The 56,803-nt window shown below is 61.1% G+C and carries 53 protein-coding genes and 3 tRNA genes (1 of these 56 cut by a window edge); 25 read left to right on the top strand and 31 right to left on the bottom strand.

The annotated features are described in order from the left end of the window. The 3 genes from ASD52_RS32410 to ASD52_RS39190 form a co-directional block, all read right to left on the bottom strand. A protein-coding gene (locus ASD52_RS32410; RefSeq protein WP_025426603.1) for a DUF5680 domain-containing protein crosses the window boundary here: on the bottom strand, window positions 1-2 show a 2-nt sliver of it. It extends 466 nt beyond the left edge of the window; a 2-nt sliver of its 468-nt coding sequence is all that appears in the window; the start codon is cut by the window's left edge — 2 of its three bases fall inside, at window positions 1-2; its stop codon lies beyond the left edge, outside the window. Window positions 3-82: 80 nt separating this feature from the next. Further along, on the bottom strand, window positions 83-652 hold the full coding sequence (locus ASD52_RS32405) for a hypothetical protein (RefSeq protein WP_025426604.1): 570 nt from the start codon (window positions 650-652) through the stop codon (window positions 83-85). Window positions 653-725: 73 nt separating this feature from the next. Further along, complete coding sequence (locus ASD52_RS39190; protein ID WP_162174733.1) at window positions 726-1,187, bottom strand: hypothetical protein; 462 nt, start codon at window positions 1,185-1,187, stop codon at window positions 726-728. Between ASD52_RS39190 and dnaE the strand changes: the two genes are divergently transcribed. After that, complete coding sequence (gene dnaE / locus ASD52_RS32400; RefSeq protein WP_057211420.1) at window positions 1,113-4,610, top strand: DNA polymerase III subunit alpha; 3,498 nt, start codon at window positions 1,113-1,115, stop codon at window positions 4,608-4,610. The two genes, ASD52_RS39190 and dnaE, sit on opposite strands and share 75 nt — an antisense overlap. A gap of 100 nt (window positions 4,611-4,710) precedes the next feature. Here the strand turns inward: dnaE and ASD52_RS32395 are convergent, their stop codons facing one another. The 4 genes from ASD52_RS32395 to ASD52_RS32380 all read right to left on the bottom strand — a co-directional run bounded on the left by ASD52_RS32395 (window position 4,711) and on the right by ASD52_RS32380 (window position 8,498). Beyond that, complete coding sequence (locus tag ASD52_RS32395) at window positions 4,711-5,943, bottom strand: L,D-transpeptidase family protein (RefSeq protein WP_057211517.1); 1,233 nt, start codon at window positions 5,941-5,943, stop codon at window positions 4,711-4,713. Between the two features lie 183 nt (window positions 5,944-6,126). After that, on the bottom strand, window positions 6,127-7,419 hold the full coding sequence (locus tag ASD52_RS32390; protein ID WP_057226516.1) for a DNA polymerase IV: 1,293 nt from the start codon (window positions 7,417-7,419) through the stop codon (window positions 6,127-6,129). 162 nt (window positions 7,420-7,581) lie between these two features. Next, window positions 7,582-8,223, bottom strand: coding sequence for a hypothetical protein (locus tag ASD52_RS32385; RefSeq protein ID WP_081788849.1), 642 nt, complete (start codon window positions 8,221-8,223; stop codon window positions 7,582-7,584). A gap of 2 nt (window positions 8,224-8,225) precedes the next feature. Next, on the bottom strand, window positions 8,226-8,498 hold the full coding sequence (locus ASD52_RS32380) for a DUF3572 domain-containing protein (protein ID WP_025426609.1): 273 nt from the start codon (window positions 8,496-8,498) through the stop codon (window positions 8,226-8,228). Between the two features lie 156 nt (window positions 8,499-8,654). Here ASD52_RS32380 and ASD52_RS32375 point away from each other — a divergent pair, with 156 nt between their 5' ends. After that, a complete protein-coding gene (locus ASD52_RS32375; RefSeq protein ID WP_025426610.1) occupies window positions 8,655-9,026 on the top strand; it encodes a response regulator in 372 nt (123 codons plus the stop codon). 17 nt (window positions 9,027-9,043) lie between these two features. Next, window positions 9,044-10,411 (top strand): PleD family two-component system response regulator, encoded by a 1,368-nt coding sequence (locus tag ASD52_RS32370; RefSeq protein WP_025426611.1) that lies wholly within the window; start codon window positions 9,044-9,046, stop codon window positions 10,409-10,411. Window positions 10,412-10,954: 543 nt separating this feature from the next. Here ASD52_RS32370 and rpmG read toward each other — a convergent pair. The 10 genes from rpmG to ASD52_RS32320 form a co-directional block, all read right to left on the bottom strand. Beyond that, a complete protein-coding gene (rpmG, locus tag ASD52_RS32365; RefSeq protein WP_007626161.1) occupies window positions 10,955-11,122 on the bottom strand; it encodes a 50S ribosomal protein L33 in 168 nt (55 codons plus the stop codon). A 93-nt stretch (window positions 11,123-11,215) separates the two neighbouring features. After that, window positions 11,216-12,400 (bottom strand): MFS transporter, encoded by a 1,185-nt coding sequence (locus tag ASD52_RS32360; protein ID WP_025426612.1) that lies wholly within the window; start codon window positions 12,398-12,400, stop codon window positions 11,216-11,218. A gap of 13 nt (window positions 12,401-12,413) precedes the next feature. Beyond that, the gene (locus ASD52_RS32355; protein WP_038576881.1) at window positions 12,414-13,037 is read right to left on the bottom strand and encodes an NUDIX domain-containing protein; all 624 of its coding nucleotides are present in this window, start codon (window positions 13,035-13,037) and stop codon (window positions 12,414-12,416) included. 77 nt (window positions 13,038-13,114) lie between these two features. Further along, window positions 13,115-13,576, bottom strand: a complete 462-nt coding sequence (locus ASD52_RS32350; RefSeq protein ID WP_107027590.1) for a DUF983 domain-containing protein — start codon at window positions 13,574-13,576, stop codon at window positions 13,115-13,117. 141 nt (window positions 13,577-13,717) lie between these two features. Next, entirely contained in the window at window positions 13,718-16,087 is a 2,370-nt protein-coding gene (gene rnr, locus ASD52_RS32345) for a ribonuclease R (protein WP_025426615.1), read from the bottom strand. Between the two features lie 2 nt (window positions 16,088-16,089). Beyond that, complete coding sequence (gene topA, locus ASD52_RS32340; protein ID WP_025426616.1) at window positions 16,090-18,759, bottom strand: type I DNA topoisomerase; 2,670 nt, start codon at window positions 18,757-18,759, stop codon at window positions 16,090-16,092. A 266-nt stretch (window positions 18,760-19,025) separates the two neighbouring features. Next, on the bottom strand, window positions 19,026-20,177 hold the full coding sequence (dprA, locus tag ASD52_RS32335; RefSeq protein ID WP_057226514.1) for a DNA-processing protein DprA: 1,152 nt from the start codon (window positions 20,175-20,177) through the stop codon (window positions 19,026-19,028). After that, window positions 20,177-20,788, bottom strand: a complete 612-nt coding sequence (gene plsY, locus ASD52_RS32330; RefSeq protein ID WP_025426617.1) for a glycerol-3-phosphate 1-O-acyltransferase PlsY — start codon at window positions 20,786-20,788, stop codon at window positions 20,177-20,179. The genes dprA and plsY overlap by 1 nt, the downstream gene beginning before the upstream one ends. 27 nt (window positions 20,789-20,815) lie before the next feature. After that, complete coding sequence (locus tag ASD52_RS32325) at window positions 20,816-22,108, bottom strand: dihydroorotase (protein WP_025426618.1); 1,293 nt, start codon at window positions 22,106-22,108, stop codon at window positions 20,816-20,818. After that, entirely contained in the window at window positions 22,105-23,046 is a 942-nt protein-coding gene (locus ASD52_RS32320; protein WP_025426619.1) for an aspartate carbamoyltransferase catalytic subunit, read from the bottom strand. Before ASD52_RS32320 ends, ASD52_RS32325 begins: the two co-directional genes overlap by 4 nt. A gap of 157 nt (window positions 23,047-23,203) precedes the next feature. Between ASD52_RS32320 and ASD52_RS32315 the strand changes: the two genes are divergently transcribed. Further along, on the top strand, window positions 23,204-24,856 hold the full coding sequence (locus ASD52_RS32315; RefSeq protein ID WP_025426620.1) for an acyl-CoA dehydrogenase family protein: 1,653 nt from the start codon (window positions 23,204-23,206) through the stop codon (window positions 24,854-24,856). Here the strand turns inward: ASD52_RS32315 and ASD52_RS32310 are convergent. Next, entirely contained in the window at window positions 24,838-25,773 is a 936-nt protein-coding gene (locus ASD52_RS32310) for an AEC family transporter (protein WP_025426621.1), read from the bottom strand. The genes ASD52_RS32315 and ASD52_RS32310 overlap by 19 nt on opposite strands. A 239-nt stretch (window positions 25,774-26,012) precedes the next feature. Here ASD52_RS32310 and ASD52_RS38995 point away from each other — a divergent pair, with 239 nt between their 5' ends. Next, a complete protein-coding gene (locus ASD52_RS38995) occupies window positions 26,013-26,168 on the top strand; it encodes a hypothetical protein (RefSeq protein ID WP_156407888.1) in 156 nt (51 codons plus the stop codon). Then, window positions 26,165-26,509 carry a DUF6105 family protein gene (locus tag ASD52_RS32305; RefSeq protein WP_025426622.1) on the top strand — a complete coding sequence of 115 codons (345 nt, stop codon included), beginning with the start codon at window positions 26,165-26,167 and terminating at the stop codon, window positions 26,507-26,509. Before ASD52_RS38995 ends, ASD52_RS32305 begins: the two co-directional genes overlap by 4 nt. On the opposite strand, the gene ruvX is transcribed toward ASD52_RS32305, so the two are convergent. Continuing rightward, window positions 26,452-26,940, bottom strand: a complete 489-nt coding sequence (gene ruvX, locus ASD52_RS32300) for a Holliday junction resolvase RuvX (protein ID WP_025426623.1) — start codon at window positions 26,938-26,940, stop codon at window positions 26,452-26,454. The genes ASD52_RS32305 and ruvX overlap by 58 nt on opposite strands. Before the next feature lie 82 nt (window positions 26,941-27,022). On the opposite strand from ruvX, the gene ASD52_RS32295 reads away from it, so the two are divergent. The 4 genes from ASD52_RS32295 to ASD52_RS32280 all read left to right on the top strand — a co-directional run bounded on the left by ASD52_RS32295 (window position 27,023) and on the right by ASD52_RS32280 (window position 30,308). After that, the gene (locus ASD52_RS32295; RefSeq protein ID WP_025426624.1) at window positions 27,023-27,727 is read left to right on the top strand and encodes a metal-dependent hydrolase; all 705 of its coding nucleotides are present in this window, start codon (window positions 27,023-27,025) and stop codon (window positions 27,725-27,727) included. A 110-nt stretch (window positions 27,728-27,837) separates the two neighbouring features. Next, the gene (gatC, locus tag ASD52_RS32290; RefSeq protein WP_025426625.1) at window positions 27,838-28,125 is read left to right on the top strand and encodes an Asp-tRNA(Asn)/Glu-tRNA(Gln) amidotransferase subunit GatC; all 288 of its coding nucleotides are present in this window, start codon (window positions 27,838-27,840) and stop codon (window positions 28,123-28,125) included. Between the two features lie 70 nt (window positions 28,126-28,195). After that, window positions 28,196-29,677: an Asp-tRNA(Asn)/Glu-tRNA(Gln) amidotransferase subunit GatA gene (gene gatA, locus ASD52_RS32285; protein ID WP_025426626.1), complete on the top strand. Its 1,482-nt coding sequence runs from the start codon at window positions 28,196-28,198 to the stop codon at window positions 29,675-29,677. 127 nt (window positions 29,678-29,804) lie between these two features. Continuing rightward, on the top strand, window positions 29,805-30,308 hold the full coding sequence (locus ASD52_RS32280) for a GNAT family N-acetyltransferase (protein WP_025426627.1): 504 nt from the start codon (window positions 29,805-29,807) through the stop codon (window positions 30,306-30,308). An 89-nt stretch (window positions 30,309-30,397) separates the two neighbouring features. On the opposite strand, the gene ASD52_RS32275 is transcribed toward ASD52_RS32280, so the two are convergent. Together ASD52_RS32275 and ASD52_RS32270 are read right to left on the bottom strand one after the other, a co-directional pair. After that, window positions 30,398-30,652: a YjhX family toxin gene (locus ASD52_RS32275; protein WP_057226512.1), complete on the bottom strand. Its 255-nt coding sequence runs from the start codon at window positions 30,650-30,652 to the stop codon at window positions 30,398-30,400. Between the two features lie 173 nt (window positions 30,653-30,825). Beyond that, entirely contained in the window at window positions 30,826-31,137 is a 312-nt protein-coding gene (locus ASD52_RS32270) for a DUF1294 domain-containing protein (protein ID WP_025426629.1), read from the bottom strand. 149 nt (window positions 31,138-31,286) lie between these two features. Between ASD52_RS32270 and gatB the strand changes: the two genes are divergently transcribed. The 5 genes from gatB to ASD52_RS32245 all read left to right on the top strand — a co-directional run bounded on the left by gatB (window position 31,287) and on the right by ASD52_RS32245 (window position 34,978). Next, window positions 31,287-32,789, top strand: a complete 1,503-nt coding sequence (gene gatB / locus ASD52_RS32265) for an Asp-tRNA(Asn)/Glu-tRNA(Gln) amidotransferase subunit GatB (protein WP_025426630.1) — start codon at window positions 31,287-31,289, stop codon at window positions 32,787-32,789. Between the two features lie 3 nt (window positions 32,790-32,792). Beyond that, entirely contained in the window at window positions 32,793-33,290 is a 498-nt protein-coding gene (locus tag ASD52_RS32260; RefSeq protein ID WP_025426631.1) for a GNAT family N-acetyltransferase, read from the top strand. Window positions 33,291-33,423: 133 nt separating this feature from the next. Next, window positions 33,424-33,894, top strand: coding sequence for a GNAT family N-acetyltransferase (locus tag ASD52_RS32255; protein WP_025426632.1), 471 nt, complete (start codon window positions 33,424-33,426; stop codon window positions 33,892-33,894). A gap of 108 nt (window positions 33,895-34,002) precedes the next feature. Then, window positions 34,003-34,398, top strand: a complete 396-nt coding sequence (locus ASD52_RS32250; RefSeq protein WP_025426633.1) for an NADH:ubiquinone oxidoreductase subunit NDUFA12 — start codon at window positions 34,003-34,005, stop codon at window positions 34,396-34,398. A gap of 127 nt (window positions 34,399-34,525) precedes the next feature. Continuing rightward, window positions 34,526-34,978 (top strand): DUF2155 domain-containing protein, encoded by a 453-nt coding sequence (locus ASD52_RS32245; RefSeq protein WP_025426634.1) that lies wholly within the window; start codon window positions 34,526-34,528, stop codon window positions 34,976-34,978. 357 nt (window positions 34,979-35,335) lie between these two features. Here the strand turns inward: ASD52_RS32245 and aat are convergent, their stop codons facing one another. The 5 genes from aat to ASD52_RS32220 all read right to left on the bottom strand — a co-directional run bounded on the left by aat (window position 35,336) and on the right by ASD52_RS32220 (window position 39,136). Then, window positions 35,336-35,950, bottom strand: coding sequence for a leucyl/phenylalanyl-tRNA--protein transferase (aat, locus tag ASD52_RS32240; protein ID WP_025426635.1), 615 nt, complete (start codon window positions 35,948-35,950; stop codon window positions 35,336-35,338). Between the two features lie 9 nt (window positions 35,951-35,959). After that, window positions 35,960-37,303: an acetyl-CoA carboxylase biotin carboxylase subunit gene (accC, locus tag ASD52_RS32235; RefSeq protein WP_025426636.1), complete on the bottom strand. Its 1,344-nt coding sequence runs from the start codon at window positions 37,301-37,303 to the stop codon at window positions 35,960-35,962. 12 nt (window positions 37,304-37,315) lie between these two features. Then, window positions 37,316-37,780, bottom strand: a complete 465-nt coding sequence (gene accB / locus ASD52_RS32230) for an acetyl-CoA carboxylase biotin carboxyl carrier protein (RefSeq protein WP_025426637.1) — start codon at window positions 37,778-37,780, stop codon at window positions 37,316-37,318. A gap of 23 nt (window positions 37,781-37,803) precedes the next feature. Next, window positions 37,804-38,250, bottom strand: a complete 447-nt coding sequence (gene aroQ, locus ASD52_RS32225; protein WP_025426638.1) for a type II 3-dehydroquinate dehydratase — start codon at window positions 38,248-38,250, stop codon at window positions 37,804-37,806. 118 nt (window positions 38,251-38,368) lie between these two features. After that, on the bottom strand, window positions 38,369-39,136 hold the full coding sequence (locus ASD52_RS32220) for a DsbA family protein (RefSeq protein ID WP_025426639.1): 768 nt from the start codon (window positions 39,134-39,136) through the stop codon (window positions 38,369-38,371). A 491-nt stretch (window positions 39,137-39,627) separates the two neighbouring features. Between ASD52_RS32220 and ASD52_RS32215 the strand changes: the two genes are divergently transcribed. Further along, window positions 39,628-40,785 (top strand): aminotransferase class I/II-fold pyridoxal phosphate-dependent enzyme, encoded by a 1,158-nt coding sequence (locus ASD52_RS32215; protein WP_025426640.1) that lies wholly within the window; start codon window positions 39,628-39,630, stop codon window positions 40,783-40,785. 163 nt (window positions 40,786-40,948) lie between these two features. On the opposite strand, the gene ASD52_RS32210 is transcribed toward ASD52_RS32215, so the two are convergent. Then, entirely contained in the window at window positions 40,949-43,759 is a 2,811-nt protein-coding gene (locus tag ASD52_RS32210; protein WP_057211416.1) for a ribonuclease E/G, read from the bottom strand. Window positions 43,760-44,596: 837 nt separating this feature from the next. Here ASD52_RS32210 and ASD52_RS32205 point away from each other — a divergent pair. The 3 genes from ASD52_RS32205 (at window position 44,597) to prfB (ending at window position 49,800) form a co-directional block, all read left to right on the top strand. Continuing rightward, window positions 44,597-45,760, top strand: a complete 1,164-nt coding sequence (locus ASD52_RS32205; protein ID WP_225906184.1) for an N-acetylmuramoyl-L-alanine amidase — start codon at window positions 44,597-44,599, stop codon at window positions 45,758-45,760. A 357-nt stretch (window positions 45,761-46,117) separates the two neighbouring features. After that, window positions 46,118-48,571, top strand: coding sequence for a penicillin-binding protein 1A (locus ASD52_RS32200; protein ID WP_025426643.1), 2,454 nt, complete (start codon window positions 46,118-46,120; stop codon window positions 48,569-48,571). 97 nt (window positions 48,572-48,668) lie between these two features. Beyond that, window positions 48,669-49,800 (top strand): peptide chain release factor 2 gene (gene prfB, locus ASD52_RS32195; protein ID WP_107027587.1). Its coding sequence is split into 2 segments (ribosomal slippage): window positions 48,669-48,737 and window positions 48,739-49,800, totalling 1,131 coding nucleotides; the frame shifts between segments, so codons are not numbered across the junction. A gap of 142 nt (window positions 49,801-49,942) precedes the next feature. On the opposite strand, the gene ASD52_RS32190 is transcribed toward prfB, so the two are convergent. After that, window positions 49,943-50,452, bottom strand: a complete 510-nt coding sequence (locus ASD52_RS32190) for a hypothetical protein (protein WP_025426645.1) — start codon at window positions 50,450-50,452, stop codon at window positions 49,943-49,945. Window positions 50,453-50,565: 113 nt separating this feature from the next. Then, window positions 50,566-51,339 carry an NAD kinase gene (locus ASD52_RS32185; RefSeq protein ID WP_057211412.1) on the bottom strand — a complete coding sequence of 258 codons (774 nt, stop codon included), beginning with the start codon at window positions 51,337-51,339 and terminating at the stop codon, window positions 50,566-50,568. 159 nt (window positions 51,340-51,498) lie between these two features. Here ASD52_RS32185 and ASD52_RS32180 point away from each other — a divergent pair. Then, window positions 51,499-51,574: transfer RNA gene (locus ASD52_RS32180), tRNA-Thr, on the top strand. Window positions 51,575-51,693: 119 nt separating this feature from the next. On the opposite strand, the gene ASD52_RS32175 is transcribed toward ASD52_RS32180, so the two are convergent. Then, window positions 51,694-52,635 (bottom strand): LysR family transcriptional regulator, encoded by a 942-nt coding sequence (locus ASD52_RS32175; RefSeq protein WP_025426647.1) that lies wholly within the window; start codon window positions 52,633-52,635, stop codon window positions 51,694-51,696. A 138-nt stretch (window positions 52,636-52,773) separates the two neighbouring features. Here ASD52_RS32175 and ASD52_RS32170 point away from each other — a divergent pair, with 138 nt between their 5' ends. Both ASD52_RS32170 and ASD52_RS32165 read left to right on the top strand, forming a co-directional pair. Further along, window positions 52,774-53,394, top strand: coding sequence for an FMN-dependent NADH-azoreductase (locus tag ASD52_RS32170; protein WP_025426648.1), 621 nt, complete (start codon window positions 52,774-52,776; stop codon window positions 53,392-53,394). Between the two features lie 129 nt (window positions 53,395-53,523). Then, the gene (locus ASD52_RS32165) at window positions 53,524-53,820 is read left to right on the top strand and encodes a hypothetical protein (RefSeq protein ID WP_025426649.1); all 297 of its coding nucleotides are present in this window, start codon (window positions 53,524-53,526) and stop codon (window positions 53,818-53,820) included. Window positions 53,821-53,999: 179 nt separating this feature from the next. Here ASD52_RS32165 and ASD52_RS32160 read toward each other — a convergent pair whose 3' ends face one another. Beyond that, window positions 54,000-54,875: an RNA methyltransferase gene (locus ASD52_RS32160; protein WP_025426650.1), complete on the bottom strand. Its 876-nt coding sequence runs from the start codon at window positions 54,873-54,875 to the stop codon at window positions 54,000-54,002. Window positions 54,876-55,093: 218 nt separating this feature from the next. Between ASD52_RS32160 and ASD52_RS32155 the strand changes: the two genes are divergently transcribed. The 3 genes from ASD52_RS32155 to tuf all read left to right on the top strand — a co-directional run. Further along, window positions 55,094-55,178, top strand: a tRNA-Tyr gene (locus ASD52_RS32155). Between the two features lie 23 nt (window positions 55,179-55,201). Further along, window positions 55,202-55,275: transfer RNA gene (locus tag ASD52_RS32150), tRNA-Gly, on the top strand. Window positions 55,276-55,646: 371 nt separating this feature from the next. Beyond that, window positions 55,647-56,803: elongation factor Tu (tuf, locus tag ASD52_RS32145; RefSeq protein ID WP_057211408.1), on the top strand; the 1,157-nt coding region annotated here is incomplete at both ends.

The following is a 56,803-nucleotide window of genomic DNA, read 5'->3' as shown; positions in this document are numbered from 1 at the left end:
ATGAGAACACCTTGTTTGTTCCCTGGCAGCATGCCGCGACATTCCGTCGATGTAAAGAACAAAAAGGGAACAAATAGCTCGATTAGATGCCGCAGGCGTGCTGGCCGCGGTCGTCGTTCCAGTCATCGAGAAGCACAAGCTCGCCTTTGGCGCTGACGGGCTTGTCGTTCGATTTGCCCTTGCCCGTCAGCACATTCAGGTCGCAGTGCGAGGTATTGTCGAGATTGAGCGTGTCATAGGACGAGTAGGTGTAGCCGCCGACGACAAAGTCGAAATTGCGATAGGCGATCGTCAGCTTCTGTTCCCAACGGTCACGCCCGACCGAATCGTTGTGGGTGGTAATCACCAGCGAACCATTCGGAAGCGCCGTGACGGACGGTGCCTGGCCGGCCATGCCGTATTGCCCCCAGACCTTGTTCGGAACGGCCGACTTGAGCGCCAGCGGGCCGTCTTCGCCGGCGAGATAGATATAGACGGCATTGTTCTCGTCTGTCCCGTCATCGGGCTTCACCAGCAGCGCCAGATCGCCAGCACCATTCTTGTCCCAGTCGCCTGTCGCGGCCGGGACAATGCGGCCGGGATCAATCGCCTCGGCGGCAAGGGCGAGGGAAGGAAGCAGAAAAACGAGAGGCAGGGTCAGGCGTGCAGTCATGTCGTTGTGCTCCGTGTGGTTGGTCCAGTCATAGGCGCGATGGACGGAGCGCTCAAGGTTTCGGTTAATTACCTCAAACGCTCTTTGTTGATGCGGTTAACCATGCGCGGTGGAAAGCGGGCGGTGTGCTCAACAGCGATTGACGAGAGAACAAAAAAAGAACAAAGTGGATACATAACGGAAAAGGAGCCATGTTATGACTGATTTTGTTCGTGACCTCGCCGCCTTCACATCGATGGGCCTGTTTGTCGCCAGCGTTGCCTTCATCGCTCTCGGACTTTGATCCCTGGGCATACTCAAGATGCTGCGCGACCCCGATGCGGGGTCGCTCGATATTATCCCGGCACAGCACCCCCGACACCAGCACCGTTGAAAAGAACGCCGGCCCACGATGCAAAACTGGACATGGCGGGTGATAAACGGGATATCCTGACACCCTGACAGGAATCAGGATGTAGAGATGGCGGATCACGGCAGCGGGGAACGGAACGATCAGACGACTGCGGATCCGCAGTTCGTGCATTTGCGTGTTCACTCGGCTTTTTCGCTGCTCGAAGGCGCACTGCCTTTGAAGAAGGTGATCGGCAAGGCTGTGGCCGATGCTCAGCCGGCGATCGGTATCGCCGACACCAACAATCTTTTCGCAGCCCTTGAATTTTCCCAGAAGGCGGCCGAAGACGGCCTGCAGCCGCTGACCGGCTGTCAGTTGTCGATCGACATGGAAGACGACGGTGACGGCGAACGTCGCAGCCATGCCCAGCAGCTCGCCAAGCTGCCGGCCATCGTCCTGATCGCCGCGACGGACGACGGCTACACACGACTGGTCGATCTGGTAAGCCGCGCCTATCTCGGCGGCGAAGGCAGCCAGGTCACGAGGATCACGCGGTCGTGGCTCGTGGAGGCCGGCACCGACGGGCTGATCGCCCTTTCGGGCGCAGGCGGCGGCCCGATCGACATGGCGGTGAAATCCGGCTCGACGGCCTTGGCCGAGGCACGCCTGGAAGCCCTAAAGGATCTCTTCGGCGATCGGCTCTATATCGAGCTGCAACGGCACGGAAACTTTGACCGCCGACATGAAAGCCGGATGATCGATCTGGCGTACAAGTTCGATGTGCCTCTGGTTGCGACCAACGAGGCGTTCTTTCCCTCGCCATCCGACTATGACGCGCACGACGCGCTGATGGCGGTCGCTCACAACGCCATGGTTTCCGACGACAGTCGGTTCCGGTTGACGCCGGATCATTATCTCAAGAGCCGGAAGGAAATGGCGGCACTTTTTGCCGACCTGCCCGAGGCGCTCGAAAATACCATCGAGATCGCGCGGCGCTGCTCGTTCATGCTGAAGACGCGCGGGCCGATCCTGCCACGCTTCACCGGCGCCTCGGACGATCCGGAGGAGGCCGAGCGTGCCGAGTCCAGCGAGTTGCGCCGGCAGGCGGAAGAGGGGCTCGACGATCGGTTGCGCAAGCTCGGCATGGCGCCCGGCTATACAGAGGAAGAGTACCGCGAGCGGTTGGCGTTCGAACTCAGCGTCATCGAGCGCATGAAGTTCCCCGGCTACTTCCTGATCGTTGCCGACTTCATCAAATGGGCCAAGCAGCAGGACATCCCCGTCGGCCCGGGACGCGGTTCGGGCGCGGGCTCGCTCGTCGCCTATGCGCTGACGATCACCGATGTCGACCCGATGCGGTTCTCACTGCTGTTCGAACGCTTCCTCAATCCGGAACGCGTATCGATGCCCGACTTCGACATCGACTTCTGTCAGGACCGGCGCGAAGAAGTCATTCGCTACGTCCAGGCGAAATACGGCCGCGAGCAGGTGGCCCAGATCATCACCTTCGGTTCGCTTCAGGCGCGCGCGGCGCTGCGCGACGTCGGCCGCGTGCTCGAGATGCCCTATGGCCAGGTCGACAAGATCTGCAAGCTCGTGCCCAACAATCCGGCCAACCCGACGCCGCTGTCAAAGGCGATCGAGGAAGAACCGCGCCTGCAGGAAGAGGCGGAAAAGGAACCCGTCGTCGCCCGTCTTCTCGACATCGCGCAGAAGATCGAGGGTCTCTATCGCCATGCCTCGACCCACGCAGCCGGTATCGTGATCGGCGACCGGCCGCTGTCAAAGCTCGTGCCGATGTATCGCGATCCGCGTTCCGATATGCCGGTGACGCAGTTCAACATGAAATGGGTCGAGCAGGCCGGCCTGGTAAAATTCGACTTCCTCGGCCTGAAAACGCTGACCGTGCTGAAGGTCGCCGTCGACTTCGTCAAGCTGCGCGGCATCGAGGTCGATCTCGCCAGCATTCCGCTCGACGACGAGAAGACCTACGAGATGCTGTCGCGCGGCGAGACGGTCGGCGTGTTCCAGGTGGAAAGTGCCGGCATGCGCAAGGCGCTGATCGGTATGCGGCCAGACTGCATCGAGGACATTATTGCGCTGGTGGCGCTTTATCGTCCGGGCCCGATGGAGAATATCCCGGTCTACAACGCCCGCAAGCACGGCGAAGAAGAGATCGAATCGATCCATCCGAAGATCGACCATCTGCTCAAGGAAACGCAGGGCGTTATCGTCTACCAGGAGCAGGTGATGCAGATCGCCCAGGTCCTGTCGGGCTATTCGCTCGGCGAAGCCGACCTTCTGCGTCGCGCCATGGGCAAGAAGATCAAGGAGGAAATGGACAAGCAGCGCGCCCGTTTCGTCGACGGCGCGGTCAAGAACGAGGTATCGAAGCCGCAGGCCGATCTGATCTTCGATCTTCTCGCCAAGTTCGCCAACTACGGCTTCAACAAGTCGCACGCTGCCGCCTACGCCATCGTCTCCTATCAGACGGCCTATATGAAGGCGCACTATCCGGTCGAGTTCCTGGCGGCGTCGATGACGCTCGATATGGCCAACACGGAGAAGGTCAACGACTTCCGTCAGGATGCCGGGCGCCTCGGCATCCAGGTGATTGCGCCGTCGGTCCAGTCCTCCTTCCGGCATTTCCAGACCGGCGACAAGCGCATCTACTACTCATTGGCCGCCATCAAGGGTGTCGGCGAATCGGCAGTCGAGCATATCGTTGCCGTTCGCGGCGACCGCGAGTTTGCGAGCCTTGAGGATTTCTGCCTGAGGATCGACCCGAAGCTGCTCAACCGGCGTGTGTTCGAAAGCCTGATCGCGGCCGGCGCCTTCGATTGCTTCGGTTACGACCGTGCCGAGCTGGTCGGCGGTCTCGATCGCATCCTCGGCTTTGCCCAGCGCGCGCAGGAAAACAAGACGAGCGGACAGAGCGATATGTTCGGTGCGGGGGCCGCGACCGGACCGGAACGGATCTCGCTTCCCACCTACACGCCGTGGCTCGCCTCAGAAAAGCTGCACCGCGAGTTTCAGGTGCTGGGCTTCTATCTCTCGGCCCATCCGCTCGACACCTACAACCCGCTGCTCGCCAAGATGCGCGTCCAGACCTTCGGCGATTTCGCCGGAGCGGTGAAGAAGGGCGCAACGGCGGGACGTCTCGCCGGCACCGTTACCTCCAGACAGGAGCGCAAGACCCGAACCGGCAACAAGATGGGCATCATCGCTTTCTCGGATTCGTCCGGTCAGTTCGAGGCCGTGCTGTTTTCGGAAATGCTGCACCAGTATCGCGACCTGCTTGAGCCCGGCAAATCGCTGGTGATGACGGTTCAGGCGGAGGAGCGGCCGGAAGGCATCGGCCTTCGCATCCAGACCCTGCGCTCGCTCGAGGAAGAATCGCTGCAGATGCAGAAGGCGCTGCGCGTTTATGTGCGCGATTCAGGACCACTGAAGTCGATCGCCGCCCATTTGAATGCGAGGGGCGAGGGTCTCGTTTCCTTCATCGTCATCAAGGATAACGGCCAGCGCGAGATCGAGGTCGAACTCAACGAGAAGTTCAGGATTTCGCCGGAGATTGCCGCAGCACTTCGCTCGGCTCCGGGTGTGGTCGACGTTGAACTCGTCTGACCGCGCTGCATGATTGCTTGAGCCGGCGGCGTATAAAGATACGGAACGTCAGGCGCGGCTGCAGCGCAGCTTTTGAGTATCGGATCGACTGCGCAGGGCATCAGCCCCGCGGGGATGCGCGGGTGATTGTGATGAAATCGGTCCCGTCGCCGGTTTCGAGCCCGCTCTCCATGTCCGAAATCGACAGCGACGAACCGTCTGCAAGCAGGCCGCCGATCCGTTCGCGGACGTCGTCGGAGACCGTCAGGCGCCCGAGCGTGCGCTGGACGGCATTGAAGGCTGATGCGTCGGCGTCGGCGGCGATCCCGAGGCGCTTCTTCACCGATGACGGCAGATGGTTTTCGAGCGGTACGCCGTACCACTTGCCTTCGCTCTTTCCCTCGTCAATCTCTTGAAATTGCAGGAAATGCGTGCCGAGCGCCTGCTCCGGCTTGTCGATCGTGACGCCTGCCTCGAAAATCGGCTTGAAACCCTGGCGGACAAGGATCACCCCGTTGGGGGGAACGTCGCGGCCCGCTTTCCTGAAGATCGCCTCAGTCAGCTCCGGCGTCAGCTTGCCATCGACGGTCGATCCCTCGGCAGTCTGGAACGCGTTGATGGCGGCGGTCGTGTCCGGGCCGATGTGGCCGTCCGGCACGCCGGCGACATAGCCGAGTTGGTTCAGCGCCGACTGGACTGCACGCTTGATATCGCGCTCGCCGCGTCGGGTGATCAGCATGCGGATCGGCTCGCGGTCTTCTGCTTTGATGACTGAGTTGGCGGTCGATGCCTCGGTCATCGCCACTTCGACCGGCATGGTCTCGGTCTGGCTGATCGCCGGGCGGAGGGGCACATCCGACAGCGGTGCGGGGTTCTCGCCGGGCGCCGGGTTGCGCTGGAAGAGCACGGCGCTCGACACTTCGGTGGGGCTGACCTGCCGATCGGTTATCAGGACATGCACGCCGCGCGACGTCATCTTGAAGAGGCTGGCGGCAAACTTGCTCGGCAGGCGCACGCAACCGTGCGAAGCCGGATAGGCCGGCACGTGATTGGAGCCATGCAGCGCAATGCCTGACCAGGTCAGTCGCTGCATGAAGGGCATCGGCGCATTCGAATAGATGTTGGATTTGTGGTGACGGCGTTTTTCAAGGATCGAGAAGATGCCCGTCGGTGTGGAATGGCCGGCCTTGCCGGTAGAGACTGCCGACGTTGCGATCACCGCGTCGCCGTCATAGACGACGAGGGATTGCTGGTTCTTCGAAACGATGATCTGCAGCGGTGCGTTGCTGCCGGCAAAGCCGACCGCAGGCGAAAACAAGAAGACGACGACGCTGGCCGTGAGAGCGAAACGCAATACCATACACTCATCCCAACACGTAAACTGGCCGACAAGCTTACGCTGAAATCTTTAAAGAATTTGTCCCGATCGACCTACAGCGCCGCGCGTCTTATTAGACGCGCAAAGGTCGCTGTAGCACTTTGAATTGCTGCATGTTTTTATCCTTGCAGGATACGTCAAGCCGCCGCCGATAACGCACTAGTGATCGCGCTTGCCGCTGCCAAAGGTGTAGCCGGTTTCGACGCTGGCCTTGCCGAACTTGTCGCGCAGCTTGTTGATGGCGTCCTCGGCGGCGGCACGACGGGTTGCGGCTGGATCGACCAGATCGGGGGGATCTGCGAGATCGGGGCTGGAAAGATCGCTGACTCCGATGCCGATCAGCCGGTACTTCGTGCCGTCAACTTCCTTCTCCAGAAGCTGCAGCCCGGTGCGGAAGATACGGTCTGCGAGCCGCGTCGGACTGTCGAGGCGGCGGTTGCGAGTCCTGGTCTTGAAGTCGGCAGTCTTCAGCTTCAAAACGACGGTCTGGCCGGCGAGTTCGGATTTACGCAGGCGGTGGGCGACCTGTTCGCTCAGCCGACGCAGATGCGTGACGAGATCGTCGTAGCGGGCGAGATCGTCGTTGAATGTCGTCTCTGACGATACGCTTTTCGCCTCGCCGTCGATCTCGACCGTTCTTTCGTCGAGGCCGCGCGACAGGCGGTAGAGCCTCTGGCCCATGGTGCCGTAGCGGCGCATGAGGTCGGCTTCCTCCATCGTCTGAAGCTGACCGATCGTGCGAATGCCATCGCGCTCCAGCGTGGCGGCGAACGCCTTGCCGACGCCCCAGATCAAGGTCACCGGCCTTTCTCTCAGGAATTCGAGCGCCTCGGCCTGGCCGATTACCGAGAAGCCGCGAGGCTTCTGCAGATCGGAGGCAACCTTGGCGAGGAACTTGCAGTAGGAAAGGCCGACGGAGACGGTAATGCCGATCTCCTGTTCGACACGGCGGGCAAAGCGGGCGAGGGTGCGCGCGGGGGGATCGTGGTGCAGCCGTTGGGTGCCGCTGAGCTCCAGGAAGGCCTCATCGATGGAGAGCGGCTGCACCAGCGGTGTCAGCTCCTGCATCAACGTGCGGACCTCGCGGCCGACGCGAACGTATTTTTCCATGTCGGGCTTGATCACGACCGCCTGCGGGCAGGCCTCAAGCGCCTTAAACATCGGCATTGCCGAGCGCACGCCGTGAATGCGGGCGATGTAACAAGCCGTCGAGACGACGCCGCGCTTGCCGCCGCCGATAATCACTGGCTTGTCGGCAAGCTCCGGATTGTCCCGCTTCTCGACGGAGGCGTAAAACGCATCACAGTCGATATGGGCTAGAGTCAGGTCGTAGAGCTCGGCATGACGCAACAGACGGGGGCTGCCGCAGGCAAGGCAGCGTCGCGCCGTCGCGGTCTGTTCCCTGAGGCAGTCACGGCAGAAGCCTGGAGTTTGAGAACCACTGTCGAGCATATCTGGAACAAATGTTGAACATTGGGACTTTACGCTCTACGCTAACGAGTCTCAAGGGAGGCCGCGTTGGAAATTGCCTTGCATGTCAGGTTGCCGACGCCAAGCCGCTGGTCGGATTTTGCGCGTCGTCTTGCAGGTCTCGATCTGCTGGTCCGGGTGCCGCTATCGCTGGAAATGCGCGCGAATGGCATTCGCAGCGTCGACCCAGTCGCTAGCAATGTGAACGCAGTCCGCCGGTTGAGGCGCGAGCGCCCGAAACTCGGCGTTCGCCATCAGATTGATCAGCAGGCAGGATGGCGCGTGCTCCTGCACCGATTGCAGGTTGCGCGCGATATCGTCGATGAAAACAACGGGAAGCGCCCGTCCGGCATGCAGGCGCTGAACGATCGGCCCTTTGGGTTCCTCAGATGCGAGCAGTGGATAGGGAAGATCGAGCCGGTCGAGCAGAGCACGACGCGCGGCCGCATGGCGCGGTGGCATGGCCGTCAGGAAGACGATGTCAGCCTGCTTGGACAATTCACGGAGAGTCTCGACAACGCCGGCAGTCGGCGTCTGCCAGCGATCCTGCGTGGCGTAGAAGGCATCGAGCATGTCCTTGACGTCAGCCTCGCTCGCTGCCCGCTCCGTTGCGCGATGGATGATGTTGCCGGTCAGCCGGAAGGAGCGCGGCAAGAGGACGTGGTCGCGGCTTTCGAGAAAGGACCGGAATGGATCCAGGAATTCGAGCACGACTTCATCGATGTCGCTGATAACAAGCGGGCGGTTGCTAAGGCGGATTTCATCTTCGAAGACGGTGTTGCTCAAGCTCAGCTGTCCTGCAGATCGGCGGCGCCGGAAAGCTTCTCATGCGCACGCACGACATCCTGCGGGGCTGTCCCTGTTGCATCGCAGAAAGCGATCAACGTTGGTTCGTGGTCCATAAGAAAGGCGATGAGCCCACCCATGCAGCCCGGCTCGCCGATCGCGTTGCGCAGGGAGGACGGGTCCGTGCCGGTCAGCGCCAGAAATCGGGACAGCAGGTCCGGCTCGCCGGCAAGCCAGGAGAGAATGTCGATGGCGATTTCGTCGGCGCTCTTCAATGTCTTGGCCTCCTACTGTTTTTACGCCCGGAATTACCTATTTTTCAACCAAATAGGTTTATCGGTGAACTTGAGGAAATGGGTCGAGTCGTTGGTTCTGCAACTTAGATGTCTTGAGAAGACTTGCAAGAAGACGACGGACAGCAAGGGATCGACATGCCCAAACAGGTAATGATTGTTGAGGATAACGAGCTGAACATGAAGCTCTTCCGAGACCTGATTGAGGCTTCCGGCTACGCGACGATCCAGACGCGCAACGGTATGGAGGCGCTCGAGCTGGCGCGGAAGTATCGCCCCGATCTGATTTTGATGGACATTCAGCTGCCGGAGGTCTCCGGGCTCGAAGTCACGAAGTGGTTGAAGGAAGACGATGAGTTGCACGTCATCCCGGTGATCGCCGTGACTGCCTTCGCCATGAAGGGCGACGAGGAACGTATCCGTCAGGGCGGATGCGAAGCCTATGTTTCAAAACCGATTTCTGTGCCAAAGTTTATTGAGACGATCAAGACCTACCTTGGCGATGCCTAACTGGCGGGAAAATTGATATGACTGCGCGCATTCTTGTTGTCGATGACGTGCCTGCCAACGTTAAGCTTCTCGAAGCGCGTCTGCTCGCTGAGTATTTCGATGTGCTGACGGCGGGTGATGGCCATACGGCGCTGACGCTCTGCGAGACGACACCGGTCGACCTGGTGCTTCTCGACATCATGATGCCCGGCATCGACGGCTTCGAGGTCTGCGAACGTCTGAAGGCCAATGCACGCACAGCACATATTCCCGTCGTCATGGTGACGGCACTCGACCAGCCGTCCGATCGGGTTCGCGGGTTAAAGGCCGGCGCCGACGATTTCTTGACGAAGCCGGTCAACGATCTTCAGTTGATGTCGCGGGTGAAGAGCCTCGTCCGCCTGAAGAACGTCAGCGACGAATTGCGGCTGCGGGCCCAGACGGCGCAGACTATCGGCCTGCAGGAACTGGCCCGTCAGGACCGTCCGGACGAGCCGGGCAATATCCTCCTGGTCGATGGCCGCGGCTCCTCTCAGGAGCGGCTGCAGCGCACGCTCAAGCCGATTGCCGATGTCTCTGTTATCTCCGACCCGCAGGCGGCGCTGTTCGAGGCGGCCGAGAACAATTTCGACCTCGTCATCGTCAACGCCAACTTCGACGATTACGATCCCTTGCGATTGTGCTCGCAGTTGCGATCGCTGGAGCGCACACGTTTCATTCCGATCCTGCTGATCACGGAGCAGGGCAATGACGAGATGATCGTGCGTGCGCTCGATCTCGGTATTACCGACTACATCATCCGGCCGGTTGATCCCAATGAGCTTGTTGCCCGCTCGTTGACCCAGATCAGGCGCAAGCATTGCAACGACATGCTGAGAAAGAGCGTGCAGCAGACGATCGAGCTGGCGGTCACCGATGGCCTGACAGGGCTGCACAACCGCCGCTATCTCGACAATCATCTGAAGCTGCTGCTCGATCGTGCGGGAGCACGCGGTCGCCCGTTGTCGATCTGCATGACCGACATCGATCGGTTCAAGCAGGTCAACGACACCTATGGTCACGATGTTGGTGATGAGGTGTTGCGCGAATTTGCCAACCGCATCCGCTCCACCGTCCGCGGCGCCGATCTGGCCTGCCGCTTTGGCGGCGAAGAGTTCGTCGTGGTCATGCCCGACACACCGCCGGAGATGGCGGCCGCCGTTGCCGAGCGGTTGCGGCATATCATCGAGAGTCAGCCATTCTCGATACCGCATGCGGACGGCGCGCTGGTCATCACCGCGTCCATGGGCATTGCCGGCCTGAAACTGGAAGGCGACACGACAGAAGCTTTGCTGAAGCGCGCAGATATGGCGCTCTACCAGGCGAAGAACGAGGGTCGCAACAGAGTGGTGGCGGCTGCAGCCTGACGGAAAGAACCGAGCCTGTCACCACCTGCTGGTGGCTTGATGAAATTCCGGATCCCTCTTGCGATATGCCTTTAAAGTTGTATTCTCCGCCGCAACGATGCTACCGAGGGGTTTGGTAGCGGCGGCGCGCAAGCATTTACATGTGCCGATGTGATACGGAATTAACCATGCGCCGAGCGACACCGCTTCGCGCATTAAGAATTCATTGATTTTTTTCTATTTTCAGGTGATGCTGATAAATGCGGGGGCATAGCTTCCATCAGCTTCGGTTACCCCATGATGCTCAGGTCCGCCGCATCTCCTGGGTCGTGGGGTCGGTCGGTTGGCTTTTGACACCTGCGGAATCCTCGTGCCGCGGTCAGTAGCCAGCCGACCCCCATTCAAAGCGCTGTTCCGGAAGGGACAGCGCTTTTTGATTCTTGCCTGTGCGCACACGCAGGCGGGACGGCCTCCGAACAGTCGGCGGCCGCTTCTTGGCGCACCAACGGAAAGGGGCGCCAAACCTTGCGGTTGGCGCCCCTTGATCCCACGAAACGTCAGATCTTACTTGATCTTGGTTTCCTTGAACTCGACGTGCTTTCTGGCGACCGGATCATACTTGGTCTTGGTCATCTTGTCCGTCATCGTACGGCTGTTCTTGGTCGTGACGTAGAAGAAACCCGTGTCGGCTGTCGACAGCAACTTGATCTTGATGGTGGTGGCTTTTGCCATGGTCGTCCTGCCTTTATGAAATTGAAAGCCGTGGACAACCGGTTGCGGGCCACGGGCAAGGTTGGCGCGAAACTACAAATCGCGGCCGAAAAGTCAAGACCGTTTTGGATTCAAAACGATCCTTACAACCGAAAGCGCGACGTAAAGGCCGAAAAACCCGGCAATCGCCCAGGCAAAACCGTTGTTGCCAGCCACATCCATCGATGCGCCGATCACCTGCGGCCCGGCCACCGTGCCGACCGCATAGGAGAAAACGAACGCCGCATTGGCCGCGGCAAGGTCGGAGCCCTGCAGGCGCGAGCCGAGATGGCTGAGGCCGACCGTGTAGAGACCAGAGACGCAGCCCCCCCAGAACAACAGAATGATCGCCATCAGGAACCAGCTTTCCACCAGCATCGGCAGACAGAGGGCGCCAATGAGGCCGATAACGGTCATGGCCGTCAGCAATGTGCGCTTATCCTTGATCTGGTCTGACAGCATGCCGAGCGGAATCTGGAAGATGAAATTGCCGATGCCCATCACGGTCAGCAGCAGCGCCGCCTGTGATTCGGTGAACCCCGATCGTGTCCCGTAGACCGTAAAGAGCGACAACCCGCCCGATTCGACCGCGCCGAAGATGAAGACGGCGGCGGTCGCGGTCGGCACCAGGAAGATGTAGCGCATGAAATGGCGGTCGGGCTTTTCGTCGATGACAGGGCTCTCGTCCCGCGCGAGGAAGATTGGCACGGCCGCGAGCAGAATGACACCGGCGCCGACCACGAAGGGCAAGACACCCTCGCTGCCGAGGATCGAGAAGAGCAGCGGCCCGCTCAGGAAGCCGAGGGATAGAACCGTGCCGTAGATGCCGAGGACGAAGCCCCGTTTCGCTGGCGGGGCGGTGGCGTTGATCCAGAATTCGGAGAGGATGAAGAGTACGGTAATGGCGCCATGGAAGACGACCCGCAGCGGAAACCAGAGCCAGAAGTTGGTAATGTAGTAAAAGCCGAAGGCGCTGATTGCGGCGAGCAGGACGGCCCAGAGCATCGTCGGCGCAACACCGTGGCGATGGGCGAATTTGGTCGTGAAGGAAGCCGCGACCATGGAGGCCACGCCGGCCATCGCCGAATTGAGACCAATCAGCGTCGACGAGATGCCGCGGTTCTCCATGATGCTCGAAAGCAGCGGTAGGCCGAGGCCGATGGCGATGCCGACGGCGCTGATGGCGGAGACCGCCGCGATCAGCGACGGCCAGTGAATTTCCTCAACCGGTGCTGGGCACCCGGGCGTCGGCTGTGACATGCGACGGTGGTCCTTAGAGAAGCGTGCGGATGAGCCGCCCACGGCGCGCGAAATAGAAGGGCACGGAGCGCTCATAGGGTAGCGTCGGGTCCGTGTTAAGGCCGCTTCTCAAATCCGAAAGGATGATTGCGGTTATCTCCGGTATCCGGAGCGAGGGGAGGTCGTTGACATCGATCCACTGCAAATCCTGGAGCTCCCGGCTTTCCAGAACCCGTGATGTATCGACTTCGGCTTCGTCCGCGAAGATCGCGAAGAAGCGTGTATCGAACCGCCTCGAGTGTCCCGGAGGAGTAATGGCCCGAGCCATATAGCGCAAGTTTGCGAGATCTGGAAGAAAGGGCAGTGGCGCTTCCGCCTTTGCATGCGGCGTGCCCAAGGGAACACCGGCTTCCTCGTAGAGTTCTCGGAGCGCCGCCAGCGCCAGTGCTCTTGCACGAGAGTCGCTTACGGGTGCCCCCCGGACGCTTTTCAGCGCCTGCAGGACGGCGGGGTTGAGATCACTGGAGAACGCGAGGCGATGGTCGGTCGGGTCTCGGCGCCCGCCGGGAAAGACATAGAGATCGGGCATGAAGACATGCGCACTGCTGCGCCGGCCCATCAGCACGCGTACGCCGTCGCCGGAGCGGTCGAGCAGCATGATCGACGCTGCGTCACGCGGCCTTGCGCGCCGCTCAGGCGTGTCGGGGGCCAAGGTGACGCTTTCGCGTCCTGACGTCATGCGGAGGGATCTCGCACAGGCAGGACGTCCTCGGGCGTGTCCTCCTGTCCACCGAAGCCGTGCATCCTCAGCGCCCATTGCAGGCCGATGACAGCGCCCTTGATCGGCTGCAGCAGCGCAAGCGAACTGATCAGCGTAATCGGCGTCCAGATGGCAAGGTGCTGCCACGTCGTCAGCGGCAGGATCAAGTCGGTCATCATGTAGCCGCCAAGCACCAGATGGCCGACGATGGTGACGACGATATAGGGTGGAAAGTCGTCGGCGCGCTGGTGGTCCATACGCTCGCCGCAGGCCGCGCAGGCATCGACGGCTTTGACATAGCTGCGGAAGAGCTTGCCGCTGCCACAGGCCGGGCACGTGCCGAAAAAGCCGCGACGCATGGATCGACCGACGGGACGTTCATCGGCTGCATGACCACCGAGGTGAAGCGTTTCCTTGTCCGTTGCCATCATCTGCATTCTCTCCTTGTCGAAGCCGCCGGCCACATGTCGTGGCCTAAAGCGCATCGCGATCTTTCAGATCCGCTTGCTGCGCTTTAAGCTCTTGTTTTTGCGCATGCCGTCATCGCAAAAGCGATGAACACTTTTGCGCGACATGCTCTAGCGCTTTCCGCGCGGCGGTCGTGTACCCGGCGTCTTGCGCGGGCTCGAGCGATCACGACGCCCCGATTTGTGGAAGGAGCGCGTGGCGGTCGGCATTTTCCGTCCTTCGCTGATCATCTCGAAGCGAAGCGCGCCGGCAAGCGGTACGGCTTCGACCAATTTGACCTGCACCTGATCGCCGAGACGAAAGCCGAGACCGGTCTTTTCGCCGGAAAGGGCCTGATGCGCTTCATCATAGATGAAGTAGTCTCGTCCGAGCGTAGATATAGGTACGAACCCGTTGGCGCCATAGGCCGGCAGGGTGACAAAAAGTCCCGCCTTGGTGACGCCGGCAACACGGCCTTCGAATTCCTCGCCGATGCGGCCGTTCAGATGATGGGCGATCAGCCGGTCGACAGTATCGCGCTCGGCGGCCATGGCCCGGCGCTCGAAGGTCGAGATCTCAGCGGCGATATCGTCGAGCACCGCCTCTTCCTGCGGCGTGAGACCGCCTTCGCCAAGACCGAGCGAGGCGACCAGCGCTCGGTGCACGATCAGATCGGCGTAGCGCCGGATCGGCGAAGTGAAATGCGCATATTTCAACAGGTTGAGGCCGAAATGGCCGATGTTCTCAGGGCTGTAGATCGCCTGGCTCTGGGAGCGCAGCACCATCTCGTTGACCATGGTTTCGAACGGCTTGCCTTCGGCCTTGGACAGGATGCCGTTGAAGTGGTTCGAGCGCATGTTGCCGCCCTTGACCAGCGCGATGTCGAGCGTGGCCAGGAACTCGCGCAGGCTCTCCTGCTTGGCCAGCGACGGCTGGTCGTGCACCCGGTAGATCAGCACCTGGCGCTTCTGCTCGAGCGTCTCGGCGGCGGCGACGTTCGCCTGGATCATCATTTCTTCGATCAGCTTGTGCGCGTCGAGGCGGTCCGGCACGAAGACGCGATCGACGGTGCCGTCGGGCTTCAAGATGATCTTGCGCTCGGGCATGTTCAACTCGAGCGGCTGGCGGCGGTCACGACCGCGCGTGAGCGTGCGATAGGCCTCCCACAGCGGCTTCAGGATCGTGTCGAGGATCGGGCCGGTCTTGTCGTCGGGATTGCCGTCAATGGCGGCCTGGGCCTGCTGGTAGGAAAGCTTGGCCGCGCTCTTCATCATGATGCGATGGAAGGTGTGGCCCGCCTTGCGGCCCTCCTTGGAAAAGCGCATGCGCACGGCGAGCGCCGGCCGGTCGACGCCTTCCTTGAGCGAGCAGAGGTCGTTGGAGATCCGCTCCGGCAGCATCGGAACGACTCGGTCCGGGAAATAGACCGAGTTGCCGCGCTTCAACGCTTCGAGGTCAAGTGCCGATTTCGGCCGGACGTACCAGGAGACGTCGGCAATCGCGACGGTGACGATGACGCCGCCCGGATTGTCCTCCGACGGGTCCGGCTCCGCGTGAACAGCATCGTCGTGGTCCTTCGCATCGGCCGGGTCGATGGTGATCAGCGGCAGCGAGCGCCAGTCTTCCCGATGCGCCATGGTGGCCGGGCCGGCGTCTTCCGCTTCGTTCAGAGCGCGTTCCGGAAAGACGTGCGGGATGCCGTGGGCATAGATGGCGATCATCGAGATCGCCTTTTCCGAAGCGACCGAACCGACGACGTTTTGAACCTGAGCGCGCGGCAGGCCGTAGCGGCCAAGGCGCGTCAGTTGGACTTCGATGAGATCGCCGTCCTTGGCGTCGCCGACGAAGTCCGGATCAACAAGGATTTCCTCGCCGCGCTTTTCGATCGGCATCAGGCGCCCGCCGCCACCCGGCGTGGCGCGGAAGACGCCGAGGACGGCGTCCCGGCGCTTATCGAGCACCTTGATGATGCGTGCGGTATAGGCTGGGCCGCCACGGTCCTTGGCCGGGAAGATCTTTGCAAGCACGCGGTCGCCGAGGCCGCCGACCGGCGTCTTGCCCTTGTCCTTGCCGACAGTCGACTGCTTGATCAGCACTGCCGGTGCGACGCCATCGTCATCCAGCCATTCGGCCGGGCGGCCGATCAGTTCGCCGTCAACGTCGCGCATGGTGATATCGAGCACGGTAACCGGGGGAAGGGCGCCCGGACGCACGAGCGACTTGCGCTTCTTCTCGACCAGCCCGTCTGCTTCCAACGAACGCAGCAGCGCCTTGAGTTCGACGCGCGTGTCGCCCTTGAGACCGAATGCTTTGGCAATTTCTCGCTTGGAGGCGCGTTCCGGATTCTCGGCGATGAAGCGCATCAGCACATCGCGCGGGGGAACCGCACCGTGGATGATCGAGGTTTTCTCCGACGCCGGCGCGGCCTTTGCCGCGCGGCCCTCTTTCCTGCCGGAGCCTTTTCCGGATCTTTCGGTCGGGTCGCGCGGTATTCTGGTCAAGGTCAGTCTTTCTTGGCCTTCGCGGCCGTCTTTGGTTTTGCCTTGGCAGGCGCCTTGGCCTTGGTCGTCTTCTTGGTGGCGCCGTCTGTCGCAGCCTTGGAAGACTTCGTCGTCTTTGCCTTCGTCGCCTTGCCCTTGCCGGTGCCGCTCTTGGCTGCACGCTCGGCAATGAGGGCGAGCGCCTCTTCGACCGTTACCGATTGCGGATCCTTGCCTTGCGGCAAGGTCGCGTTGATCTTGCCCCAGTTGACATAGGGCCCGTAGCGGCCGTCGCGGACGGTGATTGCGCCGCCTTCCGTATGGTCGCCCAGTTCCTTCAGCGCGACCGCGGCGCCACGGCCACGACCGGCACCGGCCTTGGATTGCTTGTCGGCAATCACGGAAACGGCGCGGTTCAGACCGATCGAGAAGACGTCTTCGATCGATTCGAGGTTCGCATAGGTGCCGTCATGCAGCACGAAGGGTCCGTAGCGGCCAAGACCCGACGAGATCATCTTGCCGGTTTCGGGGTGCGCGCCGATATCGCGCGGCAGCGAGAGCAGGGCGACGGCCTTCTCATGGTCGATGGAGGATGGCGTCCAGCCCTTGGGCAGGCTCGAACGCTTGGCTTCCTTGCCGTCGCCGCGCTGGACATAGGGACCGAAACGGCCGCTGCGCAGCGTGATTTCCTCGCCGGTGTGCGGATCCTTGCCGAGCGCCTGCGGCTCGTTCGAGACCGAAGCCTCGGCATCGCTGTTGCCGTCGGACGAAAGCTGGCGGGTGAAGTTGCACTCGGGGTAGTTCGAGCAGCCGACGAAGGCGCCGTACTTGCCGAGTTTCAGCGACAGCTTGCCGGTGCCGCAAACCTGGCAGATGCGCGGATCGCTGCCGTCTTCGCGCTTGGGGAACACCAGCGGTGCCAGTTCCTCGTTCAGCGCGTCGAGCACGTTGGTTACGCGCAGTTCCTTGGTTTCCTCGATCTGCGCGAAGAAATCCTTCCAGAAGTCGCGAAGAACGTCCTTCCAGTTGACCTCGCCAGCCGAGACCTGGTCGAGCTTTTCTTCGAGCGACGCCGTGAAGTCGTACCCGACGTAGCGCGTGAAGAAGCTTTCGAGAAACGCCGTGACGAGCCGTCCCTTGGCCTGGGGCACGAGCTTGCGCTTGTCGTTGGTGATGTAGTCGCGGTCGAGCAGCGTCGTTACCGTCGCGGCATAGGTCGATGGACGGCCGATGCCGAGCTCTTCCATCTTCTTGATCAGCGTTGCTTCCGAGTAGCGCGGCGGCGGCTCGGTGAAATGCTGCGAAGCATTGATCTTCTGCTTTGCCAGGCTTTCGCGCGCGTTGATCTCCGGCAGGCGACCATCTTCGTCGCCGTCATCGGTCTGCTCGCCGTCTTCCTTGGCGTCCGTATAGGCGGCGATGAAGCCGTCGAAACGAATGACCGAACCGGTGGCGCGCAGGCCAGCCTTGTTGCCACCGTTATCGGCGGTAATCTCGGCGGTCGTACGTTCGATCTCGGCAGACGCCATCTGGCTGGCGATGCCGCGCTTCCAGACAAGATCGTAAAGCTTCAGCATATCGCCGTCGAGGAAGCGGCGGACCTGGTCGGGCGTCCGGTTGAAGTCGGTCGGGCGAATGGCCTCGTGCGCTTCCTGGGCGTTTTTCGCCTTGGTAGAGTAGAGGCGTGGCTTTTCCGGCAGGTAGCGGTTGCCGAACTGGCTGCCGATCGCCTCACGTGCGGCCTCGATCGATTCGGGCGCCATCTGCACACCGTCGGTACGCATGTAGGTGATCAGACCGACGGTTTCGCCGCCGATATCAACACCTTCATAGAGCTTCTGCGCAACCTGCATGGTGCGGGAGGCGGAGAAGCCGAGCTTCGATGACGCAGCCTGCTGTAGCGTCGAAGTGGTGAATGGCGGCGAGGGGTTCCGCTTGACCGGCTTTGCCTCGATGCTGTCGACGACATAGGTTGCGCCATCGAGCAGGGTCTTTAGCCGGTTGGCTTCCTCGCCGTTGCCGACCGCACGTGGAGCCAGTCGCTTTCCGTCCGCCGAAACGAGCCGTGCCTCGAACTCGTCACCGCGCGGCGTCTTCAAGAGCGCCGACAGGTTCCAGTATTCTTCGGAGATGAACCGTTCGATTTCCGCTTCGCGATCGCAGACCAGCCGCAGCGTGACGGACTGAACGCGGCCGGCAGAGCGGGCGCCGGGGAGCTTACGCCAAAGTACCGGCGACAGGTTGAAGCCGACGAGATAGTCGAGTGCACGGCGCGCCAGATACGCATCAACAAGCGGAATATCGAGGTCACGCGGATGGGCGATCGCGTCAAGCACGGCCTTCTTGGTGATGGCGTTGAAGGCCACACGCTTGACCGGCTTGTCACCCAACACCTTTTTCTTCCTGAGAAGATCGAGCACATGCCAGGAGATCGCTTCGCCTTCGCGATCCGGGTCGGTCGCGAGGATGAGGCCGTCCGCTGCCTTCACGGCATCGGCAATATCCTTCATGCGTTTGGCCGACGCGGCGTCGACCTCCCAGGACATCTCAAAATCTTCGTCAGGACGAACCGAGCCGTCCTTGGCAGGCAGATCCCGCACATGGCCGAACGAGGCAAGAACCTTGTAGCCTGGGCCGAGGTACTTGTTGATCGTCTTTGCCTTCGAAGGCGATTCCACCACTACAACATTCATCGTCATTTTTCTGAGACAACCGGGTTTGGTCCTGCGTCAGCGCGGTTTGCACTGAGCATCGCCGAATATCGATGCCCCGAAATGGACAGGGATTCGAGCGGGGTCAAGGGGTTTCATTCAAAATAGCGACAGGGCTGCGTTATGCAGCCATTGCGAGAATAGATAATTATATCTCTTTCCGATTGAGTCGCTCGTGTTTTCTTCGTATCTGCGAATGTGCTTTTGTGTTGCCGGTTGCCGACTGGATCGTGCGCAAACAAGAAGTTTTATTGCTCCGCATTGAGCGACACCAGTCCGCCAGCATGGCGGCTGAGGCGTCCGGCAAGGTCAAGCTCGAGCAGCACGAGGTAGACTTCCGCTGCAGGCTGTCCAGTGTGGCGGATGACATCGTCGATTTCGGCCGGTGTCGGGCCGAGCGCGTCGATGATCGTTGCCCGGTCGCCGTCAGCGAGCGGCACCGGCTGTCTCGACGGGGCTGCATGGCCGGGCTCTTCGGCCCCTGCCGCCAAGGGCAGCCTGTATTGGCTGAGAGGCGCAAGGGCGTCGAGAACATCGTCCGACGTCGTCGTGACGATCGCGCCCTGTTTGAGCAGATCATTGGTTCCGTGGCAGCGTGGGTCGAGCGGCGAGCCGGGAACGGCAAATACCAGTCGGCCGAAATCGGCGGCGTAGCGGGCCGTGATCAGTGAGCCCGAGCGGTTGGCTGCCTCGACGATCGCCACGCCGAGACTGATGCCGGCGATCAGACGGTTGCGCCTCGGGAAATCGCGAGCCCGCGGCTCCCAGCCGAACGGCATTTCGCTCACGGCCAGGCCCTGGCCTGACATGATATCGTTGAGCAGCCCGACATTTTCCGGTGGATAGGGTCGGTCGATACCGCCCGCAAGCACCGCGATCGTTCCGCTTTCCAGGCTTGCTCGATGGGCGGCGGTGTCGATGCCGCGCGCCAGCCCTGACGTGATCACATAACCGGCACGACCGGCATCGCGCGCGATCATCGCTGCGAACTTGGCACCGCTGACCGAGGCGTTGCGCGAGCCGACGATGCCGAGAGACGATCGTGCCGCGGCGTCGAGGTTGCCTTTGACCGCCAGAAGCGGTGGAGCGCCATCGATCTGGCGAAGGGCGAAAGGATAATTTGGTTCGCCGATACCGACGAAGGTCGCGCCGAAGCGGTGCGCTATTTCGAGCTCCCGTTCCGCTTCGGCGATAGTGGCGACGCGGAACGTCCGCGCCCCGGCGCCGCGCCGCGATAGTTCGGGCAAGGCGTCAAGTGCGGCGTCAGCCGTGCCGAAGTGATTGATGAGATCGCGGAACGTTACGGGGCCGACATTATCGCTGCGGATCAGCCGCAGCCAGGAAATCTTCTGTCGTTCGGTCAGTGCAACTCCGGTTCGCTTTGCACTGACGTTCAACATTATCCCTTGTCTCCGATCCTGCTTTCGGTGCCCGCGATGAGCCGCTGGATATTGGCGCGATGTTTCACCCATGTAATCAGGGTCATGACCGCAAACAGCAGGGCGACTTTCTCGTGTCCTGTCAGGTAGAGTACAACCGGAATGACTGCAGTTGCAACCAGCGCCGATAGCGAAGAGTAACGGCTAATTTTCGCCATCGCCAGCCAGATCGCCGCAAAGACGAGAACCATCCAGGGCACGAGGCCCAGCAGCACGCCGATATAGGTAGCGACGCCCTTGCCGCCCTTGAAGCCGAGCCAGACCGGGTAGAGATGGCCGAGGAAGGCGGCAAGACCTGCGGCGATACCGGCTTCGACACCCCAAAGCGATGCGATAGCGGCTGCCGCCGTGCCTTTCAGGGCGTCAAGCAGCAGGGTTGCCGCGGCAAGCTTCTTGTTGCCGGTTCGCAGGACATTGGTGGCGCCGATATTGCCCGAGCCGATCTTGCGAACGTCACCGAGGCCGGCCATGCGGGTCAGGATCAGCCCGAAGGGGATCGAGCCGAGCAGATAGCCGAAGGCAAGGCTCAAGGCTGTCGAAGGCAGTCCAAGCTGCCAGGAAAAAAGATCCACCGATTCCTCCCGCGCGACTGCTGTCGCTTATGCCGAATGCACAAGCTTGCCGGCAACATAGGTTTGCACAACCCGTCCGGTAAAGCGCGCATTTTCGAATGGCGTGTTCTTCGATCGTGAAACGATCGCTTCCTTGTAGAGGACCCAAGGCTCTTCGAGATCGATGACGGTGATGTCGGCCTTGGCACCCGGCTTCAGCGAGCCGGCATCAAGCCCGAAGATCGCCGCCGGACGCGTCGACATCGCGTCGATGAGGCGCATCAGCGGAACCTGGCCGCTGTTATGCAGGCGAAGCGCTGCGGCTAGCATCGTCTCGAGCCCGATCGCGCCATTTTCCGCGTCGGAGAAGGGCAGGCGCTTGGTGTCGACATCCTGCGGATCATGCGAGGAAACGATGATGTCGATGGTGCCGTTGGCAAGAGCTTCCGCCATCGCGACGCGGTCGTCCTCGCGGCGCAGCGGCGGCGAGAGCTTGAAGAAGGTCCGGTATTCACCGATGTCGTTCTCGTTGAGCGTCAGATGGTTGATAGAGATGCCGCAGGTGACGTTGGCGCCGCGGTTGCGGGCGGTCAGAACGGCTTCGGCGGATTCGGGAACCGAGATGTTGGCGGCGTGGTAGGCGGCCTTGGTGAGGCCGGCGATACGCAGGTCGCGCTCGAGCGGGATGATTTCCGCCTCGCGCGGCACACCGGCAAGACCGAGCCAGCTGGCAAGCAGGCCCTCGTTCATCACGCCGTTGGCGCCGAGATACTTGTCGCGCGTTTCGAGCGCGATCACCGCGCCGAACTCGCGGGCATAGGTCATGGCGCGGCGCAGCATCAGCGTATCGTGAATCGCCTTGCGTCCGTTGGTGAAGCAGACCGCACCTGCCTCCCGCAGCAGACCGAACTCGGTCATCTCTTCGCCGGCGAGACCCTTGGTCATCGCGGCCGCCGGATAGACATTGACGAGCGCCTTGTCGCGGGCCGTCTTCTGCATGAATTCGACAAGCGCGATGTCGTCGATGACAGGATCCGTGTCCGGCATCGAAATGAAGGAGGTCACACCGCCGACGGCTGCTGCGCGCGAGGCCGATTCGATCGTTTCGCGGTGCTCGGCGCCCGGCTCGCCGACGAAGACGCGCGCGTCGACGAGGCCCGGAACGGCCGTTAGTCCGTCGCAATCCTTGACGAAGGCGCCAACAGGCGTTCCCTGATTGAGGGCATCCTTGCCTGCGGCCAGGATACGGCCATCATCACCGACGATGATCGTGCCGGTTTCGTCGAGGTTGCGGGACGGATCGACGATGCGAAGGTTCCTAAGAACGAGCGGTCTGGTCATACGCGCGGCCCCTGGTTCTGCGAAAGAAGAAGCGTTTCCATCACCGCCATGCGCACGGCGACACCCATTTCAACCTGCTGCTCGATTACGCTCTGCGGCCCATCGGCGATTTCGGACGCGATCTCGACGCCGCGGTTCATTGGGCCCGGGTGCATGACGAGCGCGTCGTCCTTGGCTGCCTTGAGCTTTTCGGCATCGAGGCCGTAGTAGTGGAAATATTCGCGCACCGAAGGCACGAAGGAGCCGGCCATGCGCTCGCGCTGCAGGCGCAGCATCATCACCACATCTGCATCCTTCAGTCCCTCGGCCATCGAGTGGTAGACCTCAACGCCCATGTCGGCGATCCCAGAGGGAAGCAGCGTTGCCGGTGCGACGACCCGCACCCTCGCGCCCATCTGGTTGAGCAGAAGGATGTTGGAGCGGGCGACACGCGAATGCAGCACGTCGCCGCAGATCGCCACGATGATGCGCGAGAGCTTGCCCTTGATGCGGCGGATCGTCAGTGCATCGAGCAGGGCCTGGGTCGGATGTTCGTGCTGGCCATCGCCGGCATTGACCACGGAGCAGGAAACCTTGTGGGCCAGAAGTGCGGCCGCACCCGCGGACGAATGGCGCACGACCAGCACGTCGGGGTGCATGGCGTTGAGCGTCATCGCCGTATCGATCAGCGTTTCGCCCTTTTTCACCGACGAGTTGCCGACCGACATGTTCATCACGTCGGCGCCGAGCCGTTTGCCCGCTAGCTCGAAGGAGGATTGCGTCCTGGTGGACGCTTCAAAGAAGAGATTGATCTGCGTCATCCCTCGAAGGGTGGACGTCTTCTTCTCTCTCTGACGGGAGATCTTGACGGCTTCATCGGCACGATCGAGCAGGTAGGTGATATCCTGCTCCGTAAGACCTTTGATGCCGAGCAGGTGGCGATGCGGGAAAGTGGTCATGGGCCGCCCTTGCGCTCTGGAATGTGGCTCGCTCTATAAGACGTGACCCCCGGCACGGCAAGCGTTGCGCGGGCCCTTCCGCAGAAAACTTGGGTGCGGCATCCTATCTTTCCCTGGCCCCGTTTCGTGGTCGGCAAAGTTGCGCTAGAACCGGCCCATGAATCAGATGAACCGGACCGAACAGAAACTCGCCGAGCTGAACCAGCCCAAGCCCTGGTCCGGCATCAATGCCTATCGTTCCGATCCGCTGGTCGTGGACATCACGTCGGGCATGCCGAAGGCCCTGCGCGACGAGTTCGGTACGCTCGGGCGCTACGTGACCTCGCCGGAGGCGCAGGAACTCGCGCGCATGGCGAACGAAGGCGTACCGAAGCTGAAGACGCATGGCCCACGCGGCGAGCGCCTCGATGTCGTCGAGTTCCATCCGGCCTGGCATGCGCTGATGCGACGCTCCATGACCTCGGGCCTGCACGCATCCGCCTGGGAGAACCTGCCTGACGAGCGCAATCAGTCGCACAAGACGCGGGCGATCCGTTTCTACCTGACGGCCCAGCTGGAATGCGGCCATCTTTGCCCGCTGACGATGACAAGTGCATCGCTTGCCGCGATCACCGCCTCGCCCGCCGTGCAGAAGGAATGGGCGCCGAAGATCCTGTCGCGCAAATACGATTCGTCCAACAAGCCGTGGATGCAGAAGTCTGCCGTTACCGTCGGCATGGGCATGACGGAAAAGCAGGGCGGCACCGATGTGCGCGCCAACACTTCGACCGCAGAGCGTGTCGGCGAGGGTATCTACCGCCTGAACGGCCACAAGTGGTTCATGTCGGCGCCGATGAGCGACGCCTTCGTCATGCTGGCGCAGACCCGCGACGGGCTCGGCTGCTTCCTTGTACCGAGGCTGCTTGAAGACGGGAGCGCCAACGGCCTGCGCTTCCAACGCCTGAAGGACAAGCTCGGCAACCGCTCCAACGCATCCTCCGAAGTCGAGTTTTCCGACACATTCGGTTTCGTGCTCGGCGCGCCCGATGCCGGTATCCGCACTATTCTCGACATGGTGACGCTGACGCGTCTCGATTGCGCGCTGGCGTCCGCCGGCATCATGCGGGCATCGCTCGCCGAGGCCGTCCACCACACGCGTGGCCGCAAGGTTTTCGGCAAGCCGCTCGTCGGCCAGCCGATGATGACCCGGGTCCTCGCCGATATGGCGCTCGACGTCGCCGCCGCCAGTGCCCTGTCGTTCCGCCTCGCCGATGCCTTCGACAAGGCGCACGGCAGTGCCGAAGAGGCGGCCTATGCGCGCATCATGACGCCGGTCGCAAAATACTGGTGCTGCAAGATCGCCCCGGCGCTGATCTATGAAGCGATGGAATGCCTCGGTGGCAACGGCTACGTCGAAGAGCGGGCGCTGGCGCGGCATTATCGCGAGGCGCCGGTCAACGCGATCTGGGAAGGCTCGGGCAACGTCATGGCGCTGGATGTGCTTCGCGTTCTGCTTAAGCGCAAGGATCTCTTCGAACAGCTGTTTGCCGTGCTGAGCCGCGATCTCGGGCCTGCCGGTCGCAAGACGATCGACGTGCTGCGTGCGGCGATGTCGCTCTGCGAGCGCGACGAAGGGGCCGCCCGCATGCTGGTCGAGCAACTGGCTCTGGCAGCGGCGGCTGCCGAACTCTATCGGCTCGGGGCCGGCCGCATCGCCGACGCCTTCCTCGAATCGCGCCTTGCCGCCGGCTGGCGGTCCACCTACGGCATGCTCGATTCGCGCTTCGATTCGGCCTACATCCTCGACCTGCTCTATCCGGCCGCCACATAGGCGGTCACCGACAGCACCAGCGGGATCGTGAAGAAGGAGACGACGGTCTGAACCGTCGCCACCGCCGCGTAGAGCTCTGCGTCGCCGCCCATCTGTTTGGCGAGCAGATAGCCGTTCATCGCGGTCGGAACGGCAGCGCCGAGCGCAATGACGCACAACGCATCGCCGCGGATGCCGAGCAGGAAGCTGGCACCCACCATGAACACCGGCATCATGATCAGCTTCAGGAAGACTGCCAACATCGCCGATCCACTCGGCTTCAGTGCGTCCGACACCCGCAATCCGGCACCGACCATAACGAGCCCGAGGCTGAGCGAGGCGCTTGCCAGCATGTCGATGGTCGTCATCACCGGCCCGTAGACAGTTATGCCCATCCGGTTGAACACGATGCCCAGCACCGATGCGACGATTAACGGATTGGTAGCGATCTTGGCAAAGAAACGCCGGAAATCCCGGTTGCCGCCCCCGAACCAAACCAGCACGCCGACGTTGTAGAGATTGATCGGGATGATCACGAGGGTCATCACCAGCGCCGTCAGCGTCAGCCCGATCGGTCCATAGAGTTTCTGTGCGATCGCCAGTGCCATGAAGCCGTTCCACCGCGTCGCCGTCTGGAAGACCGAGGTGAAGGAGGCGCCCGAAACCTCTCTGTTTCGAAACAGCGGCCAGAGGAAGAGGACAAAGATCGACATCAGGCTGACACTGCCGATCGTGGCGATCGCCGTGGCGTCCGCCTTCATGCCGGAAAAATCGGCCTGGGCCAGCGTGGAGAACAAGAGGGCGGGGAAGAGAATGTAATAGCCGAACTGTTCGAGGCCCAGCCAAAGGTTCTGATCGACCAGCGTCGTGCGTTTCAGCCATGCGCCGAGCAGCACCAGAAGGAAGATGGGAAGGATACTTTCAAAGACGATGATCATGACGGGGCCTGAGCGGGAGAGGAGCCCACCGTTACTGCATAATCCCTCGAGCCGGAATCAATTTAAGACGAAATCGCGCCGTGCGTTTCAAGCTTTGCAGCGCCTTGGCGGGTCGGGCTGGCTGCAGTCGGACAGGAGCCTGTGAAAATTAACCTTAACAAGTGGTTTACATTGCGTGACCGCCGGCGAGCGTGGACAGTGGTTGGGTAACGCAAAGAGATCCGGAAGGGAGCGGTTCGGTGAGAACTGGTCTTTTGATCATCATGATGATGTTTTTCGCCGGACTGGCGCTCGATATCGTGGTTCCCGCAATGGTTCTGCTTGCCTTGGTACTGGCAGACCGCGCGATCTATCCATTGTTCTATCGACGCATATCGGAAAGGGGGGCCGCATGAAGTGGTTTCTGATCCTGTGGGCATGCCCCGTCATGTTTTTGGCCGCCTGGTACGGCCTTTCCTACTACGACATGAGCTTCGGATTCTTCATGCTGACGCGCCAGACCCATGACCTGGTCTTCCAGGTCTACGGCAACGTGCTCGGCATTCCGCCGGAAAGCATTCCGCCGCTCGTCGCCCGCGCCATCATTGTCGACAGCTTCATCGTTTTCGGCATCATCGCCTTCCGCAAGCGTCGTGAGCTTGCAGTCTGGTATCGCCGCTGCTTTGGTGCAGTGGCCGCTCAGTCGGCCGAAGCGCCGTCCCTGGCAAGGGACGCCAGCCTGTCGAGCGCCCCTTGAAGAATGAAGGATGCGGCAGCCGAGTCGATGCGCTCGGCCCGCTTCTTGCGTGATACGTCCATTTCAATCAGCACCCGTTCGGCCGCGACGGTCGAAAGCCGCTCATCCCAGTAGACGAAGGGCAGGGGCGTCTTCTCGACCATGTTTCGCACGAAAGCGCGGGTCGCCTGACACCGGGGCCCTTCGCTGCCGTCCATGTTGACCGGCAGGCCGATGATAAGGGCCGCAACCCGTTCCTTCTCGGCCACTGCCAGAAGCGTCACCGCATCGATGCCGAATTTGACCCGCCGGATCACCTCGCGCGGCGTTGCGATCCGGCGTCCAAGGTCGGACACCGAGATGCCGATCGTCTTGGTGCCGAGATCGAGGCCGGCGATGGCCTGGTTGGGCTGAAGCTGGCTCGCGAGCTCTTCGATGGTCAGAATTGTCATTTGATTTGCCGATTCGATCTTTGCAGGTGTTCGATCCGTTCCATATAGCTGGTCCAAGGCGCAAATCATCTGGGAGAATGTCATGAAGATCAAATGGCTCGGCCATTCCGCTTTCCACATCGAAACGGCAACGTCGAAGATCCTGATCGATCCCTTCTTCACCGGCAACCCGGCCTTCCTCGACAGCGAGCGCAAGGAGGTGACGACCGGGCTCACCCATATTCTGCTGACGCACGGTCATGGCGATCATGTCGGCGACACCGTCGCAATCGCCAAGGAAACGGGAGCCGTGGTCGTTGCGAACTTCGATCTCTGCATGTGGCTTGGGCGCCAGGGCGTTTCGGCGATGGAGCCGGGCAACACCGGCGGCACCATTCATCTCGCCGGCTTTTCCGCCACTTTCGTCAATGCGCTGCATTCTTCGGCACAGATTACCGAAGACGGCGTTTCGCATTCGCTCGGCAGTGCTAACGGCCTCGTTCTGCATTTCGAGGATGAACCGACGCTCTACCATATGGGCGACACGGACATCTTTTCGGACATGGCTCTGGTAGAGGAATTGCACCAGCCGGAGATCGGCCTCGTTCCAATCGGCGACCGGTTCACCATGGGAGGCGCCGTGGCCGCACTTGCCTGCCAGCGCTATTTCAAGTTCTCGACCGCCATTCCCTGCCACTACGGATCCTTCCCGATCATCGATCAGACGCCGGAAAACTTCGTCGTCGGCATGGACAGCGCCTCGACCAAAGTGGCAACACCGGCCGTCGGTGGCGTAGTGACCGTCTGACGGCGAAGGCCGTCAGCACCGCGGCAGGCGAGCGATCGGGCGATTCCCCCGTTGCGCGCCTCGCCGCGCACCATTATAGCGGGGGAAAGTTCCAGATACCGGAGACGACCATGTCCGTAGACCTTGCCACCGTGAAGCGCGTCGCGCGCCTCGCCCGCATCGCCGTCAGTGAAGATGAAGCCACGCGAATGGTGGGCGAAATCAACGGCATCCTTGGTTTCGTCGAGCAACTCTCCGAAGTGAATGTCGATGGCGTAGAACCGATGACGTCGGTGACGCCGATGGACATGAAGAAGCGCCTTGACGTCGTGTCCGATGGCAGCAAGGCCGACGATATCGTTGCCAATGCTCCCAATACCGATCGCAACTTTTTCCTCGTCCCGAAGGTCGTCGAATAATCCGACCACCTGCCGCCCCGGCGTCCCTGATTGCGCCCGGCGTCCCTGATTGCGAAAGTCCGATTTCATCATGACCGAACTCACCAGCCTTACGATCGCCGAAGCCCGCACCAAGCTTGTCGCCAAGGAAATCACCGCCGTTGAACTGACCGACGCCTATATCGCGGCGATCGATTCCGCCAATGAAGCGATCAATGCCTATATCGCCGTCACGCCGGACAAGGCGCGCGAAATGGCCAAGGCATCGGACGCGCGCATCGCGGCCGGCAAGGCCGGCGCGCTCGAAGGCATTCCGCTGGGCATCAAGGATCTGTTCGGTACCGAAGGCGTGCACACGCAGGCCTGCAGCCACATTCTCGATGGTTTCGCCCCGCGCTACGAATCGACCGTGACCCAGAACCTCTGGAACGACGGCGCCGTGATGCTCGGCAAGCTCAACATGGACGAGTTCGCCATGGGCTCCTCCAACGAAACCTCTTACTACGGTGCCGTGAAGAACCCCTGGCGCGCCAAGGGCTCCAACCTCGATCTGGTCCCGGGCGGCTCGTCGGGCGGCTCGGCCGCTGCCGTCGCCGCGCATCTGTGCGCCGGTGCGACCGCAACCGATACCGGTGGCTCCATCCGTCAGCCGGCCGCCTTCACCGGCACCGTCGGCATCAAGCCGACCTATGGCCGCTGCTCGCGCTGGGGCGTCGTCGCCTTTGCGTCGTCGCTCGATCAGGCCGGCCCGATTGCCCGTGACGTGCGCGACGCCGCGATCCTTCTGAAGTCGATGGCAAGCGTCGACGCCAAGGACACGACCTCCGTCGATCTGCCGGTGCCGAACTACGAAGCTTCGATCGGACAGTCGATCAAGGGCATGAAGATCGGTATTCCGCGCGAATACCGGGTAGACGGCATGCCGGAAGAGATCGAAGCCCTGTGGCAGCAGGGTATCGCCTGGCTTAAGGATGCCGGTGCCGAGATCGTCGACATCACGCTTCCGCACACCAAATACGCGCTGCCGGCTTACTACATCGTCGCTCCGGCCGAAGCGTCTTCGAATCTTGCCCGCTACGATGGCGTCCGCTACGGCCTGCGCGTCGACGGCAAGGACATCGTCGACATGTACGAGAAGACCCGCGCAGCCGGCTTCGGCCAGGAGGTCAAGCGCCGCATCATGATCGGCACCTATGTGCTTTCTGCCGGCTATTACGACGCCTACTACCTGCGCGCCCAGAAGGTTCGCACGTTGATCAAGCGCGACTTTGAACTCGCTTTCCATGCGGGCGTCGACGCGATCCTGACGCCGGCGACACCGTCCTCCGCGTTCGGCATCGCCGACGAGGATCTCGCATCGGATCCGGTCAAGATGTACCTCAACGACATCTTTACGGTGACGGTCAACATGGCCGGCCTGCCGGGCATCGCCGTTCCCGGCGGCGTCGATCACAAGGGCCTGCCGCTTGGTCTGCAACTGATCGGCAAGCCGTTCGAGGAAGAGACCCTCTTCAAGACCGCCCATGTGATCGAGCAGGCAGCCGGTCGTTTCGCGCCCACCAAGTGGTGGTAAAACGCTAACGGCGCAGCACCGCAAGCGTGCTGCGCCGCGATCGCCGCGACTGGTGTGTCAGCCAGCGTCCTTGACGCGTCACACATGACGCGCGACGCTTCAGTGACGCGGAGAGGGGGGCCGCGCCATGCCCGTGATCCGTCATGCTCGAGAGGATGAGGTTGGTGCTCTCACGGCCGTAGGCCTTCGCGCCTGGGAAGGGGCGATTGTCGGCCTTGCCGATGTCGGTCGGATGAGGCGCCTGGCGGAGAACGCCTTTGGCGATTTTCTTGCCAATCATTGGCTCTCCGTTTCGCTGATCGAAGTTGATGGCCGGCCGCGTGGCTGGGCCGCTCGCGAGAACTTCGACGAGATGATCTCCGATCTGTGGATCGAGCCGGAAGCCCAGAGGCGGGGGCTCGGCGGTCGTCTGCTCGCCGACATTGAGCTTCGCATCTCAAACGACGGCTTCGACGCAGCGAAAACCAAGACGCACGCCAAGAACACAGCAGCCATCGGCTTCTTCCGCAAACACGGCTACGGGGTCACCTGGCTGTCGACCTCCTATGCGCCCAAGCTTGATCGCGATGTCGAGTACATCGGGCTGGGCAAGCCGCTTGCTGTTACCGATCTCGGCCTTTACGGCCGCTAGGTGATAAGAGATACGATCCCTAATCGCGGCATACCGTAAGGGCTGGAGAAAATGCCGGGCGATACCCGGCATCCTCATGGTTTCGCCGATCAGCGATTGTTGAGTTCCGACCGGACCAGGCGCAAGCCCCACTCGGTGATGCGATAGGGTTTGCCGGCCGATGACGAGATCGCTTTCTTGCGCTTCAGCTTGCGGAAGAGTTCGAGGTCGAAGCCCGGATAGACCCATCCGTCGCGCGTGAAGCATCTGATGTCGATGATCGTCTTGTCGTCGCGGGTAATTTCGATACGGCCGCCTTGGGCCAAATGATGAAGAATGCGCTGCTCAGCGCGTGAGATATCCATATCTGAATGTTCCGGAATAGCGTTCGTGAGAACGCAGAAAAACGTTCCGCAAATCTTGGGAAAAGCGGGGTTACGTTTCCGGCCCGTGCGCGCAATCTATGAGAAAGCGGGCAGGGGCCCTTACCGGGACTCAGACGATGTGAACATCAAAACTCCATTCGAACGAACGCTTCCTAGAAGAGACCGACGAAAGCGTCAATATATCCGCTCGCAAAGATTGCGCAGGCAACCGCCACAATCATCTGGAACAGGACGATCAGAATGAGATGTGTTCGAAACGGCTCCTTGCGTGTCTTGTGCCTGAAGACCTGGCGACCGGCCATCGCACCGATGCTGCCGCCGAAAAATGCCGATTGCAGCAACGTCCGCTCGCTGATGCGGCGCCAGCCTGATCGCGCCGCGTGCTTGTCGTACCAGAATTGGCAGAAGCTCGTGATGTTGATCGCGACAAGGAAACACAGGAGACTGGCAGCGGTGAGGGCCATGTCCACCTTTTGCCATAGCGACCGCTAAGCGGCGGTTAAACCGTGCGCCACGTCATCGCGGGGCGGCTGATCGCGCCTAACAACTTGCACCATTGCGGCAATTGCTCTACCGAGAAACCAAGAATTCAGGCTTCAAAGAAGAGCATGATATGAGCATTGTCGACGTCCGCACTCCCGATTCCAAACGCTTCATCCCTGGCGCCACTGGCGACTGGGAGGTTATCATCGGCATGGAGGTCCATGCCCAGGTGCTTTCCAATTCGAAGCTGTTCTCGGGTGCATCGACCGAATTCGGCAAGCCGGCGAACGCCAACGTGTCGCTTGTCGATGCGGCCATGCCTGGCATGCTGCCCGTCATCAACGAGGAATGCGTCAGGCAGGCGGTCCGCACCGGCCTCGGTCTCAAGGCCGTGATCAACAACCGCTCGATCTTCGACCGCAAAAACTACTTCTATCCCGACCTGCCGCAGGGCTATCAGATCTCGCAGTTCAAGGATCCGATCGTCGGCGAAGGCAAGATCATCATTTCCGTCGGGCCTGATCGCCAGGGCCAGTTCGAAGACGTCGAGATCGGCATCGAGCGCCTGCATCTCGAGCAGGATGCCGGCAAGTCGATGCACGACCAGCATCCGTCGATGTCCTATGTCGACCTCAACCGCTCCGGCGTGGCGCTGATGGAAATCGTCTCAAAGCCCGACATGCGGTCGTCCGACGAGGCCAAGGCCTACATGACCAAGCTGCGTTCGATCGTGCGATACCTCGGCACCTGTGACGGCAACATGGACGAAGGTTCGATGCGCGCCGACGTCAACGTTTCGGTCCGTCGCCCCGGCGAAGGTTTTGGCACGCGCTGCGAAATCAAGAACGTCAACTCCATCCGCTTCATCGGTCAGGCGATCGAATATGAAGCGCGCCGTCAGATCGGAATTCTGGAAGACGGCGGCTCTATCGACCAGGAAACGCGCCTGTTCGACCCGAACAAGGGCGAGACACGCTCCATGCGGTCCAAGGAAGACGCGCACGACTATCGCTACTTCCCGGACCCGGACCTGCTGCCGCTCGAATTCGACCAGGCCTTCGTCGATGCGCTGAAAGCCGACCTGCCGGAACTGCCTGACGACAAGAAGGAACGCTTTGTCAGCGCCATGGGCCTGTCGGTCTATGACGCCTCGGTGCTCGTTTCCGAAAAGTCGATTGCCGACTATTTCGAGGCTGTGGCCGAAGGCCGTGACGGCAAGATCGCTGCAAACTGGGTCATCAACGACTTGCTCGGCGCCTTGAACAAAGCCGGCAAAGCTATTGAAGAGACTCCGGTTTCCCCTGCCCAGCTCGGCGGCATCATCGATCTCATCAAGGCGGAGACGATTTCCGGCAAGATCGCCAAGGACCTCTTCGAAATCGTCTGGAACGAAGGCGGAAATCCTGCCGAGATCGTTGAAGCGCGTGGCATGAAGCAGGTAACAGACACCGGCGCCATCGAGAAGGCGGTCGACGAGATCATCGCCGCCAACCCGGACCAGGTTGCCAAGGTGCAGGCAAAGCCTTCGCTCGCTGGCTGGTTCGTCGGCCAGGTGATGAAGTCGACCGGCGGCAAGGCTAATCCGCAGGCCGTTCAGGCACTGGTCAAGGCCAAGCTCGGCATCGAGGAATAAACGATGTTCTTCGTCCGCACGGCGAGCGAGCGCGATCTGGAAAAGGTTCGCGCGCTGCTCGTCGAGACGTGGCACGCGACCTATGACACCTTCTATGGCGTCGAGAAGGTCAACGAACTGACGGGCCGCTGGCATTCGCTACCGGCGCTCAAGGTCCGGCTAGAGCGCAAGGACGCGGAATTCCTGGTTGCCGACGATGGTCGCAGCATTGGCGGCATGGGCTATGCGTCCATGTCAGATACGTTGAAGAAGACCGTGGTGCTCCACCAGCTTTACGTCCTGCCGAAACTGCAGAGGCAGGGCATCGGCCGCGACATTTTCGCCGAACTCGAAACCTGCTTCCCGGATGCCGAGCGCATGCGGGTCGAGGTCGAGCCGCAGAACCTTCATGCCCTCGCATTCTACCGGACTCACGGCTTTTCCGAAGTCGGTCAAACCAGCGATTGCGGCGACGACCAGTCGGGGCTTCTGGCACTCATCCTCGAAAAACCGTTGGTCTGACGCCGTCGTTCCTCTGAGGTTAGCGGCCGTCGCCTTCCTCCGGGGAAGATCGCGCGGTTAGGGTTGGCTGTCGCGAAACGCTAGCCTTCTGATGATTGATGCTCGGTGCTGATGGTGACGCCCGGAGGAAAACATGCACGCGCTGACTGACTTGGATATCCGCAAGGCCGAGCGGGCTGATCTACCGGCGATCATCGCGCTCTTTGCCGCCGACGACGTTGGCGGACACGGTGACACGGTCGAGCCGGAGGCTTTCGACGACTATCTCGCGGCCTTCGCGCGCATCGAGGCATCACCGCTTCAAACCCTTTATGTCGCCCGCCTCGGTGAAGAAGTGGTCGGCACTTTCCAGGCAACATTATTGACCTCGCTTCCTGGACGCGGCCGGCCAAGACTGCTGATCGAGGCCGTGCAAACCCGTAAAGACATGCGCGGCCGTGGCATAGGCGCACGCATGATACGTCATGCGATCGAGCGTGCGCGCGAGGAGGGGGCAGCAAAGGTCCAGCTCTCCTCTAATGCGACGCGCACCGACGCGCATCGCTTCTACGAACGTCTCGGTTTTGTACGCAGCCATTTCGGGTTCCACATGCCGCTGAAATGACTGTGTTTGCCTCGGAATCACTGGACAAGCCTGGAGTGGCGGGGCATAAGCGGGGACATAGTTTTGGTATCCGGCCGCCTTCCCAACGGTCGGTTGAGGACGGCATCCATGAAGCTCCTGCTGCAGATTTTCACCTGGTGGAACCAACAGACGATCGGAACGCGGTTTCATACCTGGCGTAACGGTCAACGTGTCGGCGAAGACGAGCTCGGCAACGTCTATTATCAGGGCGGTAAGGACTCCGAAGGCCGGACGCGCCGTTGGGTGATTTACAACGGTTATGCCGAAGCCTCTGCTATTCCGGCCGGCTGGCACGGCTGGATGCATCACCGCACCGACGTTTCGCCGGCTGACGAAAAATACGTCGCTCGCGAGTGGCAGAAGCCACATCGTCCGAACCCGACTGGTACGGCCAACGCTTACCGGCCGCAGGGTTCGATCGCCGGTACCGGTGCGCGTCCGCGCGTAACGGGTGATTATGACGCCTGGACGCCGGGCTCCTGAGACGCTTGTCGTCGGACAAGGCGCGCCGCCCGCGAAATGGTCCGATGACCACGGGGCGGCCACATTTCATGTTTAGCGCCTGATATCCATCAACGGTGAATGCGAAGCGCGCGGGAGACAGGCGGGAATGGCGGGTTCTTATCTGCGGAAAACAATCGGCCAGATGTCGAGCCGGCTCTGTGTCGCTGCGCTTGCCGCGCTGCCGATGATTTCCTCGGCCGGTACGGCCGAGGCCGCGCGGGTAAACAACGCCGTCGCCGTGTTTTCCGGCATCGACAAGATCACCGGCCGCATCACGACCTTTGACGTCTATATCGGTGAGACCGTCCAGTTTGGCGCCCTGCAGGTAACGCCGCGCGTCTGCTATAACAGGGACGACACGGAAGCTCAGAAGATCACCACCTTCGTCGAGGTCGACGAGATTACGCTTGACCGCAAGATCAGGCGGATCTTTACCGGCTGGATGTTTGCCGACAGCCCCGGCCTCAACGCCGTCGAGCACCCCGTCTATGATGTCTGGCTGCAGTCCTGCAAAGCGACGTCGGACCTGCCGCCACCGGATACTGCCTCCAAGAGGTAGCCTTGCCTGGCAGGCGCCCTTGAACGCGGCTGCGATATGCCCTCAATTTTTCTGTGCCAACCCGCTCTTCGGTGCGCCGGAACGAGCGCGCACAACGGGCGGCGGTGGACCATCTCGTGATGGTTTCGCTTCGCGGACGTCCGCACCGGCCATGCCGTGACAAGCCGTCCGTAATGTCTTGGAAGTCCAGTAGAATAGCTCCCGCAAATAAATTTGGCAAAACAAAGCGATAGAGCGGTTGCGCGACTCCTTTTGTGAGCGGGCGATGCTCTGGCGCGGACATCCCTGGGCACTTTGAAGGGTCTGAGACGGGGTGGAAATGGGCGTTTGCACCGGGGGCTCAGGTCGACGATGAGCTCAAAACGATAGATCCGGAGAGTTCATCGCATTGGCGAGCATGATCTCATACTCCGCCTTCGGCACGTCGATCGCACCGAAGGACTTGAGATGCTCGGTCGTGAACTGGGTGTCCAGCAATTCAAAGCCCTTGGCGCGCAGGCGCTCCACCAGATGCACGAGGCAGATCTTGGACGCGTTGGTGCGTCTGGAAAACATGCTTTCGCCGAAAAATGCCGAGCCGAGTGAGACGCCGTAGAGACCGCCGACCAGCGCATCGTCCTCCCAGGCTTCGACGCTGTGCGCGTAGCCCATCGAGTGAAGCGTGGCGTAAAGCGAGCGGATCTTGTTGTTGATCCAGGTGGTCGGGCGATCCGGCGCCGGCGCGGCGCAGCCTTCCATCACGGCCTCGAAGGCGGTGTTGAAGCGGATGTCGAAGTGGCTCTTGCGGATTGTCTTTGCAAGACTGCGCGAGACGTGAAAGCCATCGAGCGGAATGACGCCGCGGATTTCCGGCTCGACCCAGAAAAGCTCTGGATCGTCAGCCGAATCGGCCATCGGAAACAGGCCTATGGAATAGGCGCGCAGCAGCATGTCCGGTGTTACGTCGGGTTGCTTGCTGCGCGTCCCTTTCAATGCACGGTCCTATTCGGACGTCGTGGCCAGATGGTGCTCCAGCCAATGGATGTCGTATTCGCCGTTCGCGATATCCTGATTGTTGATCAGGTCCTGGAACAGCGGCAGCGTCGTCTTGATACCATCGATGACGAATTCGTCGAGCACGCGACGAAGGCGCATCATGCATTCGACACGGGTCCGGCCATGGACGATGAGCTTGCCGATCAAGCTGTCGTAGTAAGGCGGGATACGGTAGCCCTGATAGGCACCAGAATCGACGCGAACGCCGAGACCGCCCGGTGCGTGGAAATGCGTGATTGTGCCCGGCGAGGGGACGAAGGTGCGCGGATCTTCGGCATTGATACGGCACTCGATCGCGTGGCCGGAAAACACGATGTCTTCCTGCTTGACCGAAAGCCCGCCACCCGATGCGACGCGGATCTGTTCGTGCACCAGGTCGATGCCGGTGATCGCTTCGGTGATCGGATGCTCCACCTGGAGGCGGGTGTTCATTTCGATGAAATAGAACTCGCCATTCTCGTAGAGGAACTCGATCGTGCCTGCGCCGCGGTACTTCAGCTTTTTCATCGCATCGGCGCAAACCTGGCCGATCTTCATGCGCTGCTCGACGTTGAGGGCAGGGGAGTTTGCCTCTTCCCACACCTTCTGGTGGCGCCGCTGCAAGGAGCAGTCACGCTCGCCGAGATGGATCGCATTGCCTTCGCCGTCGCCGACGATCTGGATTTCGATGTGGCGCGGCTTGCCGAGATACTTCTCCATGTAAACAGCGTCATTGCCGAAGGCCGCAAGCGCCTCGGAACGAGCGGTTGACACGGCCTCGTCGAGGTCAGCCTCGGTCTTGGCGACTTTCATGCCGCGGCCACCGCCGCCGGCGGTCGCCTTGATCAGAACCGGGAAGCCGATCTTGCGCGCGGCTTCGAGGGCGTTCTCAGGCTTCACTTCGCCGTCGGAGCCCGGAACCACGGGGATGCCAAGTTCCTGCGCCGTCTTCTTGGCGGTGATCTTGTCGCCCATGATGCGGATATGTTCCGCCGTCGGACCGATGAAGGTGATGTCGTGGGCGTCGAGGATTTCGGCGAACTTGGCGTTTTCCGACAGGAAGCCGTAACCCGGGTGCACGGCGTCAGCGCCGGTGATTTCGCAGGCGGCGACGATCTGGTGAATGTTCAGATAGCTATCGCGCGACGGCGGAGGACCGATGCAGACGCTTTCGTCGGCCAGACGCACATGCATGGCGTCGCTGTCAGCCGTGGAATGGACGGCCACCGTCGCGATGCCGAGTTCCTTACAGGCGCGCAGTACGCGAAGGGCGATTTCGCCGCGATTGGCAATGAGAATTTTCGAGATCATCGCAGCGCCGCCTTATTCGATTACGATCAGCGGCTCGCCATACTCGACGGGGGCTGCGTCCTGGACGAAGATTTCGGTCACCTTGCCCGAACGCGGGGCAGGGATCTGGTTCATGGTCTTCATCGCTTCGATGATCAGGACCGTCTGACCTTCCTTGACCACGGTACCGACCTCGATGAACGGGCGGGCGCCTGGGGCCGGCGCGAGGTAGGCCGTACCGACCATCGGAGCCGTTAAGGCGTTTTTGGAATTGCGGCTGGTCTCGGCCGGAGCGACAACTGCAGCGGGCTGCGCAGCGTGGACGGCCGGCTGGGCCTGGTAGGTCGGCATCGACATGGCGACCGGCGTGCCGGCGCGCGATACGCGGATGCGGAGGTCTTCCTGCTCCACTTCGATCTCGGTGAGATCCGTGTCGTTCAGGATATTGGCGAGATCGCGGATCAGCGCCTGGTCGATACCGGGTTTCTTGTCAGCCATGGGATATGAGCCTCGTGTTCTTTTTATTTCGACGTTTCTGTCAGGTTCTTTAGCGCATGCAGCGCCAGAATGTAACTCTGCGCGCCGAAACCGCAGATGACGCCTTTGACCGCCGGGGCGATCATCGACTTGTGGCGGAATTCTTCACGCGCGTGGATGTTGGAAAGATGCAGTTCGACCACCGGGATGCCGATTGCGCGGATGGCATCGTGCAGCGCGATCGACGTATGGCCGTAGGCTGCCGGATTGATAGCGACGCCCGCCGCCTTTTCGCCGGCCTCATGCAGCCAGTCCACAAGCGTGCCTTCGTGGTTGGATTGCCGAAAATCGACCTCCAGTCCCAGCGTCTTGCCTTCCGTGGTGCACATCGCCTCGATGTCGGCGAGTGTCTGGCCGCCATAAATCCCCGGTTCGCGCTTGCCGAGCGCATTGAGGTTGGGGCCGTTCAGCACGAAAATTTTGGTGGGCATGCGGGATTCCGGTCCAGTGATAGAGGGTTACCTATAGACTGATGGTCCCGCGAGGAAAAGCCCTTTGGGTCCTCGCGGGATTTGTCCACAGTTGGGACGGGACGGCCAATGCAGGCGGTCAGCAGGCGGTCTTGCCGCAGCTGCGCATATTGGACACTTTGGTGCTGATTTCCTCGGCACCGACGGCTCCGAACACCGCCTCGTTGCCAATCACGTAGGAGGGCGTGCCGGTGATGCCGAGATCGTTGGCAAGGGTGTAGGCCTCGCGTACCGCGGCATCATGCGGCTCTTTTTCCATCTTGGCGCGCAGCTGCTTTTCGGTGACGCCGAGCTTGCCGGCAACGGCAATCGCCGTTTCCTCGGTTGCGCGGTCCTCGCCGCCGAGCAGGGCCCGATGGAACTCGCCGTACTTCTCCGGCGCGGCGAGACGGAATGCAGCGCTGACCTTGTGGGCAGCCAGCGAATCCGGGCCGAGGATCGGCAATTCCTTCAGCACGAAGCGGATGTTCTTGTCCTTCGACAGGATCTCGTCCATGTCCGTCAGCGCACGTTTGCAATAGCCGCAGTTGTAGTCGTAGAACTCGACGACGGTGACGTCTCCATCAGGATTGCCGAGTACCATGTCGTAGTCTGAGTTGAAGATCGCCTTCTTGTTTTCGGCGATCGCACCTTCAGCTGCTTCCTGCTGCTTGGCGCGCTGCTTTGTAGCCAGCGCCTCCTGGACTTCGAGCATGATTTCCGGATTGGCGAGCAGGTATTCCTTGATGAAGGCGCCAAACTCTTCCTTCTGTTTCTGGTCGAGCGCGAGTGCGCTTTGCGGCAAGCTGACCCCTGCCATGAACGCGGCGAGCGTTCCGGCGGCAATCATTTTCGTGCTGAAATTCATTTCTACCTCGTTGTCTCTGCCTGCCCTGTCTGTCGTCCATGTCGCGATACGGCGTCAATGCGCCCTTGTAAAAGACAACAGGAATCTCCAACACCGCAACACGCGGGCAGCATAGGGTGGGCTCCGGCGAAACGAAACGGCAAAATCGGCGGAAATACGGCGCTCGCGCACTTGTGAAGCTTTAAACGATCGGGCAAGGGGGCGGCATGTAGTACCAATCTGTGCTGATATTGACCCATTGCGTCGGAGCGATCTTGGTTTCTGGCGAGGAGACACCATGTGGTCCGGTGAGGATTGTCGACGCTATCCGGAGGCCAGAAGCGCCCGGCCCTTCGGGCGGGCCTTGTGCCGGCCACGGCAGCTTCACAATCCTCGACCGATGCCAAGGCATCGCTCGGCGGTACGCTCCCGCCCGGATGACCGCACACGGTCCCAAACAATAGGTCAATATCAGCGCAGGTTGGTATAGGCCGCTTCTTGAGGATATTACCTTGGTAGAATTGTCGAACCGCAGTGCTATCGAACCCTTTCATGCCATGGACGTGCTGGCCGAGGCAACGCGCCGACGCGACGCCGGCCATCCGGTGATTTCGATGGCTGTCGGCCAACCGGCGCATCCTGCGCCGAAGGCGGCTTTGGATGCGGCGCGCAAGGCGCTCGAGCATGGCCGGCTCGGCTACACCGACGCACTTGGCACCTTGTCTCTCAGAACCGCGATCGCCCGGCACTATCAAAAGCGCCACGGTATAGCGCTTGACCCGCAGCGCATTGCCGTGACCACCGGGTCGTCAGCCGGGTTCAATCTTGCCTTCCTCGCGCTTTTCGACCCCGGCGATTGCGTCGCAATCGCGCGACCCGGATATCCAGCCTACCGCAACATTCTCGCAGCGCTCGGCCTGACGGTCGTGGAGGTCGAGGCCAATGCCGAGAGCGGCTTCACGCTGACGCCGGAAAACCTGGCGCGTGCTGCCGCGAAGATCGGGCGCCCGCTGAAGGGCGTGCTTCTGGCGAGCCCGGCCAATCCGACAGGAACGGTCACGGGCAAAGCGGGGCTCAAGGCGCTTGCCGACTACTGCCGCGCCGAAAACATCGCCTTCATCTCCGACGAAATCTATCATGGGCTGACCTTCGCCGGTGAAGAGGCAAGTGCACTGGAGGTGACCGACGACGTCTTCGTCATCAACTCCTTCTCCAAATACTACTGCATGACCGGGTGGCGTATCGGCTGGATGGTGCTGCCGGAACTGCAGGTTCGCGGCTTTGAGCGTATCGCCCAGAGCCTCTACATTTCGCCGCCGGAGCTGTCGCAGATCGCGGCGGAGGCGGCGCTCGGTGCGCAGATTGAGCTCGATGGCTACAAGGCGGCCTATGCGGCCAATCGCGATATGCTGTTGAAGCGCCTGCCGGAGATCGGCTTTTCGATCGCGTCACCGATGGATGGCGCTTTCTATGCCTATGCGGATGTCAGTCGCTTCACCAATGACAGCATGGCATTTGCCCGGCGGATGCTGGCGGAAATCAACGTGGCGGCAACGCCCGGCTTCGATTTCGATCCGCTTGAAGGGCATCGTACGATGCGGTTCTCCTATGCCGGATCGATAGCCGACATGACCGAAGCGATGGAGCGGATCGCCCGCTGGATCGCCTGATCCTCTGTGGTTTCATCGAGTTGCGGCCTTTTCCGGACTCTTTTTGCGAAGCCCTTGATTCAAACTCGCAGCGAATACACGCTTTCGATTGTCTCCAAACGGAAACGAAAAAAGCCCGGACCAAGGTCCGGGCTTTTCTGTTCGTCCGAAGTTCAGGCGCGGCTTAGAAGAAGCCGCGGCGCTGCCACCATCCGCCCTTCTTGGGCTTGGACTGGTCTTCTTCGGTGCCTTCGTTCTTGTTCGTGACCGTCGAGGTCAGCACCGGTTCCGATGCGATCGTCGAAAGGTCGCGGTTCGCTCGAGCAGGCTTGCCTTCTTCGAGGTCAGCGGCCGTTTCTTCGATTGCTGCCGGCACCGGCTCAGCCGCTTCCGGCTGTGCTTCGACCGCGGTCTGTGCTGCCTCGTCGGCACTGACGACAGGCTCCTCAGCCTTGACGGCCTTCTTGCGTGTACGCTTCGGCTTGGCGGCCTTCTCGACGACCGGTTCCACCGCTTCCGCGACGGTCTCGGCTTCGGCAACGACGGCTACCGCTTCGACCTCGGCTTCTACGGGTGCTTCCGCGTCGCCTTGCTCGCCCGCTTCGCCGTCGCCGGATGCAGCAGCCTGCTCCTCGCCTTCGACTTCACCTTCGCCGAGTTCTGGTCGGTTGCGACGGCCACCGCGCTTGCCGCGACGGCGACGCTTGCGCTTCTGTTCGCCATCGGCGGTCAGCGCATCCGTATCGTTTTCGTCCTCGTCGGCATCGCTTTCGGATGCGTCATCGGCATCTTCAGTCGCATCGGCGTCCTGTGCGGTCGCACCTTCCGCCTGCTGGCTGCCCTTGCCGCGACGGCGGCGACGACGCTTGCGCTTGCGGCCGTTCTGATCGTCGGCCTGGGCCGCAGCCTTCGGCTGCTCCTGGCGCTGTTCGACGACGACTTCTTCTGCTTCTTCCTCGTCGAGATCCTCTTCGATCACGATGTCATCGTCTTCTTCGGGCTCGGGCTCGAAGTGCAGAATCTGTTCGATCTTGACCGGGTTTTCGACCGGCTCGCCGCGATCGATCGCGAAATGCTGCGCGCCGACATGGGCGTCAGCCTCGATGATGATCGAGACGCCGAAGCGCTGTTCGTAATCCATGATCGTGGCGCGCTTCTGGTTGAGCAGATAGAGCGCGATATCGGGGATCGTGCGAACGGTGATGTTGTGGGTGGTGTTCTTGAGCAGATGCTCTTCGATACCGCGCAGGACATGCAGCGCGACCGAAGACTGCGAGCGGACGTGACCCGTGCCGTTGCAATGCGGGCAGGTCTGCATCGTCGATTCGAGCACCGAAGCGCGAATGCGCTGGCGCGACATTTCGAGCAGACCGAAGTGCGAGATGCGGCCGACCTGGATGCGGGCACGATCGTTCTTCAGGCAATCTTTCAGCCTCTTCTCGACAGAGCGGTTGTTCCGCTTTTCTTCCATGTCGATGAAGTCGATGACGACGAGGCCAGCAAGGTCGCGAAGCCGCAGCTGACGGGCCACTTCTTCGGCGGCTTCCAGGTTGGTCTGAAGCGCCGTGTCCTCGATCGAATGCTCGCGGGTCGACCGACCGGAGTTCACGTCGATCGAAACCAGGGCTTCCGTCTGGTTGATGATGATGTAGCCGCCCGACTTCAGCGTCACCTGCGGCTGCAGCATCCGGTCCAGCTGCGCCTCGATACCGGAGCGCGAGAAGATCGGATGCACGTCGCGGTACGGCTGGACCACCTTGGCGTGGCTCGGCATCAGCATCTTCATGAAGCCCTTGGCTTCCTTGTAGCCTTCCTCGCCGGAAACGACGATCTCGCTGATGTCCTTGTTGTAGAGGTCGCGGATCGAGCGCTTGATCAGGCTGCCTTCCTCGTAGACGAGGCAGGGGGCCGTGGAGTTGAGCGTCAGCGTGCGGACGTTTTCCCAAAGGCGCATCAGATATTCGAAGTCGCGCTTGATCTCGACCTTGGTGCGGTTGGCACCGGCCGTGCGCAGGATGACGCCCATGCCCTGCGGCACTTCGAGGCCACGCGCAATTTCTTTCAGGCGCTTGCGGTCCTGCAGGTTGGTGATCTTGCGGGAAATGCCGCCACCACGGGCCGTGTTCGGCATCAACACCGAGTAGCGACCGGCGAGCGACAGGTAGGTCGTCAGCGCTGCGCCCTTGTTGCCGCGCTCTTCCTTGGCGACCTGAACGAGCAGGATCTGGCGACGCTTGATGACTTCCTGGATGCGATACTGCTTGCGCGGCTTGCGGACGTGACGATCCGGAACCTCTTCCATCGCGTCTTCGGCGCCGACCGACTCGATAATTTCCTTTTCGCCGTCGTGGTTGTCGTCATCATCGTCGTCGTCATCGCGACGGCGGCGGCTGTCGACGTCTTCCGAGACCGAATCGGTGTCGACCATGGCGGCCATCTCGCCACCATTGCTTTCTTCGCCGGCATCGGCCTCTTCGGTCGCTGCAGCTGCAGCGGCCTCTTCGGCGATTCTCGCCTTGGTGCGGCGTGGGCGCTTCGGCTTTGCCTTGGGCTTCTCGGCGGGCGCATCGACCTCGACGACAGCTTCGGCTGCCGTCTCGGTGACGACTTCCGTTTCAGCGGCGATTTCCAGATCGACCGGAACGCTGAGCCCGCTCTGGGTCGGCGTTGCCGTCTCAACGTGCTCGACATCGTCGTCGCGGCGCGCTTCTTCGGCTTCCGCCTTCAACAGCGCCTGACGGTCGGCGAGGGGGATCTGGTAGTAGTCGGGATGGATTTCGGCGAAGGCCAGGAATCCGTGGCGATTGCCGCCGTAGTCGACGAAGGCCGCCTGGAGCGAAGGCTCCACTCGCGTTACCTTTGCCAGGTAGATGTTGCCGCGGATCTGTTTCTTGTGTTCCGATTCGAAGTCGAATTCTTCTATGCGGTTCCCGCGAACGACAACGACGCGCGTCTCTTCAGAGTGAGACGCATCGATAAGCATTTTCTCTGCCATCTAAGTTGTGCTCCTCGGCGCGACAACGGAACGGGCGGCAGACGTTCTTCCATGGGAAGACTGCCACTCGCGTCAGAGGTTGCGCCGGATGTGAAAGGTCCTGTCTGGTGCAGGTGATGGTGCAGCAGCCAGATGGCAGCCGGAACGGTTACGTTCCGGGGCCTCTTTACTTCTGACCGATACCGCTGAGTCAACATCAATGACCAAACAAGAATGCCAATGTCAAAGGTCTCATAAAGACCCGATGAATGCGCCCGCTTGCGGGCTTGCCGGTGAAAAATCACCGCTAAGAACTCCGGCCACCGCCGGAAATTTACGATCCAGTGTACGGGGAGGAAATGCAGCGACGGCGGATGAACACCTTGCGGCCGCGGAAAGATGATACGGTTGCAACCGGCAATTCCGGCTCGATCACTCCCTGGCGCCAAGCTCTGGAAAGCTCCGGCTGCCCGGCCCACGATTCTATCCCGTCAACACTTTCTCCTTGTGATGCTTTTATGTTTTCTATGTCACATTGGCAAGGGAAAAGCCTGTGCCGCCACAATAATGATCGATTCGCTTGCCCCGGTAGAGTAGGTCGGGGAACGGCGAATCATATGCCTTGGCCGCGTTGCGTAAGGAGCGCTGTCAAGCTTTGGTTAACCATAAGGGTTCATTGATCAAGGGATGTCGCGGTATGTGTGGGCGGACGCCCGGCGCTTTGACCGCTCGAATTTCGTGGATTGACGGAGAGACCGGGTGAAGCCTTCGGCTAATCATATGCACGCTTCACTGTTGTCGACACTGCTGCGCGGCGGCGCGCGCGTCGCGGCTTCAGTGTTCGTTGCAGGCGTCTTGATGATGACCGGACCGATAGCATACGCCGCCGAGTCGGCACCGTTTCTGGCATTCGGCGCACGGGTTGCCGGTGACGACGCGCGCACACGTGTCGTGGTCGAGTTCGACCGCAAACCCGACTTTTCCATTCATTATGTGGCAAACCCCGTGCGTGTCGTCGTCGATCTGCCGGAAACCGCCTTTGGCCTGAAGGCCGAGAGCCTCGAGCCGCGGGGATTGTTCGAGGCCATCCGCTATGGCGGCATGGGCGCCGGCAGTTCTCGCCTCGTGTTGTCGGCAAAGGGGCCGGTAGCGGTCACCCATGCCGAAGTCATCGAGCAAGAGGGCGGTAAGAGTTATCGCCTGGTCATCGATGCCGAGAAGGTCGACCAAACCCGGTTCGACGCGCTTCTTGGGGATCAGCAGTGGACGGGCTCGGTGGTCTCGGCAAAAACGGATCGGCCGACAATTGCACCTGCGCAAAAGACCGGTGCATTCGTGATTGCGATCGATGCCGGCCACGGCGGTATCGACACCGGCGCGATCGGCAGCGGCACCAAGACCGAGGAAAAGCATGTCACGCTTGCCTTCGCGCAGGAGCTTGTCGCCACGCTCAACCGCGAAGGCGGCATCGAAGCTTTTCTGACCCGCGACAAGGACGTTTTCCTGTCGCTGCCGCAACGCGTGCAGATCGCCCGCAACAAAGGCGCCAATCTGTTTATTTCGATCCATGCCGACACATTGAGACAGAAGGACATTCGCGGCGCCACCGTCTATACGATTTCCGACAAGGCGTCCGACCATCTGGCGGCCGACCTGGCGCAGCGCGAAAACCTTTCGGACGAGATCGCTGGCGTACCGCTCCAGAGCGAGCCGGCCGAAGTCGCCGATATCCTGATCGACCTGACGCGCCGCGAGACCCAGGCTTTCTCGGTCAACATGGCACGCACTGTCGTGTCGTCCTTCGAGGGGCAGATCAACCTCATCAACAATCCGCACCGTCACGCGGGCTTCCGTGTCTTGCAGGCGCCGGATGTTCCGTCGATCCTGCTCGAGCTCGGATTCATGTCGAACAAGGACGATGAGAAGCTGCTGCTCGATCCGGAATGGCGCAAGAAAGTGTCCGGCCTGCTCGCCGTTGCCGTGAAGCGCTACCGCGAACAGGCTGTCGCAAACGGCGGCTGAGATCCGGTCGCGATGATCTGTTTGACGGCGCAGCATACGATGTGATTTGTGTCGCCTCGGTAACAGCGATATGCTTTTCAACAGGATGCGCACTCGATAATCGGAAACAAGCCCTATTTTACGCACAATCCGGGACCTAACCCGAATTGCGCCCGGATTTGTTGGGAAACAGTGTTGATGCCCGGTGGCCCTCGCCATATGAGGAACTGGGTGGGCGCGTGTAGCCGCAATGCCAGACGATTTCTGATAGAAGCGTTTGGCCAGGCCGACGAAATGCGGACCGTTGGGACGGGAAGCGTCTCGATTGGCTTTTGCGGCCTGGCGATTGGACGATAATAAGGTACCGGTATCTGACTGATGATCAGACTGATTGGATATTTCTTCGGCATTGGTGCGTTCTTGCTGCTCGGTGTCGCCGCGGCCGTTGCCATCTATCTCGGCAGCGTCACCAAAGATTTGCCGGATTACGAGGTATTGGCGAAGTATTCTCCGCCGGTCACCACGCGCTTTCACGCCGGTAACGGCGCGCTGATGGCGGAGTACGCCCGCGAGCGGCGTCTCTATCTGCCGATCCAGGCGATCCCGGACCGTGTCAAGGCGGCATTCATTTCGGCCGAAGACAAGAACTTCTATCAGCACCCGGGCGTCGACATCACCGGTCTCGCGCGTGCCATCACCGTCAATCTCCAGAATTTCGGATCGGGTCGCCGCCCCGTCGGCGCGTCGACGATCACGCAGCAGGTGGCCAAGAACTTCCTGCTTTCGTCGGACCAGACGATCGACCGCAAGGTCAAGGAAGCGATCCTCTCCTTCCGTATCGAGCAGGCCTATAGCAAGGACCGTATTCTCGAACTCTATCTCAACGAGATCTTCTTCGGCCTCAATTCCTATGGCATCGCCGGTGCAGCACTCACCTATTTCGATAAATCGGTGACAGAACTGACCATCGCAGAAACTGCGTACCTTGCGGCTCTGCCGAAGGGTCCGGCCAACTACCATCCTTTCCGCAAGGTGGATGCTGCGATCGAGCGACGCAACTGGGTCATCGACCGTATGGTCGAGAACGGCTACGTCACCAAGACCGACGGCGAAGACGCCAAGAAGCAGCCGCTCGGCGTCAATCCTCGCCGCGGTGGCGCACATCTCTTCGCATCCGATTTCTTTGCCGAGGAAGTGCGTCGGCAGATCATTCAGAAGTACGGCGACAACGCGCTTTATGAAGGTGGCCTTTCGGTCCGTACCTCACTCGATCCGCGCATGCAGATCGCCGCGCGCAAGGCGCTGCAAGACGGGCTGCTCAGCTATGACGAACGCCGCGGTTTCCACGGTCCGGTCAAGTCGATCGAGATCGGCGGCGACTGGGGCGAGCCGCTCGGCAAGGTCGTGTCCTTGGCCGACGTGCCGGAATGGAAGCTCGCTGTCGTGCTTTCGGCCGATGGTCAGGGTGTCGAGATCGGCATCCAGCCGGACAAGGAAGCCTCCGGCAAGATCATCGCAGAACGCGTGACCGGTCATATCTCCGCAAAGAACATGCAGTGGGCCTATCGCTCGGCCGCTGGCGAACGCAAATCCGCCAAGTCGCCTGAAGGTGTGCTGGGCCCGGGCGACGTCGTCTATGTCGAGCCGTTGGCAGAAAAGGGTGAATACCGCCTGCGTCAGCCGCCGAAGGTCCAGGGTGGCCTCGTCGCGATGGATCCGCAGACCGGCCGCGTGCTGGCGATGGTCGGCGGCTTTTCCTACGGTCAGTCGGAATTCAACCGCGCGACCCAGGCGATGCGCCAGCCGGGTTCCTCGTTCAAGCCGTTCGTTTATGCTGCTGCGCTCGACAACGGCTATACGCCCGCATCCGTTATTCTCGATGCGCCGATCGAAATCGTTGCCGGTGGCCAGGTCTGGCGCCCTGAGAACTATGGCGGCGGCTCGGCCGGCCCGTCGACGCTGCGCCTCGGCATCGAGAAATCGCGTAACTTGATGACGGTTCGCCTTGCGAACGACATGGGCATGAACATCGTTGCCGAATATGCCGAACGCTTCGGCATCTACGACAAGATGCCACCGCTGCTGGCGATGTCGTTGGGCTCGGGCGAAACGACGGTGCTGCGCATGGTTTCGGCCTATTCGGTTCTTGCCAATGGCGGCAAGCAGATCAAGCCTTCGCTGATCGACCGGATCCAGGACCGCTACGGCAAGACGATCTTCCGTCATGAAGACCGGACCTGCGACAACTGCAACGCGGCTGATTGGGGCAACCAGGAAGAACCTGTCTTGACCGACAACCGCGAACAGGTTCTCGACCCGATGACCTCCTACCAGATCACCTCGATGATGGAGGGGGTGGTCCTGCGTGGCACCGCCGCCGGCAAGATCACGCTCGATCGCCCTGTTGCCGGCAAGACCGGCACCACCAACGACGAGAAGGACGCCTGGTTCGTCGGCTACACGCCTGATCTCGTCGCCGGCCTCTACCTCGGCTTCGACAATCCGGCCCCGCTCGGTCGCGGCGCGACAGGTGGCAGCCTTGCCGTGCCGATCTTCAACAATTTCATGCAGGAAGCCGTCAAGGGTTCGCGCCCGGGCAAGTTCGTGGTGCCGGAAGGCATGAACATGATCGCCGTCAACCGCAAGACCGGCATGGCGGCCTACGAGGGCGAGCCGGACACGATCATCGAAGCCTTCAAGCCTGGCACCGGCCCGGCCGATACCTTCTCGGTCATCGGCGGCCTCGACCAGTACGTGCCGCCGGAGGAAATTTTGAAGAATTCCCCGCAGGCAAACCAGGCTGTCACATCCGGTTCCAACGGCCTGTTCTAGGCCCTTTCCCAGTCTCCCGATGCCCGCCGCCTTTACATCAGCGGCGGGCATCGCTATTTGACGCTCACGTTAAATCGGGTTCACAAGAAGCAGGATCATGCGCAGCGAAATCGAGAACATTGTCGACGAAATCAAGCAGGCCATAAGCCTGCTGAGGAGGCATCTTTGACTGGGATCAGGCGGTAAGACGACTGGACTGGTTGAATAACAAGGCGGAAGATCCGTCGCTCTGGAATGATGCGGCCGAAGCGCAGAAGCTGATGCGCGAGCGCCAGCAACTCGACGATGGCATCAACGGCCTGCGCCGTTTCGAGCAGCAGCTCAGCGACAACATCGAACTGATCGAGCTCGGTGAAGAAGAGGGCGATGCCGCCATCGTTGCCGACGCCGAACAGGCGTTGCGCGAACTGCGCAATGAAGCGGCCAAGAAGCAGGTCGAGGCGATGCTGTCCGGCGAAGCGGACCAGAACGACACCTATCTCGAAGTGCATTCCGGTGCCGGCGGCACCGAGAGCCAGGATTGGGCCAACATGCTGTTGCGCATGTACACCCGCTGGTCCGAGCGCCAGGGATACAAGGTCGAACTGATGGAAATTCAGGACGGCGAAGAGGCTGGCATCAAATCGGCCACACTGCTCGTCAAGGGCCACAATGCTTATGGTTGGCTGAAGACCGAATCGGGCGTCCACCGCCTGGTTCGCATCTCGCCCTATGACAGCAACGCGCGTCGCCATACGTCGTTCTCTTCGATCTGGGTCTATCCGGTTGTCGACGACTCGATCCAGATCGACATCAACGAGAGCGATTGCCGTATCGACACCTATCGCTCGTCGGGCGCCGGCGGCCAGCACGTCAACACCACCGACTCTGCGGTGCGCATCACGCATATGCCTTCCGGTATCGTCGTACAGTGCCAGCAAGAACGTTCTCAGCACAAGAACCGGGCCAAAGCCTGGGACATGCTGCGCGCCCGCCTTTACGAGTCCGAGTTGAAGAAGCGCGAAGACGCGGCCAACGCCGAAGCAGCATCGAAGACCGATATCGGCTGGGGCCACCAGATCCGCTCCTACGTGCTGCAGCCCTACCAGCTGGTCAAGGACATGCGCACCGGCGTCGAAAGCACGGCGCCGGGTGATGTACTGGACGGCGAGTTGAACGAGTTCATGGAGGCAGCCCTTGCCCACCGCGTCAGCGGTGGTGCTGATGCCGTCGTGGATGATTTGAACTAGTCTGGCACTGCTCGGCGCTCGTGTGCCGGCATGACGTAGGACGTACGGGACGAAGAAGGCCGGGTGTTTTCATCCGGCCTTTGTTTTTGGCTTAGAGCGTGGCACGCAAAGTGCGCGCGGTCATTGGAGATCGCGATGCGCTTCAGTTCGATGCCCGCTCGACCTTGATGTCGCCGAGATCGTCGATCAGGACCGTCCAACTCTCCGGCTCGCGGGCGGCAGGGTCGGTCTTCAGATAAACGGTCGCGAACATGCCGGGCTGCGCGGTCACGCCTGTGGATGTTTCCGGCCGTATGTCCGTGACATAAGCCCTCAGCGACGAGAATTCCTCGAGTTCGGCGGATGAGACGACTTCCGGCCCAGCGGGCGTCGCCTCGATCTGCTGCAGGTGAATATGTGCGGTGCCGTCCTGTTGCCGCAGCGCGATCAGCTTGTAGTAGCCGCGCCGTGCGCCTTCGGCACTCTTCGGCTTAGTGGTTGCTTCCGCCTGCGTGCCGTTCGGGTCCAGCGCCGAAAGCCGATCGCCGCTTTCTTCCCAGTAGCCTGTGCTGGTGACAAAGGTCACTTCGGGCGAAACCACGCTCGCATCCTCGGCATGGGCGTTCGCGCCGGCCATGGCGAGAAGAAGCGCAAGGAGGAGAGGCTTGTGCATTGCTTTTGATTTCCCGTTCGAACTGCGACGCGGCGCTGGCTGCAAAATTGGTCCTTCGCCGATGATCCGGCGATCGCGGAAATCATACCATATCGCGCGTTCAGAACGTCGGCTCAATTGGAAAATTGCTCGGCCAGGATGCGGTCCGACCAGGAATGATCGGGATCCGAGAGAATGCGGGCGGTCATGTTTTCCGATTCGGCGATACGCACCTTCGCCACCGACTTGACCTCCTGGTGGTCGGCAACGGCGTTGACCGGGCGCTTGTCGGCCTCGAGGATTTCGATCTCGACGGTGACATGGTTTGGCAGCAGGGCGCCGCGCCACCGCCGCGGACGGAACGGGCTGACGGGCGTCAGCGCCAGAAGAGGGGCTTCCAGCGGCAGGATCGGACCATGGGCCGAGAGATTATAGGCGGTGGAGCCGGCGGGCGTGGCCAGCAGCAATCCGTCGCAGGTCAATTCCTCGAGCCGGGTCTTGCCGTCGATGACGACGCGCAGCTTGGCTGCCTGGTAGGATTGCCGGAACAGATAGACCTCGTTGATGGCGAGCGCCGTGAATGTCGCGCCTTCACCGTCAGTGGTCTGCATCTCCAGCGGGTGAAAGGCATTCTCGACGGCATTGCAGATGCGCGCCGTCAGATTTTCGGTGCTGTAGCGATTCATCAGGAACCCGACAGACCCCCGGTTCATGCCATAGACGAGCTTGCCCGAATTCATCGTCTGGTGCAGCGTCTGCAACATGAAGCCGTCACCGCCGAGCGCGACGATCACGTCGGCCTTGTCGGCCTCATGATCGCCGTAGATGGCCTTCAGATCAGCCGCCGCCTTTTGCGCCTCTTCCGCTGGAGAGGCAAGGAATGCGAGGGAAGTGAACGTGCGAGCCATGAATTTTCAGTCCGTTCAACATGTTGAGCATCGCCGCGGTGGCCGAGCCTAGGCTTCGTTTCTGGCACGGCCTGACCCTAAACGCATCTGAAAAATTGGGAGAATTCGCAATTTTGCTTTACACGCTGTGAGATTATGATAACTCCCACCGCTGAAAGTGCCCTTATAGCTCAGTTGGTAGAGCACCTGATTTGTAATCAGGGGGTCCCGGGTTCGAGTCCTGGTGGGGGCACCACTTTTTCAATTACTTGCTGGATTTTTGACCGCCTCATGAGGCGGTCGTGTGCTTTTTGGCGAAATCACCGCTATTGCGGCCAGGCACCACGCGACTTGTCGGCCGGTTGGCACAGCGTTTCAGATATCGAACGTCCCAGCGCCCCGGGGCGTGATCTCTCTGCATTTTTGCAGGGCGTTCAGCAAATTGTCGGCGAGGTAGTCTATCAGGGCGCGCGTCGCCGGCAGCATGCCGTGGCGTGAGGGGAAGACGAGGTGGACGACGACGTCGCCCGAGCTCCATTCTGGCAGCACCGGGGCAAGCACGCCGGCGCGGAAGGCGCGTTCGCAGATGTGGTCGGGCAGCAACGCTACGCCCATGCCCTCGATCGCTGCGCGCTCGAGGATGAGGAAATCGCTGCAGCCGATGATCGGCCGGTGCGAAATTTCGGTGGTGTTGCCTTCGCTATCGACGAGGCGCCAGACGTCGGTGGCGTGCTGCTCGTTCATCGACAGTGTCGGCATCTCGTTGAGATTTTCGATGGTGACGTCGTCGAAGCGGGTGAGCAGGGTGGGGCTCGCCGCCAACCTCTGGCGCACTTCTCCGAACCTGCGAATGATCAGCTGATTGTCGGTGTCCAGTTGATCGCGGGCGCGCAACGCCACGTCGATCCTTTCCTCGATCAGATCGATCCGCCGGTTGGTGGCAGTAATCAGCAGGCGAACGCCGGGATAACGGCGATGGAACGCAGGCAGGATGTCGGCGAGCATCGGCGTGAAGCCGAGCGGGCAGGCGAGCCTGACCGTACCGGTCGGCTCGGCCTTGACGGCGGCGATCTCGGCCTCTGCCACGGCAACGCCATCGAGCAGGCTCTGGCAATGTTCGTAGAAGACGCGTCCGATCTCGGTAACGCGAAGCTTGCGCGTCGAACGCTCCAGCAGCCGGACGCCGAGCTGCTCTTCGAGGCGCGCCACGTGTTTGCTGAGCTTGGATTTGGGGATATTCAGATCACGCGCCGCGGCACTGAAGCCGTTGTTGCGCACGACGGCCGCGAAGAGGGCGAGGTCGTTCAGGTCCTGCATCTATTTCCGTCTCCCATCGCCGATCGCGGTCTCACTGTTTCTATCCGGAAACAGTATGTCAAATAACCGCTGACTTATCGCGCGATTGTTTTCCAATCATATGTGATGCACCGCAACGCCAACACAAAGGTGCTTCACATGAACGTCCTTCACATCGACTCCGGTATTCTGGGTGATCACTCCGTTTCCCGTCGCCTGACGGCGGCGATCACCGCTCAGATCAAGGCAGACCGTCCGGATGCCAAAGTTGCCTACCGCGATCTCGCCACCAGCCGGATCCCGCATCTGACCGGCGCACAGATCATGGCGCCTGCCGATCTCGCAGGTGTTGACGCCGACCTGGCTGCCGAAGTCAAGATCGGCCGCGAGATGCTCGAAGAATTCCTGGCTGCCGACACTGTCATCGTCGGCGCGCCGATGTACAACTTCTCCATTCCGAGCCAGCTCAAAGCCTGGATCGACCGTCTCGCCGTGAACGGCAAGACCTTCCGTTACACCGAATCTGGCCCGGAAGGCCTCGCCAAGGGCAAGAAGGTTATCATTGCTTCGACCCGCGGTGGCCACTATTCCGCCGGCCCGGCTTCGGCGATGGATCATCAGGAATCCTACCTGAAGACGGTCTTCGGCTTCTTCGGTATCACAGACGTCGAATTTGTGCGCGCCGAGGGCCTGAACCTCAGCGCCGACTCCAAGCAGTTCGCGATCGCCGAGGCAGAAAAGACCATTGCCGAAGGCACTGTCCTTCGTCTGGCCAGCTAAAACAAGAGTTCATCGGATCACGTCAGTGGTCCGATGAAGGGGCGTTGGCCCCATTGCGGACGGTGCCGGTTGAGCATGCAGCCGGCATTGTCCGTTTTCGTGTCAGCGGATCTGTATTATGATGCGCTCATGAAAGACCGGCGGAGAAGGCCCTTGGCTGTCATCGCTGCGGTGGTCGCGCTGGTGGCCGCCGATGTCGGGTATGCGTCGCCGCCGGACACGCGCTGCACCTGCCGCAATCGCGATGGCTCGAAATACGAGCTCGGGCAGATCGCCTGCCTGCGCGTCGGCGGCATTTCCTATCTTGCGCGCTGCGAGATGAACCTCAACGTCACCACCTGGAAGAAGCTTCGCGACGGATGCCCGACGGCGAGCAATCAGAGCCTATGGCTTCGAGTTGACGAAGATATAGCGACGCGTTTCTGACGACAGCAACGGCGTGCATCGCAGCTGCTACACGGGGATCGGTTCCCCAGCGTCGAGGTAGACACCCGCGGATGCTTCCGGTATCGCCAATCAATGGCTCTATTCGGCGGGCTAGCCTCTCCGGCTTCAAGTAGCCGGAGAGCTTCACAGGTGTTTGGCGATCTTAACGACCGGCCGTCTTATTTGCTCAGGAACTGACGCGCCGCATACATGGCGATCGCTGCCGCATTCGACACATTCAGCGACTTGATTGCGCCGGGCATGTCGAGGCGGGCGAGCGCCTTGACGGTCGACCGTGTCTTCTGCCTGAGACCCTTGCCCTCCGAACCAAGCACCAGCGCGACCTTGTCGCCGGCGAAGGTGCCTTCGAGCGGGGCCGGTCCTTCCGAATCGAGCCCGATCGTGTGGAAGCCGAGGCGGTGCAGTTCGTCGATCGTGTCGGCGAGATTGGTGATCTGGATATAGGGGATCATTTCCAGGGCGCCGGAGGCTGATTTCGCAAGAACGCCTGATTCGGTCGGGCTGTGACGGATGGTGGTGATCAAGGCGCCAGCATCGAACGCAACGGCCGAACGCATGATCGCGCCGACATTGTGCGGATCGGTGACCTGGTCGAGCACGAGAATGAGCCTGGATTCGCTGAGTGCCTCGAGCTTGCGCAGCGGCAGCGGCTTGGTTTCAAGCATCACGCCCTGGTGAATGGCGTCGGGCCCGAGGATCTTGTCGAGGTCCTGCGGCGCCACGGTCTCGACCGGGAAGGGAAGTTCGGAGAACTCGCCGAGCTCCAGACGCGTCGCAGCGTTCTGGGTCACGCACAGGCGAACGATCTTGCGCGCCGGGTTGTCGAGTGCCGCGCGAACGGTATGCAGGCCATAGAGCAGCACCTGTTCGGGTGCGAGCACGGGCGGCTTCCAGTCGCCCGGCTGCTTGCGCCAGCGATCCTGCTTTGGCGTCGGAATTTCTCCGCGCTCGCGCTTGGCGTCGCGGTGGGCGCGTCTGAGAGTGGCGTAATGGGTGTTCTTGGCGCTCTTGTCGCCCGTATCATCTTTGCTCATGCCTGCCTTATAGAGCGCTTCGCTTGGCCTGGGAACGGAATTCGATAGTGGTGGACAAAGCGGACCTGTGGAGAATTTCACAAATTTTCCGTTCTGGCGTGTTGACAGGAGCAAGGCGGGCCGTCATATACCCGGCGCAGATCGAGAGGCGGCAACGACAAATCGCTGGATGTCTCACGATCTCAAATGCTTGGTCGACTTGATCCCGACAGAATAATGGAGGGATGCCCGAGTGGTTAAAGGGGACGGACTGTAAATCCGTTGGCTCAGCCTACGTTGGTTCAAATCCAACTCCCTCCACCATTCTGCTTCTGGATCGAAGGCCCGCGGGTATAGCTCAATGGTAGAGCAGCAGCCTTCCAAGCTGAATACGCGGGTTCGATTCCCGCTACCCGCTCCAGCAGCGCGCTGACGTTTTCTCCTTTTTAATGCGACGCTTCAACTGCTCATCGTAAGCTGTTGTTTGTTCTTTCGTCACGCGACGAAGTGATTCGGGAATCTGCCCGGCTTGCATCTTCGATGCGCCATTCTTACATGAGGTAGGAAAAGGCGGCCGTGGCCGGTCCGGGCGTACGCAATTAAGTCTTGCGCAAATCCCTTGAAACCCTTAAACGGCTCCACAAACCGGCCCCGCCGGCTGATCAATCATACTTGACCACAGGAAACGTACCCATGGCAAAGAGCAAATTTGAGCGCAACAAGCCGCACGTTAACATTGGCACGATTGGCCACGTTGACCATGGCAAGACGTCGCTGACTGCAGCGATCACNATGGCAAAGAGCAAATTTGAGCGCAACAAGCCGCACGTTAACATTGGCACGATTGGCCACGTTGACCATGGCAAGACGTCGCTGACTGCAGCGATCACGAAGTACTTCGGCGAGTACAAGGCGTACGACCAGATCGACGCTGCTCCGGAAGAAAAGGCCCGTGGTATCACGATTTCGACGGCTCACGTTGAGTATGAGACGGCGAACCGTCACTACGCGCACGTCGACTGCCCCGGCCACGCCGACTACGTCAAGAACATGATCACCGGTGCAGCGCAGATGGACGGCGCGATCCTGGTTTGCTCGGCTGCTGACGGCCCGATGCCGCAGACCCGCGAGCACATCCTGCTTGCTCGCCAGGTTGGCGTTCCGGCGATCGTCGTGTTCCTCAACAAGGTCGACCAGGTTGACGACGCCGAGCTTCTCGAGCTCGTCGAGCTTGAAGTTCGCGAACTGCTGTCGTCCTACGAATTCCCGGGCGACGACATTCCGATCATCAAGGGTTCGGCACTTGCTGCTCTTGAAGATTCGGACAAGAAGATCGGCGAAGACGCGATCCGCGAGCTGATGGCCGCTGTTGACGCCTACATCCCGACGCCTGAGCGTCCGATCGACCTGCCGTTCCTGATGCCGATCGAAGACGTGTTCTCGATCTCGGGCCGTGGTACGGTTGTGACCGGTCGCGTTGAGCGCGGCATTGTCAAGGTTGGCGAAGAAGTTGAAATCGTCGGCATCCGCGACACGTCGAAGACGACGGTTACCGGCGTTGAAATGTTCCGCAAGCTGCTCGACCAGGGCCAGGCCGGCGACAACATCGGCGCGCTGATCCGTGGTGTTAACCGTGACGGCGTTGAGCGTGGCCAGATCCTGTGCAAGCCGGGTTCGGTCAAGCCGCACAAGAAGTTCATGGCCGAAGCCTACATCCTGACGAAGGAAGAAGGCGGCCGTCATACGCCGTTCTTCACGAACTACCGTCCGCAGTTCTACTTCCGCACGACGGACGTGACGGGTATCGTTACGCTTCCGGAAGGCACGGAAATGGTTATGCCTGGCGACAACGTCACGGTTGCCGTTGAGCTGATCGTTCCGATCGCGATGGAAGAAAAGCTGCGCTTCGCTATCCGCGAAGGTGGCCGTACCGTCGGCGCCGGCATCGT

Source organism: Ensifer sp. Root142 (assembly GCF_001426785.1).
GTDB classification, from domain to species: domain Bacteria; phylum Pseudomonadota; class Alphaproteobacteria; order Rhizobiales; family Rhizobiaceae; genus Ensifer; species Ensifer canadensis.
This window is presented reverse-complemented; position numbering and strand designations above follow the sequence as displayed.

Bases quoted from the DNA above. Each gene is read 5' to 3' on its own strand.
- ASD52_RS32350 (WP_107027590.1), bottom strand. From the start codon at position 13,576: ATGCAGATGATGGCAACGGACAAGGAAACGCTTCACCTCGGTGGTCAT.
- accC (WP_025426636.1), bottom strand. From the start codon at position 37,303: ATGATCTCGAAAATTCTCATTGCCAATCGCGGCGAAATCGCCCTTCGC.
- ASD52_RS32250 (WP_025426633.1), top strand. From the start codon at position 34,003: ATGAAGCTCCTGCTGCAGATTTTCACCTGGTGGAACCAACAGACGATC.
- ruvX (WP_025426623.1), bottom strand. From the start codon at position 26,940: ATGACAATTCTGACCATCGAAGAGCTCGCGAGCCAGCTTCAGCCCAAC.
- ASD52_RS32165 (WP_025426649.1), top strand. From the start codon at position 53,524: ATGAAAGACCGGCGGAGAAGGCCCTTGGCTGTCATCGCTGCGGTGGTC.
- gatC (WP_025426625.1), top strand. From the start codon at position 27,838: ATGTCCGTAGACCTTGCCACCGTGAAGCGCGTCGCGCGCCTCGCCCGC.
- ASD52_RS32320 (WP_025426619.1), bottom strand. From the start codon at position 23,046: ATGACCACTTTCCCGCATCGCCACCTGCTCGGCATCAAAGGTCTTACG.
- ASD52_RS32390 (WP_057226516.1), bottom strand. From the start codon at position 7,419: ATGCTCGACAGTGGTTCTCAAACTCCAGGCTTCTGCCGTGACTGCCTC.
- ASD52_RS32305 (WP_025426622.1), top strand. From the start codon at position 26,165: ATGAAGTGGTTTCTGATCCTGTGGGCATGCCCCGTCATGTTTTTGGCC.
- ASD52_RS32275 (WP_057226512.1), bottom strand. From the start codon at position 30,652: ATGGATATCTCACGCGCTGAGCAGCGCATTCTTCATCATTTGGCCCAA.
- ASD52_RS32315 (WP_025426620.1), top strand. From the start codon at position 23,204: ATGAATCAGATGAACCGGACCGAACAGAAACTCGCCGAGCTGAACCAG.
- ASD52_RS32175 (WP_025426647.1), bottom strand. From the start codon at position 52,635: ATGCAGGACCTGAACGACCTCGCCCTCTTCGCGGCCGTCGTGCGCAAC.
- ASD52_RS32245 (WP_025426634.1), top strand. From the start codon at position 34,526: ATGGCGGGTTCTTATCTGCGGAAAACAATCGGCCAGATGTCGAGCCGG.
- ASD52_RS32200 (WP_025426643.1), top strand. From the start codon at position 46,118: ATGATCAGACTGATTGGATATTTCTTCGGCATTGGTGCGTTCTTGCTG.
- ASD52_RS32160 (WP_025426650.1), bottom strand. From the start codon at position 54,875: ATGAGCAAAGATGATACGGGCGACAAGAGCGCCAAGAACACCCATTAC.
- ASD52_RS32260 (WP_025426631.1), top strand. From the start codon at position 32,793: ATGTTCTTCGTCCGCACGGCGAGCGAGCGCGATCTGGAAAAGGTTCGC.
- ASD52_RS32270 (WP_025426629.1), bottom strand. From the start codon at position 31,137: ATGGCCCTCACCGCTGCCAGTCTCCTGTGTTTCCTTGTCGCGATCAAC.
- ASD52_RS32205 (WP_225906184.1), top strand. From the start codon at position 44,597: ATGATGACCGGACCGATAGCATACGCCGCCGAGTCGGCACCGTTTCTG.
- ASD52_RS32310 (WP_025426621.1), bottom strand. From the start codon at position 25,773: ATGATCATCGTCTTTGAAAGTATCCTTCCCATCTTCCTTCTGGTGCTG.
- ASD52_RS32325 (WP_025426618.1), bottom strand. From the start codon at position 22,108: ATGACCAGACCGCTCGTTCTTAGGAACCTTCGCATCGTCGATCCGTCC.
- ASD52_RS32210 (WP_057211416.1), bottom strand. From the start codon at position 43,759: ATGGCAGAGAAAATGCTTATCGATGCGTCTCACTCTGAAGAGACGCGC.
- aroQ (WP_025426638.1), bottom strand. From the start codon at position 38,250: ATGCCCACCAAAATTTTCGTGCTGAACGGCCCCAACCTCAATGCGCTC.
- ASD52_RS32370 (WP_025426611.1), top strand. From the start codon at position 9,044: ATGACTGCGCGCATTCTTGTTGTCGATGACGTGCCTGCCAACGTTAAG.
- ASD52_RS32185 (WP_057211412.1), bottom strand. From the start codon at position 51,339: ATGGCTCGCACGTTCACTTCCCTCGCATTCCTTGCCTCTCCAGCGGAA.
- ASD52_RS32255 (WP_025426632.1), top strand. From the start codon at position 33,424: ATGCACGCGCTGACTGACTTGGATATCCGCAAGGCCGAGCGGGCTGAT.
- ASD52_RS32295 (WP_025426624.1), top strand. From the start codon at position 27,023: ATGAAGATCAAATGGCTCGGCCATTCCGCTTTCCACATCGAAACGGCA.
- gatA (WP_025426626.1), top strand. From the start codon at position 28,196: ATGACCGAACTCACCAGCCTTACGATCGCCGAAGCCCGCACCAAGCTT.
- ASD52_RS32220 (WP_025426639.1), bottom strand. From the start codon at position 39,136: ATGAATTTCAGCACGAAAATGATTGCCGCCGGAACGCTCGCCGCGTTC.
- gatB (WP_025426630.1), top strand. From the start codon at position 31,287: ATGAGCATTGTCGACGTCCGCACTCCCGATTCCAAACGCTTCATCCCT.
- ASD52_RS32280 (WP_025426627.1), top strand. From the start codon at position 29,805: ATGCCCGTGATCCGTCATGCTCGAGAGGATGAGGTTGGTGCTCTCACG.
- ASD52_RS32375 (WP_025426610.1), top strand. From the start codon at position 8,655: ATGCCCAAACAGGTAATGATTGTTGAGGATAACGAGCTGAACATGAAG.
- ASD52_RS32190 (WP_025426645.1), bottom strand. From the start codon at position 50,452: ATGCACAAGCCTCTCCTCCTTGCGCTTCTTCTCGCCATGGCCGGCGCG.
- rpmG (WP_007626161.1), bottom strand. From the start codon at position 11,122: ATGGCAAAAGCCACCACCATCAAGATCAAGTTGCTGTCGACAGCCGAC.
- ASD52_RS32405 (WP_025426604.1), bottom strand. From the start codon at position 652: ATGACTGCACGCCTGACCCTGCCTCTCGTTTTTCTGCTTCCTTCCCTC.
- dnaE (WP_057211420.1), top strand. From the start codon at position 1,113: ATGGCGGATCACGGCAGCGGGGAACGGAACGATCAGACGACTGCGGAT.
- accB (WP_025426637.1), bottom strand. From the start codon at position 37,780: ATGGCTGACAAGAAACCCGGTATCGACCAGGCGCTGATCCGCGATCTC.
- ASD52_RS32355 (WP_038576881.1), bottom strand. From the start codon at position 13,037: ATGCTGCTCGACCGCTCCGGCGACGGCGTACGCGTGCTGATGGGCCGG.
- dprA (WP_057226514.1), bottom strand. From the start codon at position 20,177: ATGTTGAACGTCAGTGCAAAGCGAACCGGAGTTGCACTGACCGAACGA.
- ASD52_RS32170 (WP_025426648.1), top strand. From the start codon at position 52,774: ATGAACGTCCTTCACATCGACTCCGGTATTCTGGGTGATCACTCCGTT.
- topA (WP_025426616.1), bottom strand. From the start codon at position 18,759: ATGAATGTTGTAGTGGTGGAATCGCCTTCGAAGGCAAAGACGATCAAC.
- ASD52_RS32360 (WP_025426612.1), bottom strand. From the start codon at position 12,400: ATGTCACAGCCGACGCCCGGGTGCCCAGCACCGGTTGAGGAAATTCAC.